This is a genomic window from Halomonas salsilacus (genome assembly GCF_051216275.1).
Classification (GTDB): Bacteria; Pseudomonadota; Gammaproteobacteria; order Pseudomonadales; family Halomonadaceae; genus Halomonas.
Map to the genome: position 1 here is coordinate 56685 of NZ_JBPKAQ010000010.1, position 55401 is coordinate 112085.

Here is a 55401-nt window from a genome sequence, read left to right on the forward strand (position 1 = left end):
GCTACCGTGAGTTCGAGGGACGGCCCGGCGGCTGGCGGGGCACTCGCGAGTTCCGCATCGTCGAGACCCATCAGGAGAGCGCGGTGATCCGCTCCTTCGTGCTGGAACCCGTGGACGGCGGGCCGGTGGCCGATCACGAGCCGGGCCAGTTCATCGGCGTGCGGCTGACCCTTGATGGCGAACCCGTCTACCGCCACTACAGCCTCTCCGACGTGCCCAACGGCACCCGCTATCGGATCTCCATCAAGCGCGAGCCTGGCGGTCGTGCCAGCCGCCACTTCCACGATGTGCTGGGCGTGGGTGACACCCTGGAGCTGCTGCCGCCGGCCGGCGACCTGACGCTGGTCGACGGGGACGAACCGCTGTTGCTGGCCTCGGGCGGGGTGGGCCAGACGCCGATGCTGCCCCTGGCCCGCCAGGCCCTGGCTCAGGGCCGCCGAGTGGTCTATCTGCACGCCGCCCTGGACGCCGAGCACCACGCCTTCGCCGACGAGGTGGCGGCCCTGGCCGACGCCCATCCCGAGCAGCTACAGGCGGTGACAGTGCACGAGAGCGGCGATGGCGCCGACCATATCGGCCGGATCGATCGCGAGCTGCTGGCGCGACTGCTGCCCGAGAAGGCACGCTGCTACACCGTCGGTCCCCAGGGCTTCATGACCGCGGTGGACCAGGCACTCGCCGATCTCGGCGTGCCGGCCGAGCGTCGCCACTACGAGCACTTTGGCCCCTCGCGCCCCCTCGACGCCGCCTGAGCCCGAGCGGCCCCGCAAGCACGACGACACGGCCCGGACATGCCGGGGCGTGTCGTTATATGTACGGCGGCTCGGCTCAGCTGCCGCGCGTCAGCAGCATCGCCTTGATATGGCCAATGGCGCGCAGGGGATTCAGCCCCTTGGGGCACACCCAGGTGCAGTTGGCGATCTGCCGGCAGCGGAACACGCTGAAGGGATCGTCGAGGGCCGCCAGGCGTTCATCGGTGGCGGTGTCGCGGCTGTCGATCAGGAAGCGGTAGGCCTGCAGCAGGCCGGCCGGGCCGATGTACTTGTCAGGATTCCACCACCAGGAGGGGCAGGCCGAACTGCAGCAGGCGCAGAGGATGCACTCATAGAGCCCGTCCAGCTTGTCGCGATCCTCGGGGCTCTGCCGCCGCTCGATGGCCGCAGGGGGCTCGTCGTTGATCAGCCAGGGGCGAATCCTCTCGAACTGGCGGAAGAACAGGGTCTGATCGACCACCAGGTCGCGGATCACCGGCATGCCGGGCAGCGGGCGCAGGGTCAGGGTATCCGAGCGCCCGAGCACGTCAGCGACCGGCGTGATGCAGGCCAGGCCGTTCTTGCCATTGATGTTCATGCCGTCGGAACCGCACACCCCTTCACGGCACGAGCGCCGGTAGGCCAGGGTGGCATCCTGCTGCTTCAGATGCTCGAGGACGTCCAGCACCATGGCCTTGCGGAAGCCTTCCTCGACCTCCAGTGTCTCCATCCGCGGCAGGACATCCTGCTCGGGGTGGTAGCGATAGAGCCGTACCTTGATCATGGTGCCCCCTCCCGGTTTCGACCCGCCAACAAGATGCATTCATTATGCATCTTGATGATTAGATGCTGCTCCCTCTTCGTCAAGGGAGAATTCACGGAGCCGCTACCTCAGCTCGAGCCACCGGGCTTACCGCAGCGGGCAGTAAGGGGCAAGTCGGGGGGCGACAATTCGCCCCATGTCAGCCCCGCCAAAAGAAGTATTAAATCTACATCTTAATGCACTGACTGCCCTGCAGAGACCATCACCCCAAGAGGACGTCACCATGAGCCTGATCGAACAGAGCGTCGGCCGCACCGCCCTGACCCTGCCCGGCGCGACCCGGGTGTTCCGCGACCACAACATCGACTTCTGCTGCGGCGGACGCATCAGCCTGCGCGAGGCCGCCGAGCGCATCGGCCTGGCCCCCGAGGCCCTGGTTGCCGAGCTCGAAGGGCTGCCGAAAGGCGAGAGCGACGAGCGCGACTGGCGGGAGGCCAGCAACAACGAACTGATCGACCACATCCTGACCCGCTATCACGACGTCCATCGTCAGCAGTTGCCCGAACTGGTGCGCATGGCCCGTCGCGTCGAGCAGGTCCACGGCGAGCGCGACACCTGCCCCAACGGCCTGGCCGACCTGCTCACCACCCTCCATCAGGAGATGGAGAGCCATATGCAGAAGGAGGAGCAGATCCTCTTCCCGATGCTGCGCCGCGGGATGGGCGCCCAGGCCCAGGGGCCCATCGCGGTGATGCGCCACGAGCACGACGACCACGGCGAAAACCTCGAGCAGGTGTTGGCGCTGACCAACAACATCACATCCCCCAAGGGCGCCTGCACCACCTGGCGCGCCCTCTACACCGGGCTGCGCGAGTTCCGCGATGACCTGATGCAGCATATTCACCTGGAGAACAACCTGCTCTTCGAACGCGCCGGCTGAGACCCCCGGCCGGCTCACTTTCCTGATCCGGCAATCAAATGGATCCACAGCGTCACCCCCCACGGGCATCATCCATGGGGGCTCAGTCGTCGCACTCGTCACCCCGGTCGTAGTGGAACGTCATGAAGACGATGCCCGGCGTCATCACCAGCCGCCAGGCCAGCTCTACCTCGTCATCAAATTGGTCGTCGTAGGCGCGAACCGTGTCAATCAGGGTCTCGAGCCAGAGGTCATAGAGCGCCGGGGCGATGTCGAGCTGCGCGCGACTGTGGCTGACCGCTACTTCCTGCAGATAGTAGTCGGCATGGCTGGACGCGTAGAACGCCAGAAGGTGGTAGAAGGATTTCTTCAGCATGGCCCGCTGGCGCGCCATGTCGGTGTGGCGAAATTTCACTGCCACCTCCGGGGAGGCCGCGAGGAAGCGCTCATAGAAGGCCGCGAAGAACGCCCGCCCCTCGACCTCCCGGCTGAGTACCCGCAAGTAACTCGCATCGAAGAGGTTTTCGATATCCATGACCACCCCGCATGGTGAGCGTGCCTGGAAAAAGACTAGGCCAGATGCTTGCGCGAGGCCTCGTCGAATATCCACCTCATGGCCCCGGCATGACCTGCGTCAGCCACCCGCGAATCCCTCTCGCCATGACGCCAGTCAAAGGCCCCCGAGGAAAGCTCGACTAGCATGGTCGGGTTTTCATCGACAGGAGGCTCACCATGGAGCTCGTCTGCCCCGCCGGTAACCTGCCCGCCCTGAAGCGCGCCGTGGACGAAGGGGCCGATGCCGTCTACTTCGGCTTCCAGAACAGCACCAACGCCCGCCAGTTCGCCGGGCTGAACTTCACCGACAAGCGCGCCCGCGAGGGCATCGACTATGCCCACGCCCGCGGCAAGCGGGTCTTCTGCGCCATCAACACCTACCCCCAGCCGGACGGCTGGGGCATGTGGACCCGCGCCGTGGATCAGGCCGCCGAGCTGGGCGTCGACGCCCTGATCCTGGCCGACATGGGGCTGCTCGACTACGCTGCTCGCCGCCACCCTGAGCTCGCCCGCCATCTCTCGGTGCAGGGATCGGCGACGAGCCATGAGGCGCTGCGCTTCTATCACGACCAGTTCGGCATCAAGCGCGCCGTGCTGCCCCGGGTGCTCTCCATCACCCAGGTGCGCGACCTGGCGAAAAAAAGCCCGGTGGAGCTGGAGGTCTTCGCCTTCGGCAGCCTGTGCATCATGGCCGAGGGGCGCTGCTACCTGTCGTCCTACCTCACCGGTGAGTCGCCCAATACCCACGGCGTCTGCTCGCCGGCCGCCCATGTGCGCTGGGAGCAGACCCCTGACGGGCTGGAGTCGCGATTGAACGGCGTGCTGATCGACCGCTACGGCGAGGGCGAGAACGCCGGCTACCCGACGCTGTGCAAGGGCCGCTTCGAGGTCGGCGGCGAGACCTACCATGCCATCGAGGAGCCCACCAGCCTCAACACCCTGGAGCTGCTCCCCGAGCTCGCGGAGCTCGGCATCAGCGCGGTGAAGATCGAGGGCCGCCAGCGCAGCCCGGCCTACGTGTCGAAGGTCGCCGGGATCTGGCGCCAGGCTCTGGACCGCCTCGCGCGGGCCCCCGGCCGCTTTCACGCCGAGCCCGCCTGGATGAGCGGCCTCGGTGAGGTCTCCGAAGGCAGCACCACCACCCTGGGCGCCTACGAGCGCCGCTGGAAATAGGAGAGAGCCCATGTCCGCCACCCCCACGCTCCAGCTGTCGCTCGGCCCGGTGCTCTTCTACTGGACGCGCGAGCGCTACGCCGACTTCTATCGCGAGGCCGCCGACTGGCCGGTCGATATCGTCCACCTCGGCGAGTCAGTCTGCTCGCGGCGCCGCGACATGAAGCTCGACGACTGGCTGGGGCTGGGACGCGAGCTGACCCAGAGCGGCAAGCAGGTGGTGCTGTCCAGCCAGACCCTGATCGAGTCCGAGGCCGACCTGCGTGACCTGCGCAAGCTGTGCGACAACGGCGACTTCCTGGTCGAGGCCAACGACCAGAGCGCCCTGCAGCGCCTCTCCTCAGCGCACCAACCCTTCGCGGCCGGCGCGTCGCTCAACCTCTACAACCCGGCCACACTCTCGGTGCTGGCCCGCGCCGGCATGCGGCGCTGGCAGGCCCCGGTGGAAATGTCTAAAGACGACCTGGCGAGGCTGCTGGCCGACTGCCGCGAGCAGGGGCTCGAGGCACCCTGCGAGGTGTTCGCCTACGGCCACCTGCCGCTGGCCTGGTCGTCGCGTTGCTTCACTGCACGCCGCTACCAGAAGCCCAAGGACCGCTGCCAGTTCGTCTGCCAGAAGCACCCCGAAGGCCTGGCCCTGCGCACCCATGAGGCGGATCAGGTGTTCACCCTCAACGGGATCCAGACCCTTTCCGGGGCCTGCCAGGATCTTCGCCACGAGCTGCCGGGCATGGCCGAGATGGGCATCGGGATCGCCCGCCTGAGCCCGCGCCCCGAAGGCATGGCCGAGGTGGTTACCGCCTTCGATGCGGCCCGCCGCGGCAAGCTACCCGCCCCGGACCCGCTCGCCCTGGTCGAGGCCGAGATCTGCGACGGCTACTGGCACGGCCGCCCCGGCATGGACCACAGCCGGGCATCCCTCCCGGGATAATCACTGCCATGATGCCGCGACTCCCCGCTTTCGACACCGAGATTCGCCTGCCTATCGCCGGCTTCGACGCCCGGGATGATCACGCCTTCCCATCGACTGCTTCGGCACCGGGGCATGCGTTACCCTGTTCGGGTCGCGCGCCGACAACAGCGCGCGGGGCGGCGATATCGACCTGCTGATCTCGACCGACATGACCGATACCGAGGAGATCGTAAGCGCCGAGATTGATTTTCAGCTGAAGGTCCAGCGGGAAATCGGCGAGCAGAAGATCGATCTTCTCATCGACTATCCGGGACGCGTCGAGCATCCGCCGATCTTCGAGATCGCCGAGCGCACAGGGGTCAGGCTATGACGGGCTCGGATCAGCACCGTCTGGCAGATGCCTGGCGGCAATGCCAACGTCATGTCCACCACTTGAAACATGCCCTGGCATCCCTTGAAGGCGAGCTGCCACTGACGGGACCACGGCTCGGCGCTCTGGATGACGAAGCCATTCAGGATCTCGATCAGTTCGTGCTGCGCTTCGGCAGACTCCAGGATGCCATTGGCTCTTGACTGCTGCCGGCCATTCTGGATGTCCTTCAGGAGCCCTTTGAGGACAGACCGATGATCGACAAGTTGAACCGGCTGGAGAAGCTGGGGTTTCTCGAGAGCAGCGAGCAATGGCAACAGCTCCGGGCGATACGCAATGGATTTTCCCATGACTACCCCGACGACCCCGACAAGAATGCTGCACTGTTTAATCTGGCGATTCACTCGGTCAACGACATCATGGCCATTCTGAAGAGAATCGAGGAAAAAATGTCGTTGGTAGAGCTTGAACAAAAAAAATAGATAGCTGAAACGCCACCGCCCCGGGCCACTCTCGCGACCCGGGGCGGTGAGCTGTCGCCGGTTGGCGGTCAGCTTATCCGCGCTCTTGTTACCCGCACTTGGACCAGCCGCAGCCGGAGTAGCAGGTGGGGCAGCCGTCCATCATGATCAGCTCGCCGTTGCACTCGGGGCAGTGGCCCACCACGGTGGGGCCGTCGCCCTTGGCGTGATCGGCATGCTGGGCCTTGCGCTCGGCCTTCTCGATCTCCTCCGCGGTGGGCGGATGCCACAGGTGGCCGCTGGCCTGACGCTGGGCGTAGCGTGCCACCAGCTCCTCCACCGGCACCTGGTTGCCATCCTGGTCGAGGAAGCCGCGACGAAAGAGGATCTGCTGGATCGACCAGGCGATGGCCGCCACCTCGGAGTCGTGGAACATCGGCTTGCCCCAGCGATTCATGCCACAGCGCACCAGGCCCTTGTCCCAGGCCACCTTGCGCAGGTCGGCCACTGCCTGGGTGACGTAGCCACCGCGGGCGGCCAGCGACAGGCTGCGCATGGTGGCGGTGATCCACTGGTGCTCGCTGGAGAGCTGGCCGGAGGGGAAGAAGAACTCCACCGGGCGCTCAACCACCACCCGCTTGCCCCCTAGCACGCCCTCCACGGGCATGAAGGACACCAGCAGGTAGACCTTCTTGCGCCCCTCGGCGCCGACGTAGGAGATCTTCTCTGACACGGCCTCCAGGGTGCCCTCGGGGCGCGAGGGGATGCGCACCGTGAGCGGGTTCTCCTCGGGCAACGGCGGCTCTTCCACCGCCTTCTTGATGCTGTAGGAAACGATCTTGGAATTGATCTCGACGGCCATCAGCAGGCTCCTGCGGAAAGAGTTTCAAAGGCACATAGCTTCGCTCGCTCGGGGCTGACCCGGCGACGAACCTGTGAGGAGGCGCTGTAAATACTTCCCTGTACGCTACTGACGCCATCCCTGGCGTAGGACCTCCTCTGCGGTCCATCCCCGGCGCCCCTCGCTACCGGCAACAAACAGAGAGCTGGCTTACCACTTGCCATAGGTGCCTTCCTTCAGCGCGTCATAGAGGTTCGCCGCATTGTGCTCCTCGCCGTCGTAGATGATCTTCTCGTCGCCGGCTAGTTCCACGGTCTCGCCGTTCTCCAGCTCGAACACGTAGGTGGTGTTCTTGAGATCGTCCTCGCGCACCAGCACGCCCTGGAAGGCCTCCGGGTTGAAGCGGAAGGTGGTGCAGCCCTTGAGCTGGCTCCGGTAGGCGTCCAGATAGAGGTCCTTGAACTCCTCGAAGGGGAAGTCGGTGGGCACGTTCACCGTCTTGGAGATCGCCGAATCGACCCAGGCCTGGGCAGCGGCCTGCACCGCCACGTGCTGCTTCGGGCTCACCGAATCGGCGGTGATGAAGTAGTCGGGCAGGTCGCTCTCCACCGCGTCGGGGGCGATGAAGTGGCGGTAGGCCGCCAGTTCGAAGGAGACCACCTCGACCTGCTCCTTGGTCTTCTTGCCCGACTGGATGACGTTGCGGAAGTAGCGGTGCGAGAAGGACGGTTCGATGCCGTTGGAGGCATTGTTGCCCAGCGATAGCGAGATGGTGCCGGTGGGCGCGATGGAGCTGTGGTGGGTGAAGCGCGCGCCGTGCTCGGCGAGTGCCGCGACCAGTTCCGGCTCCAGCTCGGCGACCTTCTGCAAGTAGCGGCTGTAGCGGGCGTGCAGGATGCGACCGGGCACCTTGTCGCCGATCTCGTAGCCGTCCTGCTTGAGCTCGGGGCGCTCGCGCATCATCTTCGGCGTGATCTCGACGTCCTCGGCCAGCGCCGGAGCCATGCCCTTCTCGCGGGAGAGTTCCAGCGCCTGCTTCCAGCCCTCGACGGCCAGGTTGCGGCTCACCTCCTCGGTGAAGGCCAGCGACTCCGGCGAGCCATAGGGGATCTTGAGCATGGTCATGGTCGAGCCCAGGCCCAAAAAGCCCATGCCGTGGCGGCGCTTGGCCTCGATCTCGCCGCGCTGGCCGGCGAGCGGCAGGCCGCTGATCTCCACCACGTTGTCGAGCATGCGGGTGAAGATCGCCACCACCTGGCGGTAACGCTCCCAGTCGAAGCGCGGCTTCTTGCCGAAGGGGTCGATGACGAAACGGGTCAGATTGATCGAGCCCAGCAGGCAGGCGCCCTCCGGGGGCAGCGGCTGCTCGCCGCACGGGTTGGTGGCGCGGATCTCCTCGCAGAACCAGTTGTTGTTCATGCGATTGACCTGGTCGATCAGGATGAAGCCCGGCTCGGCGAAGTCGTAGGTGGAACGCATGATGGTGTCCCACAGCTCGCGGGCCTTGATCACCTCGACGACGCGGCAGGCCACGCGGCCCTCGGCGTCGACGGTGTAGCCCTCCTCCACCACCGGCCAGTCGCGGTAGATCAGCTCGCTCTGCTCGACGTCATCCTTCTCGCCGGCGTGCAGCGGAAAGGCCAGCGGCCAGTCGGCGTCCTGCTTCACCGCCTCCATGAACTCGTCGGTGATCAGCAGGCTGAGGTTGAACTGGCGCAGGCGGCCCGCCTCGCGCTTGGCCTCGATGAACTGGCGCACGTCCGGGTGGCCAACGTCGAAGGTGCCCATCTGGGCGCCGCGGCGCCCGCCGGCGGAGGCCACCGTGAAGCACATCTTGTCGTAGATATCCATGAACGCCAGGGGACCGTTGGTGCCGGCACCGGCGCCGAACACGAAGGCACCCTTGTGGCGCAGGGTGGAGAAGTCATAGCCGATGCCGCAGCCCGCCTTGAGGGTCATGCCGGCATCCACCACGGAGTCGAGGATATCGTGCATGGAGTCGCGGATGGTGCGCGACACCGTGCAGTTGATCAGGCTCACCGCCGGCTTGTAGGCCTCGGCGCCGGCGTTGGACATGATCCGCCCGGCGGGAATGGCGCCGTTCTCCAGCGCCCAACGAAACTTCGGCAGCCACTCGTCGGCCTTGTCACCTTCCACCGCGGCCAGGGCCCGGGCCACCCGCTCCCAGGTGGCGCCCACGTCCTTGTCCACGGGCTTGCCATGACGGTCCTTGAGGCGGTACTTGGAGTCCCAGATATCGCGGGACGGCCCCTGCAGGGGGACCTCGCTGGATGACGTCACGGCCTTGGTGGAAGTGCTCATGCGAATGGCTCCGGAAGAAAGTCGTTTATCGGAAATAAGAGTCAGGTCGTGCGTCTCGCCAGCCGCTCCAGGCGGACCAGCAGGTCACCGAAGGGCCCCTGGGCCAGCCCCTCCTCGCGTCCGTCGAGGAGGTTCTTGACCATCAGGCCCAGCTCGGTATCACCCTCGATCAGCAGCCGGCGCTGGAAAAACAGGGCGTCGGGATCCTCGCGTCGGGTGGCCAGGCAGAGGAACTCGCGCCACCCCCCGCGGATGGTGGCCTCGCCGGTCTCGGTACACAGCCTCAGGCGCTCGTTCTCGAGGGTGAGGGTCAGGGCCATGCCGAGATCCTCGATGGCCAGGGTGATGCGGCGCCCTTCCAGGGCGTCGAACTCTCCCTCGGCGAGGGGCTCGGCGAAGGTGCGGTTCAGCAGCGGTTCCACCAGGCGGCGCTTGACGCCGACCGGTACCCGAGGATCGACGGCGCGAATCAGGCGAGCGGGGGCGGGAAGACGCGGCAGGGCCTGTAACGGTAATGGCAACAACGGCAGGGACATGACAGCTCTCCTGAGGATAACCATGCGGCCGAGGCCGCCGAACCGCTCATCCTAGGCCGGTGTTCCCGGGGCTGCACTGACATGCATCATGTCGCCGGGCAGCCCTCGATCACCCGCGGCCCGCCTACCATATATAGACCATATCGCCTCGGCAAGCCCCATATCTGGTGCAAACCGACGACCATCATGAGCCATCTTCATTTGACAGCGAAGACGCCCGGCCTGGCGCGGCGAAACGCCCGGATGCCGCTCGCGTCGATGACGGAGCGGCGTCCGATTATTGCCCGCAGCCATGCCGCGGGAGGGGCTAGACGGTCCGGGAGTAGCGACCCTGGCTCTTCGCCAGGTAGGCGTCGAAGGCCATGGCGGCATTGCGCATCATCAGCCGACCGCGGGGCAGCACCTCGATCTCGCCCTCGCGGATCGCCAGCAAGCGGTCGTCGGCCATCTCCTGGAGCTCCTCGAGGGCGTCGCCGAAGGTGTCGCGGAAGACGATACCGTGGACGGCCTCGATAGTGGCGAAGTCGATGCGGTTGTGGCACATCAGGGCGTTGATGACGTCGCGGCGCAGGCGATCGTCATCGCTGAGCCGATAGCCGCGGAACACCGGCAGGCGCCCCTCTTCCAGGCGGTGCTGGTACTGGGCGGTCTCCTTGACGTTCTGGCTGTAGGTGTCGCCGACCTTGCCGATGGAGGTAATCCCCAGGCCGATCAGGTCGCAGTCGGCGTGGGTGGAGTAGCCCTGGAAGTTGCGCTGCAGGGTACCGTTCTCCCGGGCCCGGGAGAGCTCGTCGTCGGGCAGAGCGAAGTGGTCCATGCCGATGTAGACGTAGCCGGCGGCGGTGAGGCGGCGGATGGTCAGCTCGAGCAGCTCCAGCTTGCGTTCCGGCGGCGGCATGTCCTCCGGGCGGATCAGCCGCTGGGCCTTGAACAGCTCCGGCAGGTGGGCGTAGCTGTAGGCGGCGATGCGGTCCGGAGCCAGGGCGATGATCTTGGTCAGGGTGGTGTCGAAGCTGGCCACGGTCTGCAGCGGCAGACCGTAGATCAGGTCGACGCTCACCGACTGGAAGCCGGCGTTGCGGGCCGCCTGGACCAGCTCCACCACCTGCTCCTCGCTCTGCAGGCGATTCACCGCCTCCTGCACCTCGCGGTCGAAATCCTGAACGCCGAAGCTCAGCCGGTTGAAGCCCAGGGCATGCAGCTCGTGGATCTGCTCAGGCGTCACGGTGCGCGGGTCCACCTCCAGGGAGAACTCCCGCTGGGCGGGCGGGGCGAAGTGGAATGCCGCGTCCAGCGCCGCCATCAGCTCGCCGAGCTGGGCGTTGCTCAGGTAGGTCGGCGTACCACCGCCCAGGTGCAGCTGGGTCATGCCCCGCGACTCATCGAACAGCCCCCCCTGCACCCGGATCTCCTGCTTGAGCCACTCGAGGTACTCGGCGGCCCGCTCGGTGTTGTGGGTAATGATCTTGTTGCAGGCGCAGTAGTAGCAGAGGCTCTTGCAGAACGGGATATGCACGTAGACCGACAGCGGCTTGGGCGCCTCGGCCCGGTTGCTGCGCTCGGCCGCGGCGCGGTAGTCGTCCTCGGCGAAGGCCGCATGGAACTGCGGTGCCGTGGGGTAGGAGGTATAGCGCGGCCCGGGGCGGTCGTACTTCTCCACCAGGGGGCGGTCGAACAGCAGGTCGTCTTGCATCGTGAAACAGCCTCTTGAACCGGATGGCGGCAACGCAGGCGCCGCCGCATGGGGCAGAGTATGCCATTCAGGGCCCGTGGCGTCGGTACCCTTCTCGAGGTAGCTGACCTGGGTCAAGCCTCCGGGCCGACACTCGCGGGTCAGCCGCCGGGCGAGGGGGGATGACGCGGTCGAGACGGGTCACGCGGTGGCACCCCGGCTTCACCTTTGCGCAAACCAATAACATGTAGATAAAATACTACTTAATGCACCGCCGCCATCGTGCGAGGTATGCCTGCCATGACTCACCCAATCTCACGTCTTGCCTGGAGCGGGCTGGCCTACGGCTGCATCGGCCTGGGCACCGCCGGACTGGTAGTGCCGCTGCTCCCCACCACCCCCTTCCTGCTGGTGGCAGCCTGGGCGGCGCCCAAGGGCTCGCCGAGGTTGGCCCGCTGGTTGCACGAGCACCCGCGCCTGGGGCCGACCCTGTGCGCCTGGCGGGAGCAGCGAGCGGTGCCACGTCGGGCCAAGCGCCTCGCGCTGGTGGTGCTGCTGGCCAGTTGGCTGGTGCTGTGGGCCGGCGGCGCGGCGCCGCTGGTGCTGGCCCTCACCGCCTTCCTGTTCTGTGGCGTGGCGACCTTTCTGCTGACGCGACCCGATGCCGCAGCCGATCCCACTTCGCCCCCCGCGGGCGGCGAAGTGGTAGAATAGGGCCTGTTATCTTATCAAATTTGACTAATATAAAGCCAAGAGACGCCAGCCCCCGTATGCATCTGACCCGTTTTACCGACTACTCCCTGCGCGTGCTCGTCTACCTGGCGGTGAAGGGGGAAGAGCGCTCCACGATTCAGGAGATCGCCTCCAGCTTCGATATCTCCCGCAACCACCTGATGAAGGTGGTCCAGGACCTGAGCCAACAGGGCTACATCACCGCCATCCGCGGCAAAAATGGCGGGCTGCTGCTCAAGAAGTCACCCGAGGATATTCGCTTGGGCAGGCTGGTGCGCGACACCGAGCACGACATCAACCTGGTGGAGTGTTTCGGCGAGGATAACGAGTGCAAGATCACCCCAGCCTGCCGGCTCAAGCCGATCCTGGCCGAGGCGCTGCGCGGCTTTTTCGCCGTGCTCGACAAGTACACCCTGGCCGACATGCTGGGGCCTCAGGAATCGCAGCTGGTCCAGTTGCTCAGGATCGAGCCCTTGACCCGCCGCAAGGACGATACCGCCCCGCCGCTGGCCCCCTGACGGCCAACGGCTTGCGCTGCCGGTCGGGGTCGGCGAAGCTTGACAGTGAATTGCGCCATGACATGGGTCATGGCTGTCCATGGGGCCCTGCGCCATCATGGGCCCAGACATCGGAGGCATCGGCGCCATCCGATTTTTTCAACGCCATAAGATGCATTCTGGAGACATATTCATGAAACGACTGGCTACCCTGACCCTGACCGGCCTCGCCGCCCTGGCCCTCTCGACCACCGTCCAGGCCGAGCCCGACGGCGAGGCCATCTACAACCAGGCCTGCATGGCCTGCCACATGACCGGTGCCGCCGGCGCGCCCATCAAGGGCGATGAGGCCGCCTGGGCACCGCGCCTGGAGCAGGGCATGGAGACCCTCTATGACCACTCCATCAACGGCTTCCAGGCCATGCCTCCCAAGGGCGGGGCATTACAGCTCAGCGACGAGGAGGTGAAGGCCGCAACGGACTTCCTGCTCGAACCGGTGCTCTGAGACCTCTCTCATCGGCGAGAGCCTTTACACCGACTTGAGCCATCGCCAACGAGAACCGCAGCGCCCCCGGCAGCCAGGCTGCCGGGGGCGCTGCGCGTGGAAGGCCAGCAACCCCTGCTTACATGGGGCGATGAAGTTGCGCCCGGGCCAGGTCGTTGAGCACCTGCACATCGACCTCCTCATAGGCCAGCAGGCGCCCCTCGTGCTCCGCCATGAAGGCCCGCGCCGCCTCTTCACTCCCGAAGGAAGCCAGGGTCGGCCCCATGGCGCCCATCAGCGGCTGATCGGTCACGTAGACCGCCACGTCGGCGGGAATGAAGGCGTCCTCCGAAGGATGCTCCCAGTCGGTGGCGCCCAAGTCGTGGACAAAGGCCTGGCGCAGCTGAGGCACCGAGTCGGGCTGCAGCAGCCACACGAAGAGGTCCGCGGTGGAGCAGAAGGTCAGGAGCTGCCCGTCCTGCAGGCAGGCCTGGGCCTTGGGGCCGGCAAACCCGGCGATGAACATCCCGCATACCGCGCACTCGTCGTCGTCGCGGAAGGGGCGCGGCTCGCAGGCCGCGACCTCCTCCTCCTCGCCGCCGCAGCCGGACAGCCCCGCCAGGGTCACGCCACCCAGCACGATGATGAATCTCCTGCGTGTCAGCATTCGTTGGTTTCCTGTTCAGATCTCGCGGCGACGGAAGACCCACAGCGCCAGGCCCAGCGGCACCGCCACCCAGGCCAGCAGCGCGCCGAGCAGCAGCGCCGGGTGGAAGGCCGCATCGGCGCCGATGGAGGCCAGCCCCGCCTGGGTCCGCGCCGCCTCGAAGAAGGTCAGGTTCACGATGCGGAAGATGTCGGTGGGATTGAGTAGCAGCAAGTAGTGGAAGAGCCCCTCGCTGACCTCGCCGCCTGTGCCCACCAGTACACCCAGCAGCGCCAGGTCGTAGACAATGACGAAGAAGAACCACACCACCAGCGCGATGCCCGCCGCCCGGGACTTCTCCGCCACGCTGACGCTGATCAGATAGGCGAAGCCGATGAAGGCCCAACCCAGCAGCATCGCCGAGAGGATGAACAGCGCCAGGGCCGTCACCAGCTCGCCGAGCTGTTCCACGCTTCCCAGGACTGCGATGACCGCTCCGGCCACGCCGAAGCCCACCAGAGTGGAGACACCGAGGATCACCGCATGGCCGAGGAACTTGCCAGCCAGGATCTCGACCCGACTCATGGGGTAGGTGAGCAGCAGCAGCAGGGTGCCCTGCTCGTCCTCGCCGACGATGCTGTCGTAGGCCAGCATCAGGGCGATCAACGGGATCAGAAACACCGCCAGGCTCGAGAGGCTGACGATGGTGGTTGAGACCCGGGTGAAGCCTACCTGGCCGGAGGCCGCGGCGCCGACGTAGGCCAGGCCGATGGCCAGCAGGCCGAACACCAGGGTGATCGCCAGCACCCAGCGGTTGCGCAGGCCGTCGCGGAACTCCTTGCCGGCCACGATGAACAGGTTTCTCATGCGCTGACTCCCTCTCGCGCGTCGAATGCCGGCGCGGGGGCCTGTGTGGTCTCCGCCCGGTCGCCAAGGGTGCCGTCGAAATGGGCGTAAAGGGACTCCAGGGTGGGCGGCTCAAGCTCCAGGTCGGCGACCTCGGGGTCCGCCACGAGCTCGCGCAGTACCGCCATCTTGGCGCGCACCGGCACCTCAAGCTCGACGCGGCCGGCGCCCGCCAGGCGGGCCAGCACGCCGTGGCCACGCAGCGCTTGGGCGATGCTCTCCGGCGCCCGCGCGGTACGCAGGCGCACCACCAGCGGCAGGTCGGCGGCCTCGCGCAGCTCGTCGATGCTGCCTGAGGCGAGCATGCGCCCCTGGCCGAGAATCGCCGCCCGGTCGATATGGCGCTCCACTCCCGGCAGCACGTGGGAACAGAGGATCACGCTGACGCCGCGCCCGCGCAGCTCGTCGACCATGCCGTAAAAGTCCCGGGTGGCCATGGGGTCCAGCCCCACGGTGGGCTCGTCGAGCAGCATCAGCCGCGGTTCGCCGATCAGCGCCTGGGCCAGGCCCAGGCGCTGGCGCATGCCCTTGGAGTAGGTCTTCACCCGGCGGTGCATGGCGTGGCCCAGGCCGACCCGCTCCAGCAGCGGCTCCACCACCCCGCGGCCGATGCGCTTGAGCCGGGCGAAGTAGTCGAGCACCTCGAAGCCCGAGAGCTGCTCGTAGAACTGCACGTTCTCGGGCAGGTAGCCCAGGCGCAGGCGCAGGTCGTTGGCCGCGCTGCCGCCGGGGTCGTGGCCGAACACCCTCAGGGTACCGCTGGTGGGTCGGATCAGCCCCAGGATCAGCTTCATGGAGGTGGACTTGCCGGCGCCGTTGTGGCCCATCAGGCCCAGCACCTCGCCCTCGCCCAGGGTCAGGCTCACCTCGTCAAGGGCGGTCAGCTTGCCGAAGCGCTTGCCGACTGCGCTCATCTCGATCACCGGTTGGGTCATTGCACTATCTCCGCCATCCAGTCGGGAAGGGCCATCAGCGGATGGCTGTCGCGTACGCCCGGCGGGCGCAGGATCGGGAACTCCCGCTGCACCCAGCGCAGCACCTGTACCGCCGGGCTGTTCATCAGGATCTTGGCCATGGGGTAGGTCCAGATCAGCCGGTCCACCGAGTCGTTGGGCTCGTAGGGAATGTCGCCCAGGCCGTCACCGCTGAGGTCCCAGCCCAGGTAGTCGCTCCAGTAGTTGCCGCTGCCCTCGAAGGACCACTCCTGCTCGCGCAGCGCCACGTACTTCACCTGTGTCTCGTTGCCGACGAAGGCGTTGCCGTGGAACGCGTTGTCCTCGGAGCCGGCGGTCATGTGGATGCCGATCTCGGTGCGGGCGAAGAGGTTGTCGCGGATCTCGTTGAACAGCGAGTTGTAGACGAACAGCGCCTTGCCCTCGGTGCCACTGATGGCGTGTCCGTCAGAGGCTGCCGTCATGCCGCCCCGCTGGGCCTCCATGGCGATGTTCTCGGCAATCACCGAATCGACGATGAAGTTCATCAGGAAGCCGTAGTTCTGATCGCGAATGGAGCGGTTGCCCACCACCTCGAGCTGGCGCGACTGCATCAGCGCATAGCCGAGCCGGTTGTTGCGGGTCTCATTGTCGCGCAGCTCATTGGCGTGGGAGAACATGTAGTGCACGCCGTAGCGCTGGTCGCGCAGCAGATTGCCGATCAGCCGGTTGTGGTTGCTGACATCGATATAGATGCCATCGCGGGCCTCCCACACCTCGTTGCCGATGATCTCGGCGCCGGTGACGTTGTAGAGCTGCAGGCCGTTGCCGCGGTCCTGGGAGCGCAGCGAGGTGTCACCGCTGATGCGGTTGCCGACCACCGCCACGTCCGGCACGGCATCCAGCCAGATGCCGAAGCCGCGGGCCTCGATGCGGTTGTTCTCGAGCCGTGTCCCCGCCGCCTCACGGGCCACGAAGATGCCGCTGTCGATCTCGTTGATATTCGCGCCGTCCTCGCGGATATGTAGGTCGCGCACCGTGGTGCCGGGGGCGGCGACGGTCAGCACCGTGCCTTGGCGCTGGCCGTCGAGCACGGCACCGGGCTCGCCGACCAGAGTGATGGGCACCTCGACCACGAAGTTGCCGAGGTGGATGCCTTCGGCCACCCGCACCGTGTCACCGGGCGCGGCGGCTTCCAGCACCTGCTGCAGCGGGGTCTCGCCGGGTATGGCGCGCCATTCGGCGGCCAGGGCGAGGCCAGGCAGCAGCAGGAAGAGAAGAGGGAGTAACCATCTTGATGACATGGTGTTCTCTGCATGTCGAAGGGGGCCTGCCGAGCCGGCGCGCTGCGCCGACCCGGCAGGTGCTGCCGCTGGCCTATTGCCGTGGGATCATGTGCCGCGAGATCATGCCGGCTCGACCAAGAGGCGGCCGACCATCTCCATGTGCAGGGCGTGGCAGAACCAGTTGCAGTAGTACCAGAACACCCCGGGCTTGTCGGCGGTGAAGGTGATCGAGGCGGTCTGCTGCGGGCTGATCTCCATGCTGACCCCGTGATCCACCACGCAGAAGCCGTGGGAGAGATCCTCGATGCGGTCGAGGTTGGTGATGGTCACGGTGATCTCGTCGCCCACCTTGGCCGGGATCTCGGTGACGCCGAAGTTGGGCGCCACCGAGGTCATGTAGACCCGCAGCTTGTTGCCATCGCGGATGATGGTGTTGTCGGTATCGACGTTGACGCCATCCTCCTCGGCCCGACGAATGGTCTCGGCGAAGTAGGGATCGTCGCGCTCCCAAACCTGCTTGGTCTGGATCTGGTCGCGGCGGATGATCACTGCATCGTGGGGCTCGGCGAAGGTGGGCGTGTCGTGGAGCAGCACCATCTCGTCGCCGGAGATGTCGATCATCTGATCGTTTTCGGGGTGCAGCGGGCCCACTGGCAGAAAACGGTCCTTCGAGAACTTGTTAAGCGAGAACAAGTACTTGCCATCGGCATCCTTGGACTCGGAGAGGGTCGCGTGGTTGTGGCCCGGCTGGTAGTGGACGTCGATCTTCTGGCGGATGTACTCGACGTCCTCGCCGTTGTAGTGGCGCACGGCGTCTTCCATGTTCCACTTCACCACCTGGCTGTCGATGAACACCGTGGTGTAGGCGTTGCCACGGCCGTCGAAGGTGGTGTGCAGCGGCCCGAGGCCGATCTCCGGCTCGGCGGCCACCACGTCACGCTCATCGTCGAGGTTGCCATCGAAGAGGTCGTCGAGCCTGGCGATCTCGATCATGGTGACGGTGGGCGAGAGCTTGCCGGCGGCGATAAAGTACTTGCCGTCGGTGGAGGTGTTGAGGCCGTGGGGGTTCTTCGGCACCGGCACGTAGCGGGTGACGTTGAGGTCGGAGCTCTTGCGGCCATCCACCACCGGCACCTCGGAGTCGCCGATGGTCATGAAGTCACCGTTGGCCACCGCCGCCTCGATGCGCTCGATGCTGAAGACGGTCACCCAGTCGCGGTCGGCGCGCATCTTGCCGGCCAGGTCCACGGCGCCCTCGGAGTTGTAGCAGGTCGCCGCGCAGTACTTGCCGGTGTAGTCGGCGTCCATGTTGTCCAGGTTGCCGTCCACCATCACCTGCCACTTCACCTCCATGGTATCGGCGTCGATGGCATTCCACAGGGTGTAGTACTTCGACGGGTCGTTGATGTCGCGGCCGTCGTTGGGCTGCGGGATCATGTACTCGCCGTTGGCAAACACATAGCCGGTGCGCGGGGCCTTCTGCAGGCGCAGGCCGTGGATCGCCTGGACGTTGGGCACCGTCACCATGGCGTCGGTCTTGAAGACATCGAGGCGAATCCGCGCCACCCGGGTATTGGCCTTGTCGTTGATGAACAGGTAGCGGCCATCGTGGCTGCCGTCGGTATAGCTCACGTGGGGATGGTGAGCGTCACCGTTGGTGAAGCGGTGGCTGTCGCCCATGATCCGCTTCGACTCGTCGGTCATCCCCCATCCGGAGGCCGAGCAGTGGTTGAACACCGGGATGCGCATGATCTCGCGCATGGAGGGCACGCCGTAGACGCGCACCTCACCGCTGTGACCACCGCTCCAGAAGCCGTAGTACTCGTCGAGTTCACCCGGCGCCACCTGGATATGGGCGGCACTTCCACCGTTGCCTTGCGCCTGGACCGGCTGGCTGCGGGTCAAGGCGCCTACGCCCGCCACACCGGCGGCACCGGCCATGCTGGCCGCGCCCACCGCGGCGCTACCCGCCAGGAAGCGGCGGCGCCCCTCGTTGACGGTCCCGGTGGGCTGGTCACCCTTATGCTTGTCGCTCATGACGCTTCTCCGTTTCGTTGTCGAGATGAGATCTCGTCGCCGACTCAGCGGCCGGCCTTTCGTTTTCCGTTGCGGCGCCCTGCCCCGGGGCGCGGCGCCGCCAGCGGTTCGGTTGCCCCTCAGCCGCCGTCCCCCCCCACCTCGGTGGCGGGAATCCGCCGGGCCTCGGCCGCCTTGCTGCTCAGCCGAGTCGTCTTCTCGCGTTTCTTGCGCTGCACTACCATGGGTGGGCACTTGCGGTCGTTGTGGTAGGTGATCTGGCAGTCCAGGCAGTAGTGGCACTCGTTGGGGTTAATCTGTCCATCCGGGTGGATCGCCTGGATATGGCACTCGTTGGCGCAGATCTGGCAGGGCTTGCCGCACTCCTTGTGACGGCGCAGCCAGTCGAACAGGCGGATGCGCGCGGGGATCGCCAGGCCGGCGCCCAGCGGGCAGACATAGCGGCAGTAGAACTTGTGGTTGAAGGCGCTGATCACCAGCAGCACCACGGCGTAGAGCACGAAGCCCCACTCGCGCTGGAACTTGAGCAGCACCGCGGTCTTGAAGGGCTCCACCTCGGCGTAGATCTCGGCCTGGCCCAGCGACTGCAGGGAGAGGGCGAACAGCCCCAGCAGGATGATGTACTTGAGCGCCCACAGCCGCTCGTGCACCGCGAAGGGCAGCTCGAACTGGGGCACCTTGAGCTTGAGGGCCACCGCGCTGATCAGCTCCTGCATGGCGCCGAAGGGGCACAGCCAGCCGCAGTAGACGCCGCGTCCCCACAGCAGCAGGGTGACCGCCACGAAGCTCCAGAGGAGGAACATCATCGGATCCATCAGGAAGTTGGACCACTGGAAGTCGGTGAACAGGGCATGGGAGAAGGTGAGGATGTTGACCACCGAGAGCTGGGCCAGGGCGTACCAGCCGATGAACACCACGGTGTAGACCAGGAAGCCGTAGCGAATCGTGTGTAGCAGCCGCGGCCGCTTGGCCAGCCAGTCCTGGAACAGCAGGATGAAGGTGAGCAGGCCGAGGCCGGCCCCCAGCACCACAATATGCGTGACGCGGTCTTCCCACACCGAGACCCACAGCTGGGTGGTCTCGGCCTCGAGCATGGCATCGGCCACGGGCTCGGGGATCTCAAGAAAGCGCTCCGGCACCTTGAGCTCGGCGTCGAAGCCGGCGAACTCGGTGTCCAGGGCGCCGACCTGGCGGCGCACCAGCAGTTCCAGTTCCCAGGCCTGCCCCGGATCGAAGCGGGTCTCTTCGCGCAGGATGAAGATGTCGCGTTCGGCAAAGCGCGGCGCCCCCTCGGCCTCGATGCCCCATAGGCGGCGCATGTCGGCATCGTGGAACTGGTCGGTGCGCCCGCCGTGGTGGATCATGATGCGGTCATAGATCCCGCCGCGCACGAAGCCGGAGCCCTTGAAGGAGTAGCGCCCGTTGGCCATGATCGCCAGGGCATGCTCATCCTCGCCCAGGCCCTCCATCAGCTGTTCGAACTGCCGCTCGCCGAGCAGGTTGCGGCCCACGGTAGGCACGTTGAGGTAGGCGAAATAGAGGTCGATGAAGGTCTCGTCCTCGCGCCCCTCCGGGGTCGCCTCGACCCCCTCGGCAGCGGTGCCGACGAAGGCCTCGTCCACCTCGCCGCGGGTCAGGTGCAGGTGGCCAACGGCGCCCTCCGCCACCAGGTCATCCCAGCTCGCCTCCTCGAAGAGGTCGGTGCGCACCGTGGCAGGCTCGGCCACGCCGTCCTCGAGGATGTCCAGTTCCCGGGCCACCCGCCGCGCCGAGCGCATGATCCCCTCGCCCATCACCACCACGGTGACGGTGGCACCGGAGACCGCATCCACGTGTTCGTAGCCCTCGCGCTGCTGACGTGACAGGCCCACCCGCACCTTCTGACGCACCGACTTGCCGGCATACTGGCCGACGAAGTCATCGAGCACCGTCTCGGGGATGCCGATCAGCATGATCGGTTCGGAGTGGTCGAGCACCTCGACCCCGGTGATGCGGCCGTCCAGCGTCATGCCGACCCGCATGTTGACCGGATGGCCCGAGTAGGCGGGAATCGGCGCGATATCGTTGGTCTCGAAGACGTAGCCCACGGTCTCGCCATCGCGCAGCACCGGCACCACCGGCGGCTCCGCGATCGGCTCGCCGACCGCGTCCGCCTCGGGAAAGACGACCGGCAGCCACTCGGCCGCTTGGGCCATGGTCGACAGGCCCGACGCCAGCAGCGCAACTGCCATCAGCAGCGTCTGGATCACCCGCCAGGGTCGCAGGACACTTGTCACGTGACACTCCACCTTCGGATCGAATCGGCCGGACCTATAACATGCATCCGGAAAACCTCTTTGAGGATGAAGCATGGGGTAGTTTGCCGAGTCCGACAACGCATCCAGATCAAGGTATTGGCCTTTTCCCCCTCTGGGCCGGGTGCTATGTTGACCGCAACGCCCTTCCGGGCGAGCCTTGACGGATCCCTCAGGAGAGCCATGCCCATGGACACCCCGGCCGCCCTGCGCCACCCCCTGATCCATCAGCAGCGCTTTCTGGTCAGCGAGATGATCTTCCAGCTCGGCGAGATCTCCACCCCGATCCGCATCCGCTGCTACCGAGAGGCAGGCAGCGAGCGTGTCACCTGCGAGCAGAGCCACTACCTGCAGACCCCCCTCCAGGCCGAGCCCTCCTTCGAGAACAGCGACGACCATGCCGGCATCGATGAGGCCCTTGCCGCCATCACCGACGAGATGGTGGCCCAGTACCAGCAGGCGGAGCAGGCCGGCCACCGCCCCGGCGACGGCTGGCTGCTGCCCAGCCGCGATTTCGACTGAGCCCGCCCATGCCCATGTCAAAGTTCATGTCAAAGCCCAAGTCCAGGCTCAAACCTGCCCTGTCCGTCGCCGCGCCCCTGCTGCTGGCCACGCTGCTGCCCCAGACCAGCGCCACGGCCGCCGTCTACAATACTCTCGATGCCGAGGCCCACGGCCAGTGGCAGTCGTTGACCCTGGTGCTGGGCGAGGAGCGTCACTACCGCGCCCTGGAGGCCAGCAGCTACAGCGACTCCCTGTTCAGCGTCAACGTCACTCCCGCGGCCTGCGAGCGGCCCTGGCTGGAGCTGCGCGTCGACCTGGGCGAGCGCCAGGCGGAGAGCCGGGTGGCCAACCGGGTACCGGGCGACCTCCGGGTGGACCATGAGACCATCCACAGCGGGACGGCGGAGTTCATCACCGAGCGCGGTGACAGCGGCTTCTACGTGCAGTTCCTGCTGGAGGAACCGGCACTGCTGCTGGAGGAGATGCGGCGTGGCGAGACCCTGCGCCTGCGGATGATGCGCGCCGAGGACGACCCCTGGTTCATGGTGTTTTCACTGGAGGGTGCCGCCGAGGCCATGGATCGCGCCCGGCGCCAGTGCCTGAGGGATACCGACTGACGCGAGAAGGGTCTGACCCGCGCCGCGCGCCGCGCACCCCATCAAAAGGGCCGCCCCTCGCTCCACAGGCGATGAAGGCGGCCGATTGGGGTCATGTAGCTACATTACTCCCGGCCGGACAGCAGCCGGGTGTCCAGGGTCTCCACGGTGAGATACTCCTCGAAGGTCCACAGCCGAACGAAGCGGTGGCGCTGCTGCTCGTCACCGCCCCAGGCGGAGAAACCCAGCGGGGTCTCGGGCATGCCGTCGGCCAGCTGCTCCAACCACCATTCGGCTATCTCCTCCTCCCAGGGCTTGCCGTACTGGGCCGTGAGCTCGGCCTTCACCGCGGCGTGGTCGGCCACCTCGGGGTGGAATGCCACCACCAGGGCGAGGCGCTCGCTGCCCGCCGGGAAGACATAGCGCAGGTCGGTTTCCACTGCCGGATCGCCGGGCGCCGGACTTCCCCCCAGTCGACCGTCGATCAGCAGATCGCCGTCGGCGGTCTGCGCTTCGGTCACCTCGGTGACGCCATCCCCGGTCAGGCGCTCGCGCACCTCGTCGGGGGACATGCCGAGTTCCACGCTGCCGTAGCCGGTGATGGCCGGGGCGGCCAGGGCCGTCCCGCCGATCAGCATAAGGGCCGGCGCCAGGGCGCCGATCCAGCCGCGGCGTTGCCTCGCTTGGCTCATTCCATCTCCTTCTTTCAGCGCTCGATGCGCGTGGCGTTGATCTCGACCATCTCCTCGTCCACCTCGTCGGCACCGAACATCAGGCCGAACTGCCAGGAGACGTGGTGGAAGCGCGAGGCAGCGTGGTCATCGTGGAGCGCGAAGTTGACGTTGTACTTACCGTCCAGGGCCAGCGGCTTGTCGCCCGGCGTACCGGTGCTCAGCGCGCGGGTCAGGAAGGCGGTCCAGACGCCGTCTTCCTTGCCGGCGCTGAACACCACGGCCTCGCTGTCGCTGAAGTGGCGCTCGTCGAGGATGTAGCCGGACTCGGTGCGCTCGCTGCCGCTCTTGTAGCGGGCCATGTCCAGGTAGACCCCGCCGCCGAACAGCTCGTCGATTTCCTCGCTCTCCTTGAGCTTGTCCCAGCCGCCGCGGGCGGCGCCGCGACGACCGCGCACCTCCACCTCGGTACGGCTCTCGGTGAGGTACTTGGTCACGCCGTTGCCGCTCATCAGGTCGAGGCGCTCGGCCAGCTCGCTCTGTGCCAGGGCCTCCGCCTCGGGGGCGTCCGGCATGTAGGCGGAATCGTGGTGGCAGCTTGCCCAGCAGCCCCCGCGGTCGGCCATGTCGACACGATCGTCGGCGAAGCTCACGGTCAGCTTGGTCTCGTTCTCCGGGTCCATCATGCCGCCATCGACGAAGGGCAGCGGCGCGTGCTCGGCGTCCTCCCACTGGAAGCGCATAAAGAGGTAGTCGTCATCGAAGGCGGTCTGCACGGTCATCGGGATGTGGCCGCGCTTGTCGCCCAGGTCGTAGGTCTCGATCTTCTCGGCGCCGGTTGCCAGGGCACCGATGTCGGCCTCTTCGTCCTGGTGGCACCAGATGCAGCGATCGCCGAAGCTGAAGGCGCGACCGCCCCCATGCTCGCTGCCGTCCTGGATCCACTCGATGGAGGCCTGGCCCGGCAGGAACAGGGTCACGTCCAGTGCCGGAACTTCGTCCCAGGCAAGGCCGGAGGCGATATCGCCCTCGGCGGCCACGGCCTCGCCCAGCTGCTCGGCCTCCAGCGGCATGGCCGGCTCGCCACGGTCCAGGTCGGCCTCGGTGTCATGCTCGAAGCGGGCCGCCCAAACGGGAGACTCGTCCCAGGCCTCGGGCAGCTCGTGGGCGATGCCCTGGTGGCACTCGATGCAGGTCTGGCCCTGCTCGAAGCCCCGGGCGTGCTCGCGGGCGGCGCGGGCCGGCTGCTGCTCCAGGTCCATGGCGGACCAGTCGTGGCAATTGCGGCACTCGCGGGAATCGGTGCGTAGCATGGAACGCCAGACGTTCTCGGCAAGCTGTAGCCGCTTGCCGTCGAACTTCTCCTTGGTGTCCACGGTGCCCAGCATCCAGTGCCACACCTCGCGACTGGCCTGGATCTTGCGGATCATCTTCGGCCCCCAGGCGTCGGGCACGTGGCAGTCCGAACACTCGGCGCCCACCCCGGTGGGGTTCCGGAAGTGGGGTCGGTCCTCGTACTCCTCGTAGACCCAGGTCATCTCGTGACAGGCGGAGCTGCAGAACTTCATGTTGTTGGTGGCTTCCATCACGGTGTTGAAGCCGCCCCAGAAGATGATCCCCGCCACGAAGAAGAGCGCCACGGCCCCCAGCGACGCCCCCATGATCGTGATCTTGCGCCAGTTGCGCAGTCGCTCCCTCACCATGTCAGTCTCCCGAAAATGTCATGACAGCAGGTATCTGCTCTCGCGATGCCTTGCATTCGTTATGGTGCCCGGCCCCTTGCCCAGCCACTCCGGCGTCCTGCTTTCGGGAAGGCATGAATGGCTGGAAAAGAGGTCGGAGCGCCCCCAGGCGCTCCGGCCGTTCGGCTCAGCCGACGTGGTTCTTGCGGTTGTAGACGTTGAACTTGCCGGTGGGCGTGTTGAGGTTCTCGACCCGGGCCTTCTCTTCCAGGGTCTTGTCGTCGTAGATGATGATGGCGCCGTCATCCTGGTGGCCGCGGCCGCGGGCCCAGATGGAGACCCACACTTCGGTACCGGTCTGGTCGTACTCCATGTGCACCGCCACGGCGTCATGCTCGGCGGGACGATCGGCCACGTGGATCGGGGTCAGCTCGCGGGTCTCCTTGTTCATGACCATGACCCACTGGTTGACGTCCGCCTCCGGGTGCATCGCCTGGTCGATCCAGACGTTGTCGGACTCCGGGTGGCTACGCACGAACAGGCCGGGGCCGTCGGTCTCGACGCTGCCGCAGATCTCCCAGGCCTGGTCCGGATGTCCCTCGGGGTCGTTGCCCCAGAAGGTCATGCGCCCCTCGCCCAGGTGGGTGGTACCGGCTACGGGGCCACACTCGGGATCATCCCAGTTGGCGCCGGGGCCCGGGTGGGGAATCATGCCGGTCTCCAGCATGCCCACGCGCTTGCGGGTCTCGGTGTCGACGAACACCATCTTGTTGTTGTAATTGGCGGCGATCTGGAAGTAGCGCCCGGTGGGGTCGAAGAAGCCGTCGTGCAGGAACTCGGAGGTCTCCATCTGCTCGATGCGCAGGTTATCGAGATCGCTGTAGTCGACCTGCCAGACCTGGCCGGTCTCCTTGACGTTGACCAGGAAGCTCGGCGCGTGGGGCGTGTTGTAGAGCGCCGCGACGCGGGCCTCGTGGACGTAGTTGCCCTCGGTGTCGTAGCCGCGGGTGGAGACGACCTTGAGCGGCTCCATGGTCTCGGCGTCGGCGATCACGAAGTGGGGCGGCCAGTAGGCGCCACCGATGACGTACTTGTCCTTCCACTCGCCGTAGTGGGAGACGGCCACGTCCCGGGCGTCGATGCCGATGAACACCTCGGCGGTCACCTGGGGCGGATCCATCCACAGGTCGATCTTGGAGAGACGGCCGTCGCGGCCCTGGACGTACCAGAAGCGCCCATCGGAGCTCTCCTTGGCCACGTGCACGGCGTAGCCGGTCTCGGCCTCGGTGACCAGCTCCTTGGTGTCGCCGTCGATGATGCCCATGGCGCCGCGGTCACGCAGGATGGTGACCATGAAGTTTTCCCAATTGCGCTCGTGCTGGGGCTCGCTGGGCCACTCTTCCTGGGGAACGACGATCTTCCAGGTCTCGCGGATATCGGCCAGGGACATCTCCGGCGGCTCTTCCGGCGTCTGCTGGATGTACTTGGAGATCAGCTCGATCTCCTCCTCGTCGAGGATGCCGTCGAAGTTGTTCATCCCGCCTTCGGTGCCGAAGGTGATGATGCTCTCCAGGCGTCGCTGGCCAAGCCCGAGGGTGGTCTCGGGCAGCAGGTTGGGACCGGTGGCGCCCTTGCGCAGGGTGCCGTGGCAGCCGGCGCAGCGGGAGAAGTAGATATCGCCGGCTCGGTCCAGCTCATCGGCCGACATCTCCGGTACCTCAGCCTGCACGCCACCCGCCATCATGGCGGCCAGCGGGAAGCTGAGGGCGAAGATCCCCTTGCTCAGTGCATTCTTTTGCATAACGTGCCTCGCTCTGTTTCCCCGTGGGGTAGGGTCTGGAGAGAGCCTCACGTGGCCCGGGTCGGCGATCGACAACCCGGGGAGACACCCTCCACCTGCCAATAAGTAGTAGCAGTTCTACTTCTTTTCTCACTTGACCACTGTCAAGTGGCACACCGGAGCGTTGACTTATGTCATGGGTCGTGAAGAAACGCCGCCTGACGCCCGGGTGCCGTTGAGGCCGGGGCAGGCGGGAAGGGGGCGTGACTCGCCGCCCCGGGCGAAGGCGCACAGCGCCGGCAGGTCATCCAGATGAACGCAGTTGCGCTCGCAGCGCACGCCGAAGGCCCGCAGGCGCGCCATGGCCCGGGAGAAGCTCTCCGGCTTCATGCCCAGGCGGCCGGCGATCAGCATCTTGTCGCAGGGCAGGCTGACGGTGGCTCGGGGGGCATCAGCCGGGCACAGCGAGAGCAGGAAAGCCGCCAGCCGCTGGTGGGTCGACTGGTTGGTCAGCTGATCCAGCTGAAGCACCAGCGCCCGCAGCATGCCGGTGAGATTGGCCAGCAGGTTGAGCGTCAGGCCGCGGTGCTTGTGCAGGGTGTCCAGGAAGGGCTCCGCCGGAAAGACCAGCAGCCGGGCATCCTCGGCGACACCGCCGTTCACCGGAAAGCCCTGGCGATCGAACATCGCCGCCTCGGCGAGGGACTCGCCGCGGGTGAAGAGCCCCACCATGCACTCGCTGCCGTCGGGGCTGTCGCGGTAGAGCTTCACCCAGCCATCGAGCACCACGTAGAAGCGATCCGCGGGCTCCCCCTGGGCGAACAGCCGGGTGCCGCGGGGGCAGCAGCGCTCGTGGGCGCCCCGGGCCAGCAGCGTCAGGGTGTCGTCGGCGAGGCCGGTGAACAGTGGCACCTGGCGCAGCGTGCGCAGGGTCTCCGGGGTGAAGCGAACGGTCATCTCGGCCTCCTGAACTCTTTCTCGCCTAGCGCTGCGTCAGCTCCGCCAGGTTGCCGCGGATCACCTCGGCCTCGGGAGATTCCGCCGGCAGCACCGCCAGCAGCCGCTCCCAGTAGCCGCGAGCCTCATCGAAGGCCGCATCCTGGTACGCCCGGGTGCCGGCCAGCCACAGCCCGTGGACGTGCTCGGGGTCGATGGCGAGTGCCCGCTCGATCAGCCCCGTCGGCTCCCCTGACAGGCCCACCTCGAGCTCGGCCAGCACATCGGCATAGCGGACCAGCACCTCGGGGTCGCGGTCCCCGCCGTGGCGCAGCGCCTCGCCGAAGGCGCGACCTGCGGCCTCGAACTCGTCGAGGAAGGTCAGTGTCCGCCCCAGCAGCACCCAGCCCTGGAGGTCGGCCGGATCCTGAGCCAGGCGCAGCTGTAGCCCCTCCACCAGGCGGGTGAACTCGCGGGCCATCTCCTCGTCGCTGGGCTCGTCCTGCGGGGGTGGCGGCATCGCCTGGCCGGCCGGTGCCCGGGCGGCAAACACCTCCTCGCTGTAGCCCACCGAGAGGTAGGTGCCCACCGCCAGGAAGGGCAGCAGGGCCATGCTGGCCAGGGCGGCGATGCGGGCCAGGCGGCGCTGGCCGCGGCGTTCGCCGCCGACGTCGGGGCCGGCCTCCAGCACGCCGCTGTCGAGCAGCTCGCGCTCCAGGTCGGCCAGGGCGCGGGCGTAGCGCTGCGCGGTCAGGGTGCCCGCGGCCAGCTCCTGGTCGAGCTCGGCGACGCGGTCGCAATGCACCGCCAGCAGCACCTCGTGGCGGTCGGGGCCGGCAGTGCGGGGTTCACGCAGCAGCGGTATCAGCACGAAGGCCAGGGCCAGCAGGCACAAGCCCAGGGCCAACAGCAGGAAGACGCCATTCATCTCGTCGTACCTCCGGGGTCAGTCGCCACGGCGCAGGCGCTCAAGCGCCGCACGCTCCTGGTCAGTGAATTGGGGCTCATCATCGGGCCGGGCACGCCGGCGCATCACCTGCCACCACACCAGCAGGCCGCCGGAAAACAGCAGGAAGGGGCTGGCCCACAGCAGGGCGGTGTTGGCCTGAAACGGCGGCCGGTAGCGGACGTAGTCGCCGTAGCGGGCCACCATGAAGTCGACGATGGCCTCGGCGGACACGCCGTCCAGCGTCATCCGGTAGACCCGCCGGCGCATGTCGGCGGCGAGCTCGGCGTTGGATTCGTGGATCGTCTCGCTCTGGCACACAGTGCAGCGCAGCTCCCGGGTAAGGGTCTCGTACTGCAGGCGCTGGGCCTCACTCTCGAACTCGATCGGCTCGCCGATGGCCAGCGCCAGGGCCAGCCCGGCCGGCAGCAGGGCGAATGCCAGGGGGGTGGCCAGGGCCACCAGAACGACAGTCAACCAGCGGCTCATGACGCCCTCCCCGCCTGGTCGGCTCTGGATGGTTCCGCTCTGAGCTGCTCCGCTCTCGGTGTCTCGGCCCTCAGCTTTTCAATCAGAGGCAGCACCTCGTCGAGGAGCAGCTGGCGGGTGAGAGGGCCGATGCGCTTGTAGCGGATGACGCCGTCGGCATCGAGCACATAGGTCTCGGGCGTGGCGTAGACGCCCCAGTCGATGCCGGCATCGCCCGCGGGATCATAGGCGATGGTGCGGTAGGGGCTTTCGGTCATCTCCAGGTAGCGCAGCGCGGCCTCGCGCTCGTCGCGGTAGTTGAAGGCGTGGATGGGGATGCCGCCGCGGGCCAGCTCCATCAGCAGGGGCTTCTCGGCGCGGCAGGTGCTGCACCAGGTGGCCCAGACATTGACCAGCGCCACCTCGCCGATGAAGTCCTGTTCGGTGAGGATCTCCTTCGGATCCTCCAGGGCCTCCAGCGTGAAGGCTGGGGCCGGCTGGCCCACCAGCGGCGAGGGCAGGTCGCGGGAGTTGAGCCCGAGGCCCAGCAGCAGCAGGCCAAGCAGGGACACGACCGCCACCAGCGGAATCAGCAGCTTGAGCTTCATGAGGCGGTCACCTCGCGATTCACCTCCACTGCCGGCCCCGGCGCGCGCTCGCGGCGCTTCGCCAGCCGGTAGCGCTTGTCACAGGCCGCCAGCAGACCGCCCAAGGCAAGCAGGAGGGCGCCGCTCCACATCCAGGCCATGTAGGGCTTGTAGTAGAGCCGGAAGCTCCAGGCGTCACCCACCAGCCGTTCGCCCAGGGAGACATAGACGTCCCGGGTCGCCGCGCGATGCAGCGAGGCCTGGTGCATGGGGTTCTGGGGCTGGGTGTCGTAGTAGCGACGCTGGGGAAGCAGGGTCGCCACCGGGCGGCCGTCACGGGTCACCGTGACCACCGCCTGGTCGGCGTCGTAGTTGGGGCCGCGGACCTCCTCCATGCGCAGCAGGGTGAAGTCGAAGCCTGCCGCCGAGGAGGTCTCCCCCGGTTGCATGCGTACGTCGCGCTCCACCTCGTAGGTATTGACCATGGCGATGGCGACCACCACCATTGCCAGCCCCACGTGGGCCAGGTGCATGCCCAGAAAGCTCGGGCGCAGCACACGGCGCAGCCGGGTGGCCAGGGGCTGGCGACCCACCAGACGCTTGCGGATATCGAGGGCCGCAGTGAACACGATCCAGCTGCCCAGCATCAGCGACAGCGCGGTAAGCGGACGCCAGGCGCCCAGGGTCAGCGGCCAGAGGCCGCCGGCCACTATGCTGGCCAGCAGCACCCAGCGCAGCTGGCGCACCACTTCGGCAGGGCTGGACTGCTTCCACATCACCGTGGGGCCGAGGCCCATCAGCAGCAGCAGCGGCAGCATCAGCGGCGCGAACACGGTATCGAAGTAGGGGGGGCCCACGGAGATCTTGCCCAGCCCGAAGGCGTCGAGCACCAGCGGGTAGAGGGTGCCGATGAAGACCGCGGCGAAGGCCACGGTAAGCAGCACGTTGTTGGCCAACAGCAGCGACTCCCGGGAGAGCCAGTGGAAGCCGCCGCCGAGGCCGACCCGTGGCGCCCGCCAGGCGTAGAGGGTCAACGAGCCGAGCAGGGTCGCCGCCAGCATGGCCAGCAGGAAGACACCGCGGTCCGGGTCCGTGGCGAAGGCGTGCACCGAGGTGATCACCCCGGAGCGGACGATGAAGGCCCCGAGCACGGTCAGCGCGAAGGTGATGATCGCCAGCATCAGGGTCCATACCTTGAGGCCGCCGCGTTTCTCGGACACCGCAAGGGAGTGCAGCAGGGCGGTGGCGGTGAGCCAGGGCAGGAAGGAGGCGTTCTCCACCGGATCCCAGAACCACCAGCCGCCCCAGCCCAGTTCGTAGTAGGCCCACCAGGAGCCCATGGCGATGCCCAGGGTGAGGAACACCCAGGCCACCGTGGTCCAGGGCCGCGACCAGCGCGCCCAGGCGGCGTCCAGCCGACCGCCCATAAGCGCCGCCATGGCCAGGGCGAAGACCACCGCGGTGCCCACATAGCCCATGTAAAGCAGCGGCGGGTGCAGGATCATCCCTGGGTCCTGGAGCAGCGGATTCATGCCGCGGCCGTCCATGGGGCCGGGCACGATGCGATCGAAGGGGTTGGAGGTGAACACCGTGAAGGCGATGAAGGCCACCGAGATCATGCCCATCACCGCCAGCACCCGGGCCAGCATCTCGCGGGGAAGCGAACGGCTGAAGCGCGCCACCGCCAGGCCCCAGGCCCCGAGCAGCAGCACCCACAGCAACAGCGACCCCTCGTGGCCGCCCCACACTGCGGTGACCTTGTACATCGTCGGCTGGGCCAGGCTGGAGTGGCTGGCCACGTAGCGCACGCTGAAGTCGCTCGCCAGGAAGGCCCAGGTGAGCACCCCGTAGGCGATGGCCAGGAAGACGAACTGGCCGCTGGCCAGGAAGCGCCCCGTGCGCATCAGCCGCAGGCTGCCGGTCCCGGCGCCCACCAGCGGCAGCACGCTCTGGATCAGTGCCAGGCAGAGCGCCAGGATCAGCGCAAAGTTACCGAGTTCCGCCACCATCTGCTGCACCCTCCCGCCGCGGGTGACACCCGGCCGCACGGCCGAGCCTGGATTCACCGGGCCGGCGGCTGGCGCCGACCCCCATGCAAGGGATGGTCGGGGAATCCCTCCATAAGATCTATACTAGATACCTCTTTTCGGTCCGGCCTGTGACCCATGTCAAACATTGCCGGTCGCTGGCTCATCGCCCGCGACAGACGGACGCTGACAGGGCCGCGGCGGGGCCTTATGCTGGGGTCTGATTTCCTGACCCTGGTGACTCCTCCCGTGAAACATCTGCTGATGCCCGCCCTGCTGCTCGCCGCCGCCCTGCCCTTCACCGCCGCCCATGCACAGGAAGCCACCCCTGACATCATCCTGCACACCAGCCACGGCGCCATAGGCATCGAGCTGTTCCAGACCGAGGCCCCGGAGAGTGTCAACAACTTCCTCACCTACGTGCAGGAGGGACACTACGACGGGACCATCTTCCACCGGGTGATCGACGGCTTCATGGTCCAGGGCGGCGGCTTCGACGCCGAGATGCGCCAGAAGGCGACCCGCGACCCGATCACCAACGAAGCGAACAACGGCCTGAAGAACCGCCGCGGCACCTTGGCCATGGCCCGCACCGGCGCCCCCCACTCCGCCACCGCCCAGTTCTTCATCAACGTGGGCGACAACGGCTTTCTCGACCATGTCAGCCCCCAGTCCGGCCAGACCTGGGGCTATGCGGTGTTCGGCCAGGTGGTGGAGGGCATGGAGGTGGTCGACGCCATCCGCCGCGTGCCCACCGGCAGCCGCGGCCCCTTCCAGGATGTGCCCCGTGAGCCGGTGGTGATCGAGCGCGCCGAGCTGCCCTGACCCATCCGCGCAAGGAGCACGACGTGGCAAGACTGCTGTTCCGGCTGGGCAACGTGCCCGAGGCCGAGGCCGAGGAGGTGCGCGCGCTGTTCGAGGCGCGGGGCTTCGATACCTACGAGACCCGGGCCGGCTTCTGGGGGCTCGGCGTGGCGGCCATCTGGCTGCGCGACGAGGACCAGTTTGATGCGGCCCGGGAAGCGCTAGACGCCTACCAGGAAGACCTCTCCGAGCGGGTTCGCCAGGAGCGCGACGACCTGGCCGAGCGCGGCGAGGCACCGACGCTGTGGAAGCGCCTGCTGCACCATCCCGTGCGGATGCTGCTGGTCGCCGTCGCGGTAGCGGTGATCCTGGCCATCACCCTGCTGCCCTTCCTGCGCCTGATCGACTGACGCCGCGAAGCAGGCCTGAAAACAACGACGCCCCCGCAGGCCATGCCGGCGGGGGCGTCGTCGCGATGGGCGGGGGCCCAGGCAGTAGAGGCCGGGACCCGCCGATCAGCTGCGGATCAGGTGGTCGAAGGCGCCGAGGGCGGCCTTGGACCCCTCGCCCATGGCGATGATGATCTGCTTGTAGGGCACGGTGGTCACGTCGCCGGCGGCGAAGATGCCAGGCACGCTGGTGGTGCCGTGGGCGTCGGTGATGATCTCGCCTCGCGGAGACAGCTCCACCGGGGAGTCCTTGAGCCACTCGGTGTTGGGTACCAGGCCGATCTGCACGAAGATGCCTTCCAGGTCGAGGCGCTTGCTCTCGCCGCTGGCGCGCTCTTCAAAGGTGAGGCCGTTGACGCGGGTGCCGTCGCCGTTCACCTCGGTGGTCCGCGCGCCGAGGAGGATGTCGACGTTGGGCAGGCTCTTGAGCTTCTTCTGCAGCACCGCATCGGCGCGCATCTCGTCCATGAACTCGATCAGCGTCACCTGGCCGACGATGCCGGCCAGGTCGATGGCCGCCTCGACGCCGGAGTTGCCGCCACCGATGACCGCCACGCGCTTGCCCTTGAACAGCGGGCCGTCGCAGTGGGGGCAGTAGGCCACGCCCCTGTTGCGGTACTCGGCCTCGCCGGGCACGTTCATCTCACGCCAGCGGGCGCCGGTGGACAGGATCAGCGTCCTGCTCTTCAGGCTCGCGCCGGACTCGAACTGCACCTCGTGCTCGCCGCCCGGCTGAGTGGCCGGCACCAGCTTGACCGCACGCTGCAGGTTCATGATGTCGACCTCGTACTCCTTGACGTGCTCCTCCAGCGCCGCGGCCAGCTTGGGGCCCTCGGTGTGGGACACGGAAATGAAGTTCTCGATGGCCAGGGTGTCGAGCACCTGGCCGCCGAAGCGCTCGGCGGCCACGCCGGTGCGGATGCCCTTGCGGGCGGCATAGACCGCCGCCGACGCGCCGGCCGGGCCACCGCCCACCACCAGCACGTCGAAGGCGGCCTTGTCGTTGAGCCTGGTAGCCTCGCGCCTGGCGGCACCGGTGTCCACCTTGGCGAGGATCTGCTCCAGGCTCATGCGGCCCTGATCGAAGGGCGCGCCGTTGAGGTAGAGGCTGGGCACCGACATCACCTGACGCTCCTCGACTTCGTCCTGGAACAGGGCGCCATCGATGGCCACGTGGCTGATGTTCGGGTTGAGCACCGCCATCAGGTTAAGCGCCTGGACCACGTCCGGGCAGTTCTGACAGGAGAGCGAATAGTAGGTCTCGAAGTGCAGCTCGCCCTCGAGGCTCTGGATCTGCTCGATCACCTCGTCGCTGGTCTTGGGCGGATGACCGCCCACCTGCAGCAGCGCCAGCACCAGGGAGGTGAACTCGTGACCCATGGGGATGCCGGCGAAGACCACACCGGTCTCTTCGCCGATGCGGTTGAGCGCGAAGGAGGGACGACGCACGTCCTGGCCGTCGGTACGCAGGGACATCTTGTCGCTCAGGGCGGTGATGTCGGTCAGCAGACCGTGCAGCTCCTGCGACTTGGCGCCGTCATCGAGGGAAGCGACGATCTCGAACGGCTGGGTGACCTTCTCCAGATAGGCTTTGAGCTGGCTTTTCAGATTGTCGTCCAACATGACAGCGGGTTCCTTCATGTTCGCGAATCGGGGTCACAAGGAGGCCGCGCGAGCGCCACTGGGCGTCGCCGAAGACAGTCTTGTGAAGGGGAGAAACACCCGGGCAGGGCTGCCCGGGTGGGGGGGCGGCGAGGCGCGGGACGGGGCCTCGCAGCAGGGGCGCTTAGATCTTGCCGACCAGGTCCAGGGACGGAGACAGCGTCGCTTCGCCTTCTTCCCACTTGGCCGGGCACACTTCGTTCGGGTTGTTGCGAACGTACTGGGCGGCCTTGACCTTGCGCAGCAGCTCCTCGGCGTTACGGCCGATGTTGCCGGCGTTCAGCTCGACGATCTGGATCTTGCCGTCCGGGTCGACCACGAAGGTGCCGCGGTCGGCCAGACCGGCTTCCTCGATCAGCACCTCGAAATTGCGTGAGATCTTCAGGGTCGGGTCGGCCAGCATCGGGTAAGTCAGCTTGCCGATGGTCTCGGAGCTGTCGTGCCAGGCCTTGTGGGTGAAGTGGGTATCGGTGGAGACGCTGTAGACCTCGACGCCCATCTTCTTCAGCTCTGCGTACTTGTCCTGCAGGTCGCCCAGTTCGGTGGGGCAGACGAAGGTGAAGTCGGCCGGGTAGAAGAAGAAGATGTTCCACTGCCCCTTCAGGCTCTCCTCGGTGACATCGACGAACTCGCCGTTGTGGTAGGCGGTCGCTTTGAACGGCTTGACTTCGGTGTTCAGCAGGGACATTCGGTCATGCTCCTTTCGACTTTGGTATAAGGAATGGCTCGGATACGGGACGCATGGTAGCCCGCATCGCCCGATAGCGTAAATTGAATGGTGGCATGGACCCGATAACTCAACCCTATCAGCCGATCTGCACCGCCTGGCCCTGGCGATCCAGCGCCAGGAAGGCCTCGACGTTGCCCATCTTCAGCGACTCCACCATGCGCTGGAGCTGGGCCTCGGCCTGCTCCGCGCTCGGTGCCTCGCCGCCGTGGCCGGAGAGGGCGCCGACGAAGACGATGTCCCACTCGATGCCCGTTTCCTTCGATTCCGCCACCAGGGCGGCCATATCACTGAGTTCCTCCGGCGCCTTGTCGACGCACAGCGCCGGGGTCAGCACGCCGCCCTCGCCCTGCTCGAATTTCTGCCGCTGCTCGGGGGTCGGGTTGTCCGGCAACTCGGCGCGGGTGAAGACGAACAGCAGCCGCTGGGCATCGGGCTGCAGGCGAGCCTCGTTGATCAGGTCGGAAAAGTTGGTGATGGCCAAGGGGCCTCCGGGGCGAAAGCGTGATGGATGAGCGCCAGCCTGCCCCCTTTCGCGCGGGGGCTCAAGGGGCTGGCGGGCATACCGGCCGAGTCTAGGTGGCGGGGTCAAGGATTGCTCGGGGCTGTTCCGGCGACAAGCCTACCCTCCCCTTCGACTTGTCCCCGGCGCCCCTCGGTGCGTGCGCCTCAGCCCTGGCGGGCGGTAAGGATATGGTGCAGGCCGTCGCAGGCCACCAGGGGGTCGTCGCAGTTGACCACCACCTCGGTGTGGCCGAGCACATAGGCCTTGCCGGTGATGGTGTTCTCCACCACGGCGTGGGGTCCCTCCTGGCGGGTGCCGGTAAAGGTGCCGATGAAGCCGGTCTCGCGCAGGGAGACGGTCTCCAGCCGGTCACCTGGGCGGATGCGCCCCTCGTGGTTCATCAGCGCCAGGCGCGCCGAGGTGCCGGTGCCGGTGGTGCTGCGGCAGATCACCCCCGGGTGCACGTAGGTGGTGGAGCGCGAGCGGTAGAAGCCATCGGCGACCGGCTCCACCGGGCCCATGAAGTGCAGGAAGGGGAGCGGGCCCACATCGCCCAGGGTGTAGTGGGAGAAGCCCCGCTCGGCCTGGATCGCCTCGACGATCCGGTGAGCGCAGTCGGCCAGCCCACGTTCCTCGTCCAGGGTCAGGCCGAAGCCCAGTTCGGTGGCGTCCACCAGCGCATAGAAGCCGCCGCTGTAGGCCACGGAGTAGGTCACCTCGCCCAGGCCCGGCACCTGGATCGTCGCGCGATGGGTGTCGATGTAGCTGGGCAGCCCCTCGCAGGTGATCGCCTCCACCACGCCGTTCTCCACCCGTGCCTCGATCTTCACCCGCCCCGCCGGGGCCTCCAGGGCGAAGTGCTGCACCCCTTCCCGCTTGGGCACGATGCCGGCCTCGAGCACCGCGGTGGCGGTGCAGATGGTGTTGGAGCCGGAGTAGATCGGGTAGCCCATCACCTCCATGATGATGTAGCCGGCCGCGGCCTCGGGGTCGGTGGCCGGCACGATCAGGTCCACCGACATCTCGGGGATGCCGTAGGGCTCGAACAGCAGCAGCTTGCGCAGGCCGTCGGCATCGTCGCGCAGGTACTGCATCTGGGCGCGCACGGTGTCGCCGGGCAGCGGCTCGATGCCGCCGAGCACGATGCGGCTGACGTCGCCGCCGGCGTGGGTGTCCATCATCTGGAAGGTGAGCGGACGGGCGGTCAGCGGTTGATTCATGAGCGAGGTTCCAGGGTCGAGGAGACAGGGGCGAGGGCGAAGGGGGCGCCGTGCGCCTCCCACTGGCTATCGGGGACGATCACGATCTTGCCCAGGAAATTGCTGCCTCGGCTGACGAAATAGCGCTCCGCTGCGTGCAGATCCGAGAGCCGGAAGGCGGCGTGGAGCACCGGCTTCAGCCGGCCAGCACGGATCCACTCGACCAGCTGCTCGGCCTCCTCCCGGGTGCCATGGGAGACGCCGAAAATCTGCACCTGGTAGAGGTAGATGCGCGTCCAGAGGATCTCGCTGATGTTGCCGCCGCTGGCCCCGGCGATGGAGAGACGCGGGTAGGTAGCGCGGGCCTTCATGTCGTGGATCATGGTGTCGATGAACAGATCGGTCATCTCGCCGCCGACCAGGTCCATCACCGCGTCGATGGGCGCGCCACCGGTGGCGTCGAGCACCCGCTCGACGAAGCTTTGCAGGTCGCCGCGGTCGATCACCGCCTCGGCACCCAGCGCTTCCAGCGCCGCGGCCTTCTCCGGCTGGCTCACCGCATAGGGAATCGCCCCGACGATGCGGCAGAGCTGGATGAGTGCAGTGCCCACCCCGCCGCTGGCGCCGGTCACGAGAATGCGCTCGCCGGCCTTCACCCCGGCCGAGGTCATCATATGGTAGGCGGTCTGGTAGGAGCACATGCCCATGGCGGCGAGCTCGGCATCGGCAAGCTCCGAATTGGGCACGGCGTGAAACTGGTCGGCGGGCACGGCCACATACTCGGCGAAGCCGCCATCGGCGCCGTGGCCGTAGTAGTCCGGGGTCAGGTTGATGTCGCAGCGGGCATCCGCGTAGAGATTGAAGTCGAGCAGGCCGCGCTCATCGATCCGCGAGGGATCGACGCCCTCGCCTACCGCCGCCACGCGCCCGGCGATATCGGCCCCCTGGATGCGGGGGAAGGTCAGGGTCGGCTCGCCGCCCATGGCAAAGGAGGTCACCTGGCCCTTCTTGACGGGATAGAGTCCCTCTCGGGCCTTGCGGTCGGTGTTGTTCTTGGCGGTGGCGGTGACCCGCACCAGCACCTCGCCGGGTCCCGGCTGCGGGGTCGGCACGTCATCACGGTAGACCAGCCTGTCGATATCGCCATGCCCGATCAGCAGCATGGCGGACATGGTGTCGGGAACGGTCGTGGCGGGGGTATCGCTTGCCATCTGCTGCCTCCTTTTGCTGGGCTTACTTTCAGGGGTTACTTGCAGGGCTTGCGGCAGGAGGCCGAAAGCGTGAATGCTGAGCGAGACGATAGCAGAAGCCCCCTGGGCTGACCGAGGAGCCGCCCGGCATTCCGGCTACCCATCCTTTCTGTTCTTGAGGCCCGCGGGGTGCGATTCTTTCGGCGCGCCCCGTCTGGCGCGGGGCCCGGTGCGCAATCAGCACCTCCGATGCGCTACCCTGAGACTGATAGCCACGCCACCAGCCCCGACCATGACCCGCAACCTGACCCAGCAGCTCAACGTGACCCGCCATGGACGCGGCATCATTCCGGTAGTGATGATCCACGGCTTCGGCTGTGACCAGACGGCCTGGAGCCGATTGCTGCCGCGCCTGGAGGCCCACTACCGCCTGATCCTGCTGGATCTGCCGGGCTTCGGCGCCGCCGATCCCGCCGCCTTCGATCCCGGTCGACATGGCGACCCCGCGGGTCATGCCGAGGACGTGGCCGCCCTGTGCGAGGAGCTCGATCTCGAGGGAGCGATGATGGTGGGCCACTCCATCGGCGGCACCATCGGCATGATGGCCTCTCTATTGCGCCCCGGCACCTTTCGCAAGCTGTGCCTGATATGCAGCTCGGCCCGCTACCTGGATGAGCCACCCCACTATCGTGGCGGCTACAGCGAGGCAGAGCTCGAGGGGCTGATGCAACTGATGGAGCAGAACTATCTGGACTGGGCCGGCACCCTCTCCACGGTTGCCCTGGGCGATGCGGGCACGCCGAACCACCGGCACGACCTGCAGCAACGGCTGCTCGCCGTGCCCCCGGAGGTGCTGCGTCCCCTGGCGCGCAGCATCTTCTTCGGCGATACCCGTCACCTGCTTCCCCGAGTGACCACACCCAGCGTTATCGTGCAGACCGCCCATGACGCTATCGTCCCGATGGAGGCGGCCGAGTACCTGGCCGAGACCCTGCCCGACGGCGACTTGGTGGTCATGCAGACCGCCGGCCACTATCCGCAGCTCACCGATCCGGAGACCCTGGCCTGGGTGCTGCGGGGCTGCCTGACCGTTAACGACCGCTGAGGCACCGCATGCCCATAGGCCCCGTCGAGCTGGCCCACTTCTGGGATCTCTCCCCCACCGGCCACGCCGTGGTCGACGAGCACGGCATCATCCTGGTCGCCAACCGCACCCTGGCCAACTGGATGGCAGAGCCCCCCGCCGCCCTGGTCGGCCGCCCCGCCAGCGAACTCTTCACGCCGACGGCCCGGGTTCTCTATCTAGGTCTGCTGGCCTACCGCCTTGCCGTAGGAAGCCGAGCGGAGGAGATTCATCTTGAGCTGACCATTCCCGGAGGGGTCCCCCTGCCGGTACTGTGCAGCGGCCGGCGCATTCGCTACCAGGGGGGTCACCTCATCCTGCTGACACTGCAGGAATTCTCCCGCAAGCACGCCCTCGACAAGGAGATCCTGGAGGCCCGTCAGGCCAGCGAGCAGCGCCTCGGGCAGCCGGGCACGCGCTGACGACGCGAGCGGGAACTGCCGCTCAGGGGGCAGCCAAGGCGTGATGGAGAACGCCGGGGCTCAAGGCCCCGGCGTGCTGGTGGGAAAACAGGCCCTCCTGCTTCGCGGAGTCGAGCTTCTCGGCTCGAGTCTACTCGGCCGTCGCCAGCAGGCTGGCGTTACCCCCCGCCGCCGTGGTGTCGATGCACAGATGGCGTTCCACCACGTAGCGTTCCGGTGAGATGGTCTGGGTCTCGAGCGGCACGATGGCACCGTCACGCTGGGCGAGCGCGAGGCGCAGCTCGCGGGTCCAGTCGCTGGCGCCGGCCGCAGCCACCGCCGCGATGCCCCTGACCTCGCTCAGCGTGTCGGCCGAGACGCTACCATCGAGCGCGGTGACGGGCGCCCCTGCCTTGATCAGCGGCCCCACGGACTGCTTCGCGCCCGGGGCGACGAGCACCGCCGCACAGCCCGCACCCAGCGCCTGCGCCGCCTGGGCGAGAGCGATATCCAGGGTCGGCCCGAGGCAGAGCACCGCTCCCTTCGGATACAGCGCCAGGCGGTTACTTTCCCCCGTCGGCCCCGGCAGGGTCTGCGGTGTCATGTCCAGGGCCGCGGTCTCGTTGAGGGCCTTGCGGGTCAGCCCGCCCTTGCCGGAGAGCGCCTTGCGCAGCACTTCGACCCGGTCGGGGCGCGCCGCCCAATTGCGCGCGTCCAGCCCATCGAGGGCCGACTGGAGATCGCCGAGCGTCACGGCATCCCCCTTCGGCGCATCGTGGCGTTCCACGGCGCCGGTGCGGCGGAAGCGGGTGACGTAGAGGGGGCCGCCCGCCTTGGGTCCGGTACCCGAGAGGCCCTCGCCCCCGAAGGGCTGGGAGCCGACGATGGCGCCGATCTGGTTGCGGTTGACGTAGATGTTGCCAACATGGAGTCTTTCGACGATCTGTTGCACCCGGTCGTCGATCCGGGTATGCAGGCCGAAGGTCAGCCCGTACCCCTTGTCATTGATGGCGTCGACTACCTTGTCGATGTCCCGCGCCTTGAAGGTGGCCACGTGCAGCACCGGGCCGAAGATCTCGCGTTCGAGATCCCCGATCCCCCCGACCTCGACCACGGCCGGGGTGACGAAGGTGCCAACGTCCGGCGCGGGCAGCTTCTTCAGCACCTTGCCGGCCTTTTCATGCGCCGCCACATAGTCGCTGATCTCGGCCTGGGCGTCGGCGTCGATCACCGGCGAAACGTCGGTGTCGGTATTCCAGGGATCGCCTATGGTGAGTGCATCCATGGCCCCGTCGAGCATGTTGAGCAGACGGTCGCGCGCCTCCTCCTGAACGTACAGCATCCTCAGCGCCGAGCAGCGCTGGCCGGCTGACTGGAAGGAGGAGATCAGGATGTCGCGCACCGCCTGCTCGGTCAGCGCCGTGGAGTCCACGATCATGGAGTTCAGGCCGCCGGTCTCGGCGATCAGCACCGCATCCGGTCCTGCGTTCTGCACCATGGCCTTGTGGATGATCTGTGCCACAGGGGTCGAGCCGGTGAAGCACACCCCGGCGATCCGCGGATCGCTGGTCAGCGGGCCGCCCACCGTCGGCCCGTCGCCGGGCAGCAGCTGGAGTGCCGCCTCGGGCAGGCCGGCCTCGCGCATCAGCTCGACGGCGCGGGCGGCGATCAGCGGCGTCTGCTCGGCGGGCTTGGCGAGCACCGCGTTGCCGGCCACCAGCGCCGCGGCGATCTGGCCTGTGGTGATGGCCAGCGGGAAGTTCCACGGGCTGATGCAGACGAAGATGCCGCGGGCGCTGCCGGGCTCCTCCGCCTCCAGCCGCTCGCCCTCGTTGGCGTAGTAGCGCAGGAAATCCACCGCCTCACGCACCTCGGCGATGCCATCGAACATCATCTTGCCGGCCTCGCGCGTGGTGATCACGGTCAGCTCGGCGATGTGCTCCTCGTAGAGATCGGCGGTGCGACGCAGCACCTCGGCTCTTTCGGCCGCCGGACGCGCCGACCAGTCGCGAAAGCCCTCCTCGGCGGCATCGAGGGCGGCTGCCACCTCGGCCGGGGTCGCCTCATGCACCTGGCCGACCACGCGCGAGCCGTCGGCGGGAGACAGGGCATCGCGGGCCGGTCCCTGGGGGGCCGGGTTCCCGGCAAGCATCGGCCCGGCGGTCCAGGTGGTGTCGGCGAACGCCTCGCGCGCCTTCAGCAGCGGCAGGATCGAGGCGGGCTCGTTGATCCGGTAGCCCCGGGAGTTCTTGCGATCAGGGGCGAAGAGCTCGCCGGGCTGGCGAATCGACGGGCTTGACATGGCGTCACCCAGGCACTGCATCTCGGCCACCGGGTCGCGAGCGACCTCGCTGGTGGGGATCGACTTGTCCACCACCTGGTTCACGAAGGAGGAGTTCGCGCCGTTCTCAAGCAGGCGCCGCACCAGGTAGGCCAGCAGGTCACGGTGCGCGCCGACCGGGGCGTAGATGCGGCAGTGTGTCCCCTCCGACTCCTTGACGATGTGGTGCAGCGATTCACCCATGCCGTGCAGGCGCTGGAACTCGAAGCTGTCCTTGTCGTTGCCGGCCATGGCGACGACGGCGGCGCAGGTATGGGCGTTGTGAGTCGCGAACTGCGGATAGATGCGGTCGCGCCGGTCAAGCAGCATCTGGGCGCAGGCCATGTAGCTGACATCGGTATTGACCTTACGGGTGAAGACCGGGAAGGTCTCGACCCCCATCTCCTGGGACAGCTTGATCTCGGTATCCCAGTAGGCACCCTTGACCAGCCGCACCATGATCCGACGGTCGAGTCGCTCGGCAAGCTCGTAGAGCGATTCGATCACCGGCGCGGCGCGGCGCCCGTAAGCCTGCACCACGACCCCGAAGCCGTCCCACCCGTCGAGGCTGGGGTCGGACATCAGCGCTTCGATCACGTCGAGGGACAGGTCCAGCCGGTCCTGCTCCTCGGCGTCGATGTTGAAGCCGATATTGGCCTTGGCCGCCTGCTGCACCAATTCCAGTGCGCGAGGCACGAGCTCCGCCATCACCGTGTCGCGGTGGGTATATTCATAGCGCGGATGCAGCGCCGAGAGCTTCACCGAGATGCCGGGGCTTCCACGCACGTCGCCCTTGGCCTGCTTGGCGATCGCGGTGATCGCCTTGGCGTAGGCCTCGTGGTAGCGGACGGCATCCTCGTCGGTGCGGGCCGCCTCACCCAGCATGTCGTAGGAGTAGGTGTAGCCCTGCTTCTCAAGCTCGCGGGCATTCTTCATGCCCTCCTCGATGGTCTGGCCGAGCACGAACTGGCGCCCAAGGATCTTCATCGAGCGGCCGACCGCGGTGCGCACCACCGGTTCGCCCATGCGGCGCACCAGGCCGCGCAGCGCCCGCGCCGGGCCCTTGGGGTCCTCTTCCAGCACCTTGCCGGTCAGCATCAGCGCCCAGGTCGAGGCGTTGACCATCGATGACGAGGACTTGCCCAGGTGCGCGCCCCAGTCGGACGGCTCGATCTTGTCGTGGATCAGATCGTCGATGGTTTCCGCATCGGGCACGCGCAGCAGCGCTTCTGCCAGGCACATCAGGCCGACGCCCTCGGCGGTCGAGAGCCCGTACTCGGCCAGGAAAGCCTCCATCATCGAGGGCGATTTTTCCTTGCGCACACGCTCCACGTAATTGGCGCCGACGGCGGCCACCTTGCGGCGGTCGTCCTCCGACAACTTGAGTCGTTCGACAAGCTCGTGCAGTACATCTGCCTCGGCGGCGGCATAGTTGGCGCGGATACGCGCGCGGGTCTCGCTTGCGTCACCCTGTAGATGAAGGTTGGCTTCGTTCATGTTCGATACCCTACGATTAGCGACTTAAAACGCATCTTCGATGCACAGGCTAAGATGCCGTCATCAGTTGAAAGGCATTCGACTAGAGTAGGCGTCCCGGCCGGAATTGCGCCCACTGTCCATTGACACTCAATCAACGGACGACGTGCAGGGCTCTGAGGGCGGGACTGAGCCGGACAGCGGACGGGGATGGCTGGCTCGACGTGGTACGACGTGGTCACGGAGTCGTGGCCACGGAAAAGCAAAAGGGCCTACGACAGTGTCGCAAGCCCTTGAATTCGTGGCGCGCCCAGCAGGATTCGAACCTGCGACCCCTGCCTTCGGAGGGCAGTACTCTATCCAGCTGAGCTATGGGCGCGCATTGCCCGGTGGTGGCACCAGGCGGTCAATATCCTAACCGCCACGCTAGCGCCTGTCCAGCGCGGGCCGGCCGCCGCTCCGAGCCGTCTCATGCCAATGGCGGGGGGCTCGGCATTTTCCTGCCGCCCGGGATGCCGGTATACTGAAGGTTACTAAATAAGGTACGCGTCACGGCATGCGCGTCACGGCGTAATCGCGCCGGCAACCCAGCCAGCGCCGCGAATAATTCAACAGGACCGTCAAGAGGTGGTGAGAGTGAAATCCAGCAAGCTGATCATGGGGTGCCTGACCACCCTGGGCCTGACCGCCGGCCTGGCTACCGCCCAGGCCAACGTCGACCGTGACGCCATCGCCGAGCGTCTCAAGCCGGCAGGCCAGCTCTGCCTGCAGGGCGAGGACTGCGGCACCGCGGCCTCTGCCGACGCCGCCCCGGCGGCGGCCAACGGAGGCGGTATCGACGGCGGCGACATCTACAACCGCGTCTGCATGGCCTGCCACGAGACCGGCGCCGCCGGTGCTCCGGTGCGCAGCGATGAGGATGCCTGGGCGGCCCGCATCGATCAGGGCTGGGATACCCTGCTCGACCACTCTATCAACGGCTTCAACGCCATGCCGGCCCGCGGAGGCAACCCCAACCTGTCGGATGACGAAGTCGCCGCGGCTACCGCTTACCTGATGGAACCGGTGATGGACGTGCCGGAACTGGGTGGCGGGGATGAGGCGCCCGTGGAGGAAGCTCCGGCCGAAGAGGCTGCTGCCGAGGAAGCGCCCGCCGCTGATGAGGCCCAAGCCGAGGCGCCAGCCGAGGAAGAGGCTACCGCTGATGAGGCTGCGGATGATGCCGCTGCCGAGGCAAGCGCCTCCGACGACGAGCCCTCCCACGCCGGCATCGATGGCGAGGCGATCTACAATCAGGCCTGCATGGCTTGCCACATGACCGGTGCCGCCGGCGCCCCAATCAAAGGGGATGCCGATGCCTGGGGCGCACGCCTGGAGCAGGGCATGGAGACCCTCTACGACCACTCCATCAACGGTTTCAATGCCATGCCGGCCAAGGGCGGCAACATGAGCCTCTCCGATGACGATGTGAAGGCCGCGGTGGACTTCATGGTCGAGGCGGTGGAGTAAGTCTTCCTGCCGGAAAAAAGAAGCGGGGCGCCTCAGGGCGCCCCGCTTGCGTCTGGGGTCCAGGGAGCCCTCAGCCGAGTAAAGAGCGCAGTCCGGCGATGGCGTCCTGGCCGCGGGCCTGCTTCTTCTCCGGATCCTCTCGGTCCGGCCGGCCTTCCCATTCCAGGTCCTCCCCGGGCAGCTCATCCAGGAAGCGGCTCGGCGCGCAGTCCATCAGCTCGCCAAAGGTCTTGCGCTGGCGCGACAGGGTCAGGGTGAGGGTCCGACGCGCCCGGGTGATGCCCACGTAGGCCAGGCGACGCTCCTCCTCTACCGTGCCGGCCTCGATGGCATTGCGATGGGGCAGCAGATCCTCCTCCAGCCCCATCAGGTAGACGTGGGGGAACTCGAGGCCCTTGGAGGCGTGCATGGTCAGCAGCTGCACCCGGTCGGAGTCATCCTCCTCGGCCTGCTGCTCCAGGATGTCGCGCAACACCAGCCGCGAGATGGCGGCCTGCACGTCGTCGGTCTCGGTCTCCACGGAGGCGAAGTTCTCGTCCGCCCTCTCCTCCGGGTCCGCCTGTATCGACTTCTCGAGCTGGTCGATCAGGATCCAGACGTTGGCCATGCGCCGCTCGGCGATGGTGGGCGCACTGGCGTTCTGGTAGAGCCAGGCCTCATAGTCCATCTCGCGCAGCATGTCGCGGATGGCGGCGATGGCGTCTCCGCCATCCATGCGCCGCCGGACCCCGTCGATAAAGTGGGTAAATCTTCCTAACCTCTCGACGGCTCTGATCGGCAGCTGCTGTTCGAGGCCAAGCTCGTGACAGGCGGCAAACAGCGAGATGCCGCGCCCGGTGACCGGGTCATTGGCATAGTTGGCGAGCTTCTCCAAGGTGCCGGGCCCGATCTCGCGGCGCGGCACATTGACGATGCGCAGGAAGGCGTTGTCGTCGGCGGGGTTGATCAGCAGCCGCAGGTAGGCCATGGCGTCCTTGATCTCGTTGCGAGAGAAGAAGGAGGTGCCGCCGGAGAGCTTGTAGGGAATCTGGTAATGCTGCAGTTTTAGCTCCAGCAGCCGGGCCTGGAAGTTGCCGCGGTAGAGCACGGCGAAGTCGCGCCACTCGGCCCGCTCCTTGATGCGCCGGGTGAGAATCTCGCTGGCCACCCGCTCCGCCTCGGCCTCTTCATGGCGGTTGACCACCACCCGGATCGGCGCCCCCTCCCCCATGTCCGACCACAGGGTCTTCTCGTAGACGTGGGGGTTATTCGCAATCAGGGTATTGGCGGCACGCAGGATGGTGCCGGTGGAGCGGTAGTTCTGCTCCAGTTTGACCACCTGAAGGCGTGGAAAATCCTCGCCCAGGGTCACCAGGTTCTCGGGGCGCGCGCCGCGCCAGGCGTAGATCGACTGGTCGTCGTCGCCCACCACGGTGAAGGTCTGACGTTCGCCCATCAGCAGCTGCACCAGCTGGTACTGGCTGACGTTGGTGTCCTGGTACTCGTCCACCAGCATGTAGTGGATGCGCTTGCGCCAACGGGCCAGGGCCTCGGGGTCGTCGCGCAGCAGGACCACCGGCAGCAGGATCAGGTCGTCGAAGTCCACCGCGTTGTAGGCCTTGAGGTGACGGTTGTAGGCCTCATAGACCCGGGCGGCGAACAGCTCATCATCCTCCGCGGCATGGGACATGGCCTGGGCCGGCAGCACCAGGTCGTTCTTCCACGCCGAGATCTGGTGCTGCACCGAGTTGATCGCCTCGGCATCCACCTGGGCGTCCTTCTGCATCAGGTCGCGCAGCAGCGCCTTGGCGTCCTCGGGGTCAAAGAGCGAGAAGCCCGGCCGGTAACCGAGCGACTTGAGCTCGCGGCGGATGATGTTGAGCCCCAGGGTATGGAAGGTGGAGACGGTCAGCCCGTGCCCCTCGCGCCCCTTGAGCATGGCGCCCACCCGCTCCTTCATCTCCCGAGCGGCCTTGTTGGTGAAGGTCACCGCGGCGATGCGCCGGGCGCTCATGCCGCAGGCCTGGACCAGGTAGGCGATCTTGGTGGTGATCACGCTGGTCTTGCCGGAGCCGGCGCCGGCCAGCACCAGGCAGGGGCCGTCGATGTAGCGCACCGCCTCCTGCTGGCGGGGGTTCAACGCGGCCAGGCGCTGCTGGATGGTGGTCGGAGGGGGGGAGGGATACGTCATTGGGCGGGCCTCGCGGGGGCCACCGTGGCCGCGCCGGCGAAGCCCAGCTGTCGCCAGGCCTCATAGACCAGCACCGAACAGGCGTTGGAGAGATTGAGGCTGCGGCTGCCCTCGCGCATCGGGATGCGTAGACGCTGGGTCTCGGGCAGCCCATCGAGCAACGCCTGGGGCAGGCCGCGGGTCTCGGGGCCGAATACCAGCGCGTCGCCCTCGCCATAGAACGGCTCATGGTAGCCGGTCCCCCCCCGGGTCGACACGGCGAAGACCCGCTCGGGTGCCGCCCCCTCGAGGTAAGCTTCCCAGTCGCGGTGAACCCGCACCGCCGCCCACTCGTGGTAGTCGAGCCCGGCGCGGCGCAGGCGCTTGTCGTCCAGCACGAAGCCCAGCGGCTCGATCAGGTGCAGGCGAAAGCCGGTATTGGCGCACAGCCGGATCAGATTGCCGGTGTTGGGGGGTATCTCGGGCTGGTAGAGGACGACATCGAGCATGGCAGGTTCCGGCGAAAGCCCTTGTGCAAGGCCCGAGTGTCACGCAGGCGGACCCCATGACGGGGCCCGCGATCATTGGCGGCGGTATGCGGCGAGAGCGCTCAGAAGCGCAGACGCACGCCGACCTGGGCGCCGCGATCCAGGGTGCGGGAGCCGCTGTCGTTGTCGAAGTCGGCACCCAGCTGACGCAGGCCCAGATAGCCATCCACGTTGGGCGCGAAGGCATAGCGGGCGCGTACGCCGACCTCGTAGCCGTCCTCCAGGTCGCGGCTGGAGACCACGCTGGGGGTATAGAAGCCATAGCCTCCCAGGGAGACCTCGGGCAGGTTGGGCAGATAGACATAGCCATAGCCACCCAGACCCAGGCCGCCGCCCTTGCCATGATCGGTGTCGTACTGGGTCCAGCGTGCGCCCACACCCACGTCACGATCACGGGTGTGGTCGGTGCCCATCAGCTGGGCGTGGAACACCGTAGCGTCCTCGCGATACTCGCTGTGCACCACCCCACCGCCCAGGCTGATGCCGTCGACCACCTCGCCGGTGGCCTCGAACTGCACCGCATCCGGCCCCAGGTTGAGGTCCAGGCTTGCGGCCTGGGCAATACCCGCAGTGCCCAGCAGGGCAAGACCGGCCAGCAGCGTCAGTGTCGATTTCATCTCGCTCTCCTTGCCTGTGCGATGAACTTGCCTTGTACGATATTTGTATAGCTTTACTGCAGTGTAGCGCAAGCGCCGTCATTCCGAGGGGGCGGCGCCATAGCGGGTGCGATAGTCGCGGATGGCAGCGGCGTGGAGGCGTAGCGCATCGCCGGCATGCTCTTCAAGATAGGCCAGGACCATGTCCAGCGTCACGATGCTGATCACCGGCATGGCGTAGCGCGCCTCCACTTCCTGGATCGCGCTCAGGGCCTTGCCTTCACCTTCAGCGCTACCGCGTTCCTGGCGATCCAGGGCGATCACCACCCCGACGGCGCGGGCATCGGCCGCCTCGATCAGCGCCATCACCTCACGGATGGCGGTGCCGGCGGTGATCACGTCGTCGATGATCAGAACACGACCGGCAAGCTCGGCACCGACGATGTTGCCGCCCTCTCCGTGGGCCTTGGCCTCCTTGCGGTTGAAGGCGTAGGGCAGGTCGCGGCCGTGGTGGTCGGCCAGCGCCACCGCCGCCGTGGTGGCCAGGGGAATCCCCTTGTAGGCGGGGCCGAAGAGCACATCGAAGGCGGGCGCACGGTCGACGATGGCGCGGGCATAGAAGCGGCCCAGACGCGCCAGGGCACCACCGGTGCGGAACAGCCCGGCGTTGAAGAAGTAGGGGCTGACCCGGCCCGATTTCAGGGTGAACTCGCCGAAGCGCAGCACCCCCTGGTCGATGGCGAACTCGATGAATTCACGCTGGTAGTCCTGCAGCGCAGGCGTGCCGGAGTGCTCCACGGGTGGCTCCTATCATCTTTATTGGCGCGGGCCCTTTACCCAAACGTCGAAACGTCGGGTATCATACACGCGCGACGGTAAAGGGACCACGTATGAAAATTGCCACGATCAATGTCAACGGCATCCGGGAGGCGGTCGGTCGAGGCTTTCTCGACTGGCTCGCCAACCAGGATGCCGATGTCGTCTGCGTCCAGAATCTCAAGGCCAAGAGCTTCGAGCTGGACGACAGCATCCTCTACCCGGAAGGCTACGAGGGCTACTTCCTCGACGCCGAGCAGGACGGCTTCTCCGGGGTGGGGCTCTACTGCCGGAAGATTCCCAAGGCGATCATGTACGGGCTGGGCTTCCCCCAGTGCGACCACGAGGCGCGCTTCCTGCAGGCCGATTATGACCGCTTCAGCATCGTCAGCTTCCTGATGCCCGACGGCAGCGACTTCGCCGCCAAGCAGGCCTTCATGGCCCAGTATCAGGAATACCTGAGCAAGATGGCCCGCAAGCGCCGCGAGTACATCATCTGCGGCACCTGGCACATCGCCCACAAGACCATCGACCTGGAGAACTGGGCCGACAACCAGGACACCCCCGGCTTCAAGCCCGAGGAGCGTGCCTGGATGGACCAGGTGTTCGGCCCCACCGGCTTCATCGATACCTTCCGCGAGATCAACCGCGACACCGGCGAGTACACCTGGTGGCCGAAGCTCGACCAGGAGGTGCCGCGCTCCCGCCAGGAGGGCTGGCGCATCGATTATCAGGTGGTCGGCCCCGACTTCCGCCGTCATGTGGTCGACGCCTGGATCGACTATGACGCCACCTTCTCGGAGTCAGCCCCGCTGATCGTCGAGTACGACCTGCCACTCTGAGTCACCGCCCTTCGTCGCCGTTCCGGCCCGCCGGAACGCATCACGCCGGCCATCATGGCCGGCGTGATGTTTTAGGGAATCTTGCCAGGCTGATCCGGCGACATCCGCTTCACGGCTTCACCGCTTATCGCGGAATGCCCAGCGACTCCCGCTGGTGGTCGAAAAGCTGCACGCCGGCGTTCTCGGCCAGCTCGAGCATGGCGTTGAGTTCGGCGCGGTTGAAGGTCCCCTTCTCGGCGGTGCCCTGCACCTCGATCAGGCTGCCGTCCTCGGCCATCACCACGTTCATGTCGGTGTCCGCCCCGCTGTCCTCGGGGTAATCCAGATCCACAACCGGCACCCCCTTGAACAGGCCCACCGACACCGAGCTGACCAACTGCTTGAAGGGGTCACCCTTGATCAGCTTGTTGCGCTGCAGGTAGCGGATGGCGTCCATCAGCGCCACGCAGCCGCCGGTAATGGAGGCGGTGCGGGTACCACCGTCGGCCTGGATCACGTCGCAATCCACGGTGATGGTGAACTCACCGAGCTTCTTCAGGTTCAGTGAAGCGCGCAGCGAACGGCCGATCAGGCGCTGGATCTCCAGGGTGCGGCCGCCCTGCTTGCCGTGGGCCGCCTCACGGCCGCTGCGGGTGTGGGTGGCGCGGGGCAGCATGCCGTACTCGGCGGTCACCCAGCCCTGGCCCTTGCCGCGCAGGAAGCGCGGCACGCCAGGCTCCACGCTGGCGTTGCACAGCACCCTGGTATCGCCGAACTCCACCAGCACCGAACCCTCGGCATGGCGGGTGTAATCGCGGGTCAGGCGAATCTCGCGGGACTGGTCGGGCGCACGGCCGCTGGGGCGTCGAAACGGACTGGACATATTACCTCATCTGGGTCGGGTAGGGTCTGAAACGCACAGGAATCACGGTTGGCGGCCATTCTACACCCTTGGGGCAGCCCTGCCGGCGAATCGGGTACACTGCGCCACGTCCGACAGTTCATCCGCGTCACCCCGGGAGCCTTCGCCATGGTGCACAGCATGACCGCCTTCGCCCGCCAGGAGCACGCCGCCGACTGGGGCAGCCTGCAGCTCGAGCTGCGCTCGGTGAACCAGCGCTACCTGGAGCCCCACCTCCGCCTGCCCGAGAGCCTGCGCGACCTGGAGCCGGCCTTCCGCGAGGCGCTGCGCCAGCAGCTGGCCCGCGGCAAGGTCGAGTGCACCCTGCGCTTCGAGGCCGCCGGTGCGGCCGAGGGGCTCAGCGTGAACCCGGCGCGGCTGGCCGAGCTGGCCCGCGTCCTGGATGAGGTGCGCCAGGCCGTGACCGACACTCGCACACCCGATGCCCTGGCGCTGCTCGACTACCCCGGCGTGCTGGAGAGCCGCGGGCCGGACCCGGAGAGCGTCAAGGCCGCCGCCCTCGCCCTCTTCCAGGCCGCGCTGGATGACCTGGTGGCCGGCCGCGCCCGGGAGGGCGAGAAGCTCGCCGAGCTGATCCGCGAGCGGCTCGTCGCCATCAACGCCCAGGTGGCCGAGGTGCGCACGCTGATGCCGCAGATCCTGGAGCGCCAGCGCAGCCTGCTGCTGGAGCGCCTGGAAACGGTGCGTGCAGAGCTCGACCCCCAGCGCCTGGAGGCCGAGCTGGCCCTGCTGGCCCAGAAAGCCGACGTGGACGAGGAGCTGGATCGCCTGGCCACCCATGTCGCCGAGGTAGAGCGCCAGCTCACGCAGCAGGGGCCGGTAGGACGCCGCCTGGACTTCCTGATGCAGGAGCTCAACCGCGAGGCCAACACCCTCTCCTCGAAGTCGGTGGTGGCCAGCACCACCCGCTGCGCGGTGGAGCTCAAGGTGCTGATCGAACAGATGCGCGAGCAGATCCAGAACATCGAGTGAGGTCCACGCTCATCCACAAAAATCCATAACTCTATATTTCTAAAGCAAAATAATGCATCCATTGTCTACGGTCGTCTACGAAGATCTCGCTTAAGCCCGCGCCAAATGGGGAGTACAATGGGGAGTACACTGAGGTACTCCCCACAAAAAGGTGAAATTCACCCATGGGTACTCCCCACTTCAAACGCTCATTCCCGGGCATGGCCATCCTTTCCAGTAACAGCCCTCCCCTGCAAGCCAGGCGCCAAAGACTGTCTAATCATGTAGTTGATGAGCGATACCCGACCTTGGCCGCCAAGAACTCAAACATTCGTTTCAAATTTTTGATGGCACTTGCCAGGAGGAGATGATGGGGAATTTCACAACCAAAAAGGTCCAGTCCCTGATCAAAAACGGTGAGCCTGGCCGCTACAGCGATGGAAGCGGCCTGTACCTGATGATCCCCAAAAAGGGCACTCCCTACTGGATGCATCGGTACACGCTCGCTGGTAAGCGCCGTGAGCTGACGCTGGACAAGTGCGGTGACCTTTCCTTGGCTAATGCCCGCCTGAAGGCTGCAGAGACCCAGAAAGCCATCCGCGACGGCGTCGACCCCGTAGAGGAACGCAGGCGAGAAGAGCAGATCCTGATCCACACCGTCAGGGAACTGTTCGACGACTGGTACCACGACCTGGAGAAGCGACTGAAGCATCCCCGCATCCCCAAGCGCATCTTCGAAAAGGAGGTCGCCCCGTCCATTGGGCACCAGGCCTTAGAGAAGGTCACCCCCATGGACGTGCGCGGCATCATCCGCAAGGTTGCCAGCAGCGGGCGTCCGGCCATCGCCAACGACACCCTGATGTACCTGAAGCAGCTGTTCAATCACGCCATCAAGCTGGGGCTACTCACCTACAACCCGGCAGCAGCCTTCAGCGTCAACGATGCCGGCGGCATCGAGAAAAGCCGTGACCGCGCCCTCACCGTCGATGAGATCCACCATGTCTTTCAAATCTTCAGGGACAACCGGGAGAGCTTCACCCGCGACAACTACCTCGCCTGTGCCCTGCTGCTCGTCCTGGGGGTGCGCAAGACCGAGCTGACCGAGGCCCAGTGGTCAGAATTTGACCTGAAGGGTAAGCGATGGAACCTCTCCGGTGGGCGAAGCAAGACAGGCCGGGGTATCGCCATTCCCCTGCCTCCACAAGCTGTCAGCTGGCTGGAAGAACTCAAGATCCGCGCTTGTGGCTCACCCTACGTCTTTCCCAGCCGCCGCAGCAGCAAACGGCCCCACATGGGCAAGGACACCCTGAATCGCGCTATTGCCAAGCTGTTCGGCAAGGAACCCGGAAAGAAGCAACAGCCAGAGAACAGGATGGGCGACATCGCCGAGTTCACAGTGCATGACCTGCGCCGCACTTGCCGCAGCTTGCTAGCTGCCGCTGGCGTCCCGGGCCATGTCGCCGAGCGCTGCCTGAATCACAAGCTCAGGGGCATCGAGGGCGTCTACGACCGCCATGACTACTTCGAGGAGCGGACAGAGGCCCTTGCCAAGGTTGCAGCCTTGGTTGGGCCTGACATCAACGGTTTACCAAAGGCACGCTCAAAAAACGATGCCAGAACTGCGATAGCATAAGCGCGCATCCCCAGGGGGGCAGGGACCAAGCTACATTCCCAGCTTTATCGTATTTTCAATATATTAATAGGAACATGTTGGCATTTTGTTCCGAGACTCATGTGGAGTCCCAGTGAAGCGCCATAACGCATTTGTGTAACCGCACACCGCGCTCTGAATTACCTCGCGCTAGCTTTGACAGCTGCGTAGCTTGCGAAACGCCACAGTTGAAGCTCGAAATGGTCAGCTCGATTATAGCTGCGGCGTTCTGAGCGTTGAGGTGACAAGGATCAAGAGATACGTTACGTGGCCACAGGCCCAGCATGGCGCCCAACAACCTATAGATATGGAAGAGCTTGGGGATTTCCAACGCTCCTTGTACGTGAATCAGGGCCGGCCGTCGCCACCGGTCTCACGCTCTCGACGCTGGCGGATTTCTTTCTCAATAGCCGTGACATGCTTCCTGCTGAGTATCCTTGGCAGCTGGAAGGAGTGAAAAATACCCAGTGTGGCGAAGAAGAGCAGGCTGTGCTCAGTCCAACGCTGAGCCCATACGGGCCAGGTCGAAGAGATGCTCGTGAAAAAAGCTAGCACCAGCACCGCCAGATAGATGTAGAAGGTCACACTATGCCTGAGAAGCTCCCGTCGAACCTCCGCCAAGTAGTAGGTATCCTGGCGCCAATTTCGGCCACGAAGCACTCTATCGTTGGCGACGATAGCCATCACTGCAGCCAGAAAGCCGGCGAGAATCGAAAACACCGTGACAAGTACCGAGGTGGCATCCTCGCTACGATGATACCAAGGTTGCAGCAACCAGCCCGTCAGCAAGGCGATTGCCACGCTGGTTAACTCGGTGGCGACCTTTCGCCCGCTCACCTTGGGACCATCGTTCATCGCTGCCATGCACCTCTTTGCCTCAGCTCTACTCGGAACTCCTTAAGCGCGTCCCAGACCTCGTAGACGTCCAGGTCATTCTGCAGTTCTTTCCTACGCAAGCGTACCTTCTTCTTCAGAACTACATCGCCAGTGCGAATGGTGTTGCCCGATCGAGTCAGGATGACAACCTCGGAGTCATCAGGGATTTCGTCGACCATCTCGAGTCCGGCGCTGTCAAGTGACGAATGAACTACTGGTTCGGCACGCGTACCGCCAGCCGGCATAATCGTAGTCGTGACGTTGATACTTCCCCAGTGAGCAGCGAGCGCCTCACGCTCTTGCTCATCTTCGACTTCCTCGGCCAGATAGTCCTGGCAGCGCTTGCGGAAACGTCTGAACAGCTCCGTAAAACCTCCAGGGTCTTGGCCTTCCAAATCCTGAGTCGCGGCGAACAGCGTGCCCTTGAGAGTGATCTCCTTTACCCCCTCTTGCTCCAGTGTTCTCCGTTTCTCCTGATTGGAAGCGGGCAAAAGCTCGAAGGCTGATGCAGCAGGTGAAAGATTGGCCCGATCAAATAGTCCTCGCAAGTAGCGCTCTACCGAGCCGTATCCACGCATACCACCGTCAGTACAGACCAGAAGCTCTTGGTGCTCGATGAGCAAGAAGGCGTCTGCCAGTTTGAACGCCCTGTCTTCAGGCGGTGCCTCTGGAAGGTCGTCGTCATGGTCAGCAGCCACATCCGTACCAAACGTTCCCATTCGCTCATCTGGCGCGCCAGCTCCTATAGCGAGCAGCAAGGGGCGCTCCGGATTTTCATGGTCGGGGTGCCGCTGCCTGACGCCCACCACGCCCAGGCTACTGATGCCCACCTTGGTATCTCCAACGCTGGGCAGTACACGCAAAGCTTGCCTAACCAGCTCCGTGAAATTCTCAGGCGGGGCGTTTTCCTGGTTATATACAGCACGCACATAGTGAAGAGTTTTGGTGGCAGGTCGTCTTCGCATTGGATGTTCCCTATCGCATGAGTGGAGCAATGAGACGTCTACAGCCTATCCGCTTGACCAATGTCGCAGCCAGAAGAAATCTAACGGGGGGCTAACCCGTCTTACAGCCCAATAACAGCCCTCTTGCATTGCCTGGCACTCTTTGCCGCTCACGGAAGCTTACTGAAGGACGGTGAGAATCTCAGATCAGCGTCTCTCCCAGGTCGTCAGAAAGTAAGCAGGCGGTTTCCACTCTCACCAGGGTGGCAATTCTGGTGTAGCTCGACAGAGGTCGGATTGGGTCGGGACGGGGCGGGATACCATCGCCTTACCAGAGCAGACAGTACCAAGAGGGATGGAAATGTGGTGGAAAGTGGCGATTACAAAAACTTTAAGAACTATATCACTCCTGTGAGCCGAGTCCTCCCCGGGCTTGTTTCACCGCCACAGGAGACGTCACATGCCCCCACCCTG

Annotated in this window: 54 protein-coding genes and 1 tRNA gene (2 of these 55 running past the window's edge); 21 read left to right on the forward strand and 34 right to left on the reverse strand. The window is 66.3% G+C overall.

The annotated features are described in order from the left end of the window. Positions 1-752, forward strand: the 3' portion of a protein-coding gene (locus tag ACR80S_RS14185; RefSeq protein WP_435403595.1) for a globin domain-containing protein. Its footprint begins 418 nt before the window's first position; the window shows 752 of its 1170 coding nt (coding positions 419-1170); its start codon lies off the left edge, out of view; it ends in the stop codon at positions 750-752. Between the two features lie 76 nt (positions 753-828). On the opposite strand, the gene ACR80S_RS14190 is transcribed toward ACR80S_RS14185, so the two are convergent. Next, positions 829-1536, reverse strand: a complete 708-nt coding sequence (locus ACR80S_RS14190) for a succinate dehydrogenase iron-sulfur subunit (protein WP_435401515.1) — start codon at positions 1534-1536, stop codon at positions 829-831. Between the two features lie 262 nt (positions 1537-1798). Between ACR80S_RS14190 and ytfE the strand changes: the two genes are divergently transcribed. Beyond that, positions 1799-2455: an iron-sulfur cluster repair protein YtfE gene (gene ytfE / locus ACR80S_RS14195; protein WP_435403596.1), complete on the forward strand. Its 657-nt coding sequence runs from the start codon at positions 1799-1801 to the stop codon at positions 2453-2455. 82 nt (positions 2456-2537) lie between these two features. Here ytfE and ACR80S_RS14200 read toward each other — a convergent pair whose 3' ends face one another. Continuing rightward, complete coding sequence (locus ACR80S_RS14200) at positions 2538-2969, reverse strand: globin (RefSeq protein WP_435403597.1); 432 nt, start codon at positions 2967-2969, stop codon at positions 2538-2540. 197 nt (positions 2970-3166) lie between these two features. Here ACR80S_RS14200 and ubiU point away from each other — a divergent pair, with 197 nt between their 5' ends. From ubiU to ACR80S_RS14225, 5 genes are all read left to right on the forward strand, one after another. After that, positions 3167-4162, forward strand: coding sequence for a ubiquinone anaerobic biosynthesis protein UbiU (gene ubiU, locus ACR80S_RS14205; RefSeq protein ID WP_435403598.1), 996 nt, complete (start codon positions 3167-3169; stop codon positions 4160-4162). A 10-nt stretch (positions 4163-4172) separates the two neighbouring features. Further along, a complete protein-coding gene (locus ACR80S_RS14210; RefSeq protein WP_435403599.1) occupies positions 4173-5093 on the forward strand; it encodes a U32 family peptidase in 921 nt (306 codons plus the stop codon). 190 nt (positions 5094-5283) lie between these two features. After that, positions 5284-5445, forward strand: coding sequence for a hypothetical protein (locus ACR80S_RS14215; protein ID WP_435401520.1), 162 nt, complete (start codon positions 5284-5286; stop codon positions 5443-5445). After that, positions 5442-5648: a hypothetical protein gene (locus tag ACR80S_RS14220; RefSeq protein ID WP_435403600.1), complete on the forward strand. Its 207-nt coding sequence runs from the start codon at positions 5442-5444 to the stop codon at positions 5646-5648. Before ACR80S_RS14215 ends, ACR80S_RS14220 begins: the two co-directional genes overlap by 4 nt. Before the next feature lie 51 nt (positions 5649-5699). Next, on the forward strand, positions 5700-5927 hold the full coding sequence (locus ACR80S_RS14225; protein WP_435403601.1) for a hypothetical protein: 228 nt from the start codon (positions 5700-5702) through the stop codon (positions 5925-5927). 88 nt (positions 5928-6015) lie between these two features. Here the strand turns inward: ACR80S_RS14225 and ACR80S_RS14230 are convergent, their stop codons facing one another. The 4 genes from ACR80S_RS14230 to hemN form a co-directional block, all read right to left on the reverse strand. Then, a complete protein-coding gene (locus ACR80S_RS14230; protein WP_435401522.1) occupies positions 6016-6768 on the reverse strand; it encodes a ribonucleoside-diphosphate reductase in 753 nt (250 codons plus the stop codon). A 189-nt stretch (positions 6769-6957) separates the two neighbouring features. Then, positions 6958-9069 carry an adenosylcobalamin-dependent ribonucleoside-diphosphate reductase gene (locus ACR80S_RS14235; protein ID WP_435403602.1) on the reverse strand — a complete coding sequence of 704 codons (2112 nt, stop codon included), beginning with the start codon at positions 9067-9069 and terminating at the stop codon, positions 6958-6960. Positions 9070-9110: 41 nt separating this feature from the next. After that, positions 9111-9605 (reverse strand): ubiquinone anaerobic biosynthesis accessory factor UbiT, encoded by a 495-nt coding sequence (ubiT, locus tag ACR80S_RS14240; RefSeq protein WP_435401524.1) that lies wholly within the window; start codon positions 9603-9605, stop codon positions 9111-9113. Between the two features lie 307 nt (positions 9606-9912). Beyond that, positions 9913-11298 (reverse strand): oxygen-independent coproporphyrinogen III oxidase, encoded by a 1386-nt coding sequence (gene hemN, locus ACR80S_RS14245; RefSeq protein ID WP_435403603.1) that lies wholly within the window; start codon positions 11296-11298, stop codon positions 9913-9915. 279 nt (positions 11299-11577) lie between these two features. Here hemN and ACR80S_RS14250 point away from each other — a divergent pair, with 279 nt between their 5' ends. From ACR80S_RS14250 to ACR80S_RS14260, 3 genes are all read left to right on the forward strand, one after another. Next, positions 11578-11991, forward strand: a complete 414-nt coding sequence (locus ACR80S_RS14250; protein ID WP_435401526.1) for a YbaN family protein — start codon at positions 11578-11580, stop codon at positions 11989-11991. A 56-nt stretch (positions 11992-12047) separates the two neighbouring features. After that, a complete protein-coding gene (locus ACR80S_RS14255; protein ID WP_435401527.1) occupies positions 12048-12527 on the forward strand; it encodes an Rrf2 family transcriptional regulator in 480 nt (159 codons plus the stop codon). A 172-nt stretch (positions 12528-12699) separates the two neighbouring features. Continuing rightward, a complete protein-coding gene (locus ACR80S_RS14260) occupies positions 12700-13011 on the forward strand; it encodes a c-type cytochrome (RefSeq protein ID WP_435401528.1) in 312 nt (103 codons plus the stop codon). A gap of 118 nt (positions 13012-13129) precedes the next feature. Here ACR80S_RS14260 and ACR80S_RS14265 read toward each other — a convergent pair whose 3' ends face one another. The 6 genes from ACR80S_RS14265 to nosR form a co-directional block, all read right to left on the reverse strand. Then, on the reverse strand, positions 13130-13657 hold the full coding sequence (locus tag ACR80S_RS14265) for a nitrous oxide reductase accessory protein NosL (RefSeq protein WP_435401529.1): 528 nt from the start codon (positions 13655-13657) through the stop codon (positions 13130-13132). Between the two features lie 15 nt (positions 13658-13672). After that, entirely contained in the window at positions 13673-14503 is an 831-nt protein-coding gene (locus ACR80S_RS14270) for an ABC transporter permease subunit (protein ID WP_435403604.1), read from the reverse strand. Further along, positions 14500-15477 (reverse strand): ABC transporter ATP-binding protein, encoded by a 978-nt coding sequence (locus ACR80S_RS14275; protein ID WP_435403605.1) that lies wholly within the window; start codon positions 15475-15477, stop codon positions 14500-14502. The genes ACR80S_RS14270 and ACR80S_RS14275 overlap by 4 nt, the downstream gene beginning before the upstream one ends. Continuing rightward, on the reverse strand, positions 15474-16778 hold the full coding sequence (locus tag ACR80S_RS14280; RefSeq protein WP_435403606.1) for a nitrous oxide reductase family maturation protein NosD: 1305 nt from the start codon (positions 16776-16778) through the stop codon (positions 15474-15476). The genes ACR80S_RS14275 and ACR80S_RS14280 overlap by 4 nt, the downstream gene beginning before the upstream one ends. Positions 16779-16880: 102 nt before the next feature. After that, positions 16881-18797: a TAT-dependent nitrous-oxide reductase gene (gene nosZ / locus ACR80S_RS14285; protein WP_435401533.1), complete on the reverse strand. Its 1917-nt coding sequence runs from the start codon at positions 18795-18797 to the stop codon at positions 16881-16883. A 119-nt stretch (positions 18798-18916) separates the two neighbouring features. Then, the gene (gene nosR / locus ACR80S_RS14290) at positions 18917-21073 is read right to left on the reverse strand and encodes a transcriptional regulator NosR (protein WP_435403607.1); all 2157 of its coding nucleotides are present in this window, start codon (positions 21071-21073) and stop codon (positions 18917-18919) included. Positions 21074-21280: 207 nt separating this feature from the next. Between nosR and ACR80S_RS14295 the strand changes: the two genes are divergently transcribed. Further along, entirely contained in the window at positions 21281-21613 is a 333-nt protein-coding gene (locus tag ACR80S_RS14295; protein ID WP_435401535.1) for a hypothetical protein, read from the forward strand. Positions 21614-21639: 26 nt separating this feature from the next. After that, positions 21640-22212 carry a hypothetical protein gene (locus ACR80S_RS14300; protein WP_435403608.1) on the forward strand — a complete coding sequence of 191 codons (573 nt, stop codon included), beginning with the start codon at positions 21640-21642 and terminating at the stop codon, positions 22210-22212. Between the two features lie 104 nt (positions 22213-22316). On the opposite strand, the gene ACR80S_RS14305 is transcribed toward ACR80S_RS14300, so the two are convergent. From ACR80S_RS14305 to ACR80S_RS14340, 8 genes are all read right to left on the reverse strand, one after another. Further along, positions 22317-22883 carry a hypothetical protein gene (locus ACR80S_RS14305; RefSeq protein ID WP_435403609.1) on the reverse strand — a complete coding sequence of 189 codons (567 nt, stop codon included), beginning with the start codon at positions 22881-22883 and terminating at the stop codon, positions 22317-22319. Between the two features lie 14 nt (positions 22884-22897). Further along, on the reverse strand, positions 22898-24565 hold the full coding sequence (locus ACR80S_RS14310; protein WP_435401538.1) for a NapC/NirT family cytochrome c: 1668 nt from the start codon (positions 24563-24565) through the stop codon (positions 22898-22900). 166 nt (positions 24566-24731) lie between these two features. Further along, complete coding sequence (locus ACR80S_RS14315) at positions 24732-26345, reverse strand: cytochrome D1 domain-containing protein (RefSeq protein ID WP_435403610.1); 1614 nt, start codon at positions 26343-26345, stop codon at positions 24732-24734. Positions 26346-26513: 168 nt separating this feature from the next. Beyond that, positions 26514-27281, reverse strand: coding sequence for a Crp/Fnr family transcriptional regulator (locus ACR80S_RS14320; protein WP_435401540.1), 768 nt, complete (start codon positions 27279-27281; stop codon positions 26514-26516). 25 nt (positions 27282-27306) lie between these two features. Next, complete coding sequence (ccmI, locus tag ACR80S_RS14325; RefSeq protein ID WP_435401541.1) at positions 27307-28188, reverse strand: c-type cytochrome biogenesis protein CcmI; 882 nt, start codon at positions 28186-28188, stop codon at positions 27307-27309. A gap of 18 nt (positions 28189-28206) precedes the next feature. Next, positions 28207-28695, reverse strand: a complete 489-nt coding sequence (locus ACR80S_RS14330; protein ID WP_435403611.1) for a cytochrome c-type biogenesis protein — start codon at positions 28693-28695, stop codon at positions 28207-28209. After that, positions 28692-29282 (reverse strand): DsbE family thiol:disulfide interchange protein, encoded by a 591-nt coding sequence (locus tag ACR80S_RS14335; protein ID WP_435403612.1) that lies wholly within the window; start codon positions 29280-29282, stop codon positions 28692-28694. Before ACR80S_RS14335 ends, ACR80S_RS14330 begins: the two co-directional genes overlap by 4 nt. Continuing rightward, positions 29279-31270: a heme lyase CcmF/NrfE family subunit gene (locus ACR80S_RS14340; protein ID WP_435403613.1), complete on the reverse strand. Its 1992-nt coding sequence runs from the start codon at positions 31268-31270 to the stop codon at positions 29279-29281. The genes ACR80S_RS14335 and ACR80S_RS14340 overlap by 4 nt, the downstream gene beginning before the upstream one ends. Positions 31271-31537: 267 nt before the next feature. On the opposite strand from ACR80S_RS14340, the gene ACR80S_RS14345 reads away from it, so the two are divergent. Further along, the gene (locus ACR80S_RS14345; RefSeq protein ID WP_435401545.1) at positions 31538-32113 is read left to right on the forward strand and encodes a peptidylprolyl isomerase; all 576 of its coding nucleotides are present in this window, start codon (positions 31538-31540) and stop codon (positions 32111-32113) included. A 23-nt stretch (positions 32114-32136) separates the two neighbouring features. Next, positions 32137-32502 carry a DUF6164 family protein gene (locus ACR80S_RS14350; RefSeq protein ID WP_435401546.1) on the forward strand — a complete coding sequence of 122 codons (366 nt, stop codon included), beginning with the start codon at positions 32137-32139 and terminating at the stop codon, positions 32500-32502. A gap of 105 nt (positions 32503-32607) precedes the next feature. On the opposite strand, the gene ahpF is transcribed toward ACR80S_RS14350, so the two are convergent. The 5 genes from ahpF to ACR80S_RS14375 all read right to left on the reverse strand — a co-directional run bounded on the left by ahpF (position 32608) and on the right by ACR80S_RS14375 (position 37845). Continuing rightward, positions 32608-34164: an alkyl hydroperoxide reductase subunit F gene (gene ahpF / locus ACR80S_RS14355; protein ID WP_435403614.1), complete on the reverse strand. Its 1557-nt coding sequence runs from the start codon at positions 34162-34164 to the stop codon at positions 32608-32610. A 163-nt stretch (positions 34165-34327) separates the two neighbouring features. Then, entirely contained in the window at positions 34328-34891 is a 564-nt protein-coding gene (gene ahpC, locus ACR80S_RS14360) for an alkyl hydroperoxide reductase subunit C (protein ID WP_435401548.1), read from the reverse strand. 118 nt (positions 34892-35009) lie between these two features. Continuing rightward, complete coding sequence (locus tag ACR80S_RS14365; RefSeq protein WP_435401549.1) at positions 35010-35414, reverse strand: ribonucleotide reductase subunit alpha; 405 nt, start codon at positions 35412-35414, stop codon at positions 35010-35012. A 185-nt stretch (positions 35415-35599) separates the two neighbouring features. Continuing rightward, positions 35600-36655, reverse strand: coding sequence for a proline racemase family protein (locus tag ACR80S_RS14370; protein ID WP_435403615.1), 1056 nt, complete (start codon positions 36653-36655; stop codon positions 35600-35602). Further along, the gene (locus tag ACR80S_RS14375) at positions 36652-37845 is read right to left on the reverse strand and encodes a zinc-binding dehydrogenase (protein ID WP_435403616.1); all 1194 of its coding nucleotides are present in this window, start codon (positions 37843-37845) and stop codon (positions 36652-36654) included. Before ACR80S_RS14375 ends, ACR80S_RS14370 begins: the two co-directional genes overlap by 4 nt. A 271-nt stretch (positions 37846-38116) precedes the next feature. Here ACR80S_RS14375 and ACR80S_RS14380 point away from each other — a divergent pair, with 271 nt between their 5' ends. Further along, positions 38117-38929, forward strand: a complete 813-nt coding sequence (locus ACR80S_RS14380; protein WP_435403617.1) for an alpha/beta fold hydrolase — start codon at positions 38117-38119, stop codon at positions 38927-38929. Positions 38930-38937: 8 nt separating this feature from the next. Further along, on the forward strand, positions 38938-39369 hold the full coding sequence (locus ACR80S_RS14385; RefSeq protein WP_435401553.1) for a PAS domain-containing protein: 432 nt from the start codon (positions 38938-38940) through the stop codon (positions 39367-39369). A 130-nt stretch (positions 39370-39499) separates the two neighbouring features. Here ACR80S_RS14385 and putA read toward each other — a convergent pair whose 3' ends face one another. After that, a complete protein-coding gene (putA, locus tag ACR80S_RS14390; protein WP_435403618.1) occupies positions 39500-43165 on the reverse strand; it encodes a bifunctional proline dehydrogenase/L-glutamate gamma-semialdehyde dehydrogenase PutA in 3666 nt (1221 codons plus the stop codon). Positions 43166-43446: 281 nt separating this feature from the next. After that, positions 43447-43523 (reverse strand) — tRNA-Arg (locus ACR80S_RS14395). A gap of 257 nt (positions 43524-43780) precedes the next feature. On the opposite strand from ACR80S_RS14395, the gene ACR80S_RS14400 reads away from it, so the two are divergent. After that, complete coding sequence (locus tag ACR80S_RS14400) at positions 43781-44653, forward strand: c-type cytochrome (RefSeq protein WP_435403619.1); 873 nt, start codon at positions 43781-43783, stop codon at positions 44651-44653. A 70-nt stretch (positions 44654-44723) separates the two neighbouring features. Here the strand turns inward: ACR80S_RS14400 and rep are convergent, their stop codons facing one another. The 4 genes from rep to pyrE all read right to left on the reverse strand — a co-directional run bounded on the left by rep (position 44724) and on the right by pyrE (position 48744). Then, on the reverse strand, positions 44724-46823 hold the full coding sequence (gene rep / locus ACR80S_RS14405) for a DNA helicase Rep (protein WP_435403620.1): 2100 nt from the start codon (positions 46821-46823) through the stop codon (positions 44724-44726). Next, a complete protein-coding gene (gene trmL, locus ACR80S_RS14410; RefSeq protein WP_435403621.1) occupies positions 46820-47311 on the reverse strand; it encodes a tRNA (uridine(34)/cytosine(34)/5-carboxymethylaminomethyluridine(34)-2'-O)-methyltransferase TrmL in 492 nt (163 codons plus the stop codon). Before trmL ends, rep begins: the two co-directional genes overlap by 4 nt. A 101-nt stretch (positions 47312-47412) precedes the next feature. Beyond that, positions 47413-47967: a YfaZ family outer membrane protein gene (locus ACR80S_RS14415; protein WP_435401557.1), complete on the reverse strand. Its 555-nt coding sequence runs from the start codon at positions 47965-47967 to the stop codon at positions 47413-47415. A 78-nt stretch (positions 47968-48045) separates the two neighbouring features. After that, complete coding sequence (pyrE, locus tag ACR80S_RS14420; RefSeq protein WP_435401558.1) at positions 48046-48744, reverse strand: orotate phosphoribosyltransferase; 699 nt, start codon at positions 48742-48744, stop codon at positions 48046-48048. 92 nt (positions 48745-48836) lie between these two features. Between pyrE and ACR80S_RS14425 the strand changes: the two genes are divergently transcribed. Then, complete coding sequence (locus tag ACR80S_RS14425) at positions 48837-49604, forward strand: exodeoxyribonuclease III (RefSeq protein WP_435401559.1); 768 nt, start codon at positions 48837-48839, stop codon at positions 49602-49604. Positions 49605-49728: 124 nt separating this feature from the next. Here ACR80S_RS14425 and rph read toward each other — a convergent pair whose 3' ends face one another. Beyond that, complete coding sequence (rph, locus tag ACR80S_RS14430) at positions 49729-50466, reverse strand: ribonuclease PH (RefSeq protein ID WP_435401560.1); 738 nt, start codon at positions 50464-50466, stop codon at positions 49729-49731. Positions 50467-50613: 147 nt separating this feature from the next. Here rph and ACR80S_RS14435 point away from each other — a divergent pair, with 147 nt between their 5' ends. Together ACR80S_RS14435 and ACR80S_RS14440 are read left to right on the forward strand one after the other, a co-directional pair. Continuing rightward, positions 50614-51477, forward strand: coding sequence for a YicC/YloC family endoribonuclease (locus ACR80S_RS14435; RefSeq protein WP_435403622.1), 864 nt, complete (start codon positions 50614-50616; stop codon positions 51475-51477). A 349-nt stretch (positions 51478-51826) separates the two neighbouring features. Then, positions 51827-53089 carry a tyrosine-type recombinase/integrase gene (locus ACR80S_RS14440; RefSeq protein WP_435403623.1) on the forward strand — a complete coding sequence of 421 codons (1263 nt, stop codon included), beginning with the start codon at positions 51827-51829 and terminating at the stop codon, positions 53087-53089. A 366-nt stretch (positions 53090-53455) separates the two neighbouring features. Here ACR80S_RS14440 and ACR80S_RS14445 read toward each other — a convergent pair whose 3' ends face one another. Next, positions 53456-53971 carry a hypothetical protein gene (locus tag ACR80S_RS14445; protein ID WP_435403624.1) on the reverse strand — a complete coding sequence of 172 codons (516 nt, stop codon included), beginning with the start codon at positions 53969-53971 and terminating at the stop codon, positions 53456-53458. Then, positions 53959-54948, reverse strand: coding sequence for a hypothetical protein (locus ACR80S_RS14450; RefSeq protein WP_435403625.1), 990 nt, complete (start codon positions 54946-54948; stop codon positions 53959-53961). Before ACR80S_RS14450 ends, ACR80S_RS14445 begins: the two co-directional genes overlap by 13 nt. A 439-nt stretch (positions 54949-55387) precedes the next feature. On the opposite strand from ACR80S_RS14450, the gene ACR80S_RS14455 reads away from it, so the two are divergent. Then, positions 55388-55401: the beginning of a hypothetical protein gene (locus ACR80S_RS14455; protein WP_435403626.1), read on the forward strand. The gene runs 304 nt beyond the window's last position; 14 of the gene's 318 nt are visible here — the first part of the coding sequence; its start codon is at positions 55388-55390; the stop codon falls past the right edge of the window.

Coding starts and splice junctions, on each gene's coding strand:
- trmL (WP_435403621.1), bottom strand. CDS start 47,311: ATGCTCGATGTCGTCCTCTACCAGCCCGAGATACCCCCCAACACCGGC.
- ACR80S_RS14265 (WP_435401529.1), bottom strand. CDS start 13,657: ATGCTGACACGCAGGAGATTCATCATCGTGCTGGGTGGCGTGACCCTG.
- ACR80S_RS14210 (WP_435403599.1), top strand. CDS start 4,173: ATGTCCGCCACCCCCACGCTCCAGCTGTCGCTCGGCCCGGTGCTCTTC.
- ACR80S_RS14425 (WP_435401559.1), top strand. CDS start 48,837: ATGAAAATTGCCACGATCAATGTCAACGGCATCCGGGAGGCGGTCGGT.
- ACR80S_RS14280 (WP_435403606.1), bottom strand. CDS start 16,778: ATGTCATCAAGATGGTTACTCCCTCTTCTCTTCCTGCTGCTGCCTGGC.
- ACR80S_RS14445 (WP_435403624.1), bottom strand. CDS start 53,971: ATGGCAGCGATGAACGATGGTCCCAAGGTGAGCGGGCGAAAGGTCGCC.
- ACR80S_RS14230 (WP_435401522.1), bottom strand. CDS start 6,768: ATGGCCGTCGAGATCAATTCCAAGATCGTTTCCTACAGCATCAAGAAG.
- rph (WP_435401560.1), bottom strand. CDS start 50,466: ATGTCCAGTCCGTTTCGACGCCCCAGCGGCCGTGCGCCCGACCAGTCC.
- ACR80S_RS14255 (WP_435401527.1), top strand. CDS start 12,048: ATGCATCTGACCCGTTTTACCGACTACTCCCTGCGCGTGCTCGTCTAC.
- ACR80S_RS14275 (WP_435403605.1), bottom strand. CDS start 15,477: ATGACCCAACCGGTGATCGAGATGAGCGCAGTCGGCAAGCGCTTCGGC.
- ACR80S_RS14190 (WP_435401515.1), bottom strand. CDS start 1,536: ATGATCAAGGTACGGCTCTATCGCTACCACCCCGAGCAGGATGTCCTG.
- ACR80S_RS14330 (WP_435403611.1), bottom strand. CDS start 28,695: ATGAGCCGCTGGTTGACTGTCGTTCTGGTGGCCCTGGCCACCCCCCTG.
- ACR80S_RS14260 (WP_435401528.1), top strand. CDS start 12,700: ATGAAACGACTGGCTACCCTGACCCTGACCGGCCTCGCCGCCCTGGCC.
- ACR80S_RS14270 (WP_435403604.1), bottom strand. CDS start 14,503: ATGAGAAACCTGTTCATCGTGGCCGGCAAGGAGTTCCGCGACGGCCTG.
- ACR80S_RS14215 (WP_435401520.1), top strand. CDS start 5,284: ATGACCGATACCGAGGAGATCGTAAGCGCCGAGATTGATTTTCAGCTG.
- ACR80S_RS14250 (WP_435401526.1), top strand. CDS start 11,578: ATGACTCACCCAATCTCACGTCTTGCCTGGAGCGGGCTGGCCTACGGC.
- ACR80S_RS14225 (WP_435403601.1), top strand. CDS start 5,700: ATGATCGACAAGTTGAACCGGCTGGAGAAGCTGGGGTTTCTCGAGAGC.
- ACR80S_RS14200 (WP_435403597.1), bottom strand. CDS start 2,969: ATGGATATCGAAAACCTCTTCGATGCGAGTTACTTGCGGGTACTCAGC.
- ACR80S_RS14300 (WP_435403608.1), top strand. CDS start 21,640: ATGTCAAAGCCCAAGTCCAGGCTCAAACCTGCCCTGTCCGTCGCCGCG.
- ACR80S_RS14370 (WP_435403615.1), bottom strand. CDS start 36,655: ATGAATCAACCGCTGACCGCCCGTCCGCTCACCTTCCAGATGATGGAC.
- ACR80S_RS14450 (WP_435403625.1), bottom strand. CDS start 54,948: ATGCGAAGACGACCTGCCACCAAAACTCTTCACTATGTGCGTGCTGTA.
- ACR80S_RS14385 (WP_435401553.1), top strand. CDS start 38,938: ATGCCCATAGGCCCCGTCGAGCTGGCCCACTTCTGGGATCTCTCCCCC.
- ACR80S_RS14310 (WP_435401538.1), bottom strand. CDS start 24,565: ATGGTGAGGGAGCGACTGCGCAACTGGCGCAAGATCACGATCATGGGG.
- ACR80S_RS14235 (WP_435403602.1), bottom strand. CDS start 9,069: ATGAGCACTTCCACCAAGGCCGTGACGTCATCCAGCGAGGTCCCCCTG.
- nosZ (WP_435401533.1), bottom strand. CDS start 18,797: ATGAGCGACAAGCATAAGGGTGACCAGCCCACCGGGACCGTCAACGAG.
- ACR80S_RS14220 (WP_435403600.1), top strand. CDS start 5,442: ATGACGGGCTCGGATCAGCACCGTCTGGCAGATGCCTGGCGGCAATGC.
- putA (WP_435403618.1), bottom strand. CDS start 43,165: ATGAACGAAGCCAACCTTCATCTACAGGGTGACGCAAGCGAGACCCGC.
- ACR80S_RS14320 (WP_435401540.1), bottom strand. CDS start 27,281: ATGACCGTTCGCTTCACCCCGGAGACCCTGCGCACGCTGCGCCAGGTG.
- ACR80S_RS14435 (WP_435403622.1), top strand. CDS start 50,614: ATGGTGCACAGCATGACCGCCTTCGCCCGCCAGGAGCACGCCGCCGAC.
- rep (WP_435403620.1), bottom strand. CDS start 46,823: ATGACGTATCCCTCCCCCCCTCCGACCACCATCCAGCAGCGCCTGGCC.
- ACR80S_RS14315 (WP_435403610.1), bottom strand. CDS start 26,345: ATGCAAAAGAATGCACTGAGCAAGGGGATCTTCGCCCTCAGCTTCCCG.
- ubiT (WP_435401524.1), bottom strand. CDS start 9,605: ATGTCCCTGCCGTTGTTGCCATTACCGTTACAGGCCCTGCCGCGTCTT.
- ACR80S_RS14295 (WP_435401535.1), top strand. CDS start 21,281: ATGGACACCCCGGCCGCCCTGCGCCACCCCCTGATCCATCAGCAGCGC.
- ccmI (WP_435401541.1), bottom strand. CDS start 28,188: ATGAATGGCGTCTTCCTGCTGTTGGCCCTGGGCTTGTGCCTGCTGGCC.
- ACR80S_RS14375 (WP_435403616.1), bottom strand. CDS start 37,845: ATGGCAAGCGATACCCCCGCCACGACCGTTCCCGACACCATGTCCGCC.
- ACR80S_RS14305 (WP_435403609.1), bottom strand. CDS start 22,883: ATGAGCCAAGCGAGGCAACGCCGCGGCTGGATCGGCGCCCTGGCGCCG.
- ACR80S_RS14340 (WP_435403613.1), bottom strand. CDS start 31,270: ATGGTGGCGGAACTCGGTAACTTTGCGCTGATCCTGGCGCTCTGCCTG.
- ahpC (WP_435401548.1), bottom strand. CDS start 34,891: ATGTCCCTGCTGAACACCGAAGTCAAGCCGTTCAAAGCGACCGCCTAC.
- ytfE (WP_435403596.1), top strand. CDS start 1,799: ATGAGCCTGATCGAACAGAGCGTCGGCCGCACCGCCCTGACCCTGCCC.
- ubiU (WP_435403598.1), top strand. CDS start 3,167: ATGGAGCTCGTCTGCCCCGCCGGTAACCTGCCCGCCCTGAAGCGCGCC.
- ahpF (WP_435403614.1), bottom strand. CDS start 34,164: ATGTTGGACGACAATCTGAAAAGCCAGCTCAAAGCCTATCTGGAGAAG.
- hemN (WP_435403603.1), bottom strand. CDS start 11,298: ATGCAAGACGACCTGCTGTTCGACCGCCCCCTGGTGGAGAAGTACGAC.
- ACR80S_RS14380 (WP_435403617.1), top strand. CDS start 38,117: ATGACCCGCAACCTGACCCAGCAGCTCAACGTGACCCGCCATGGACGC.
- ACR80S_RS14335 (WP_435403612.1), bottom strand. CDS start 29,282: ATGAAGCTCAAGCTGCTGATTCCGCTGGTGGCGGTCGTGTCCCTGCTT.
- ACR80S_RS14415 (WP_435401557.1), bottom strand. CDS start 47,967: ATGAAATCGACACTGACGCTGCTGGCCGGTCTTGCCCTGCTGGGCACT.
- ACR80S_RS14440 (WP_435403623.1), top strand. CDS start 51,827: ATGGGGAATTTCACAACCAAAAAGGTCCAGTCCCTGATCAAAAACGGT.